Origin of the sequence: Lacticaseibacillus zeae DSM 20178 = KCTC 3804 (assembly GCF_000260435.1) — a bacterium.
GTDB classification, from domain to species: Bacteria; Bacillota; Bacilli; order Lactobacillales; family Lactobacillaceae; genus Lacticaseibacillus; species Lacticaseibacillus zeae.
Window position 1 is genome coordinate 1 of the sequence record NZ_BACQ01000055.1, and the last position, 57,671, is coordinate 57,671.

Here is a 57,671-nt window from a genome sequence, read left to right on the forward strand (position 1 = left end):
GAGCCCAAAAAATGGACTAAATAGCTCCAGTTAGCTACTTAGTCCATTGGATTTAATTTGTTTTTTAACTATCCTTAACTTGTCCTTTGGGACTGGTTTGCGGTATAATTAACCTACAAATTAAGAACAATGTTCAGTCGATTTTAACTTGCAGGTCTAAATCGACTGAATCTAAGTAGCTGTTGTGTAGCTACTTGCTAAACCAAAAATCCCTGATTCCTCGTGAATCGGGGATTTTTCTGTTTAGCTTGATCTCTTTATTCGGTTGTTAAATTAATCTTAGTCTAGCATAGCGCTTACCTAGCGGCAACTTTATTTGGTCTTGTATATTTTGCCAGCTTTTGGTTGAAACCAGTAGGCGATAGAAGATACCAGTAAATATTCAAATAATATAAAAACACTAAAATGCTTGGCTGTATTAATATCAAAAGCACTAAACACGAGGAGCATAAGTAACCCGCAAAAATACGTGATAAACAGAGACATTATCTGTAAAATTCTTACGACAATACGACGGTTACCGCTGATTCTTTCAAATAATAGCTGTAACCAATACTGCATTGGAAATAACCACTGTCGAATAAAAAAGCGGTCATCTACCAGGTGATTTTTTGCAATTCCAATGGCTGGGATTATCCAAAAGACAATAAGGCTGGTAAACAAAAATATAACACTTATTGGAATTCCCATAACAAGGCCCTCTTTCTAAATATCATTGTCTGAAAAGGCATTAAATCCTCCTTGCAAGCGTTCTTTGGAATTAGATGGTGATTCTGTGCTATTTTTAGGTGCTTCTGGAGCTTTTATTTCATCTTTAACATAAGGATCACCTTGAGCCTTTAACCGTTCAATTTCGTGAATTAAAGCGGTTTTAACAAGGGTGGTTTTAGGAATTAATGATTTATCAAAGTAATCAAGGATTTCTTTGTCGACAATTTTCTCGGGATTTAGTCGGACGTTCAAGGTTTTAACTTTTCCCATGATTACTTGCTCCCTTCGTTTTGAGCTTGTTGACTTAATCCGTACTTATAAAATCCGTTAACATTAGCAACTTCTGTATTTTTAACAATAACTGCGTTAGTGAAAGTAGTATTCAAGATTTTTTGGTTAAGCAAATTGGCTCCACCACCGGTAAAGAACAAAGTATCAATACTATTAAGGTTCTTTAACGTTGAAGTTACATTAGCAACTAAGCGCCGGGTAAACCGGTCAATTTCCTTGCAAACCAAATCAGTAATATCATCTTGACGATTTTTAGAAAAGCGATAACTCCAATGATGTTGCTGGTTGCCTTGCCGTAAATCTTTTTCTAATTGATAAAGGCTAGTATCACCATTAATCCCGTTGGCAATGGCTTCATATAGATCATTTACACCCGTGTTAAATTGATGGCGGTTTTTGCCACTTAGCTCAAAGTTTAAAATCGTATCAATTAAAATTGTGCCACCACCTACATCAACAATTCCAACTTTTTCGTCTAGTAAATCTTTGATACTTTTACAAAAAATAGTGAAGAAGCTGCTGATAACTTAATTGATGATAAATTTGAGGGAAAACTTGAAAAGCTAGCGTTAGACATGCCAGCTTTTATAACTAGTTTTACAGAACTAGATATAAACTCCTTTGACAAAAACGGTTTTGTAAAGGAAGAAATATCATGCTCATTAATAAAATGCGAAGAAAAATTAGGCAAGAATCGTGACTTTATTTTTATTCCTTATCAAAATATGATTCACTTATTGAATGTAATTAAGGAGTGCCAAGCAGGTAAGCGAGAAGGTATCCTAAAAGAAACAACAATATTTGCTCGAAAAGTTTGGTATATCACGGATTACGTAAATAGAATGGACAAACTTGAAAAAGACTATTTTGAAGGTAAAAAGTCTGTGGAGCAAGTTGGCCGAGGCATGCTAGGAACGAAGTCAATGAAGTACTCAATACAAAACGAATTCAGATTGGGCATTGTGTTTCCATACAAAAAATCAAATTATGGTAATGAAGCTGGTACAAACTTAGGCATACAACCTTCTTTTTGCTTTGCGACACAATACTTCAAAAAAGAGGAACTAAGGTCATTGAATATAGAAAAGCTGAATTAATAGTACTAAACCGAAAATAGCCACTAGGGTATACCCTAGTGGCCTTTTTTGGCTTAGTGCTATACTGGTGATTATAAATGTTCATTAGAACTGTCCAAAAGGAAGTGTTGACAATGGCTAAAATAGGTTATGCTCGCGTGAGCTCTAAAGAGCAGCATTTAGATCGGCAATTAGTTGCCTTAAAAGGCGTTGACAAACTATTCACGGATAAACTAAGTGGAGCTAATACTAATCGGCCAGAACTGCAAAAACTTCTGGCTTATATTCGCGATGGTGATATTGTCATAGTCACTGAACTAGACCGTTTAGGCAGAAATAATCAGGACCTAACTCAGATTATGAACACCATTCAAAATAAAGGCGCCACCCTAGATGTGTTAAATTTGCCGTCCATGACAGGGATTGCTGATCCTAACTTGCGTCAACTAATGACTAACCTCATCATTGAACTGTATAAATATCAGGCGGAAAGCGAACGTAAGCGGATCATCGAACGTCAGCAACAAGGAATTGCCCTAGCAAAACAGCAAGGTAAATATCACGGGCGCAAACCCCAATACACCCAAGACGATCCCCGCTTGCAACATGCTTTTAAGCTTTATCGAGCTGGCATGAGTGACATTGATGTGTCCCGAAATACTGGGATTAAGCGGACAACCTTTATTCGGTATCGAAAGAAATTCAAGATTAAACGAAAATGACATGCAAAGCGGTACTTTTTGTAATGCAACTTAATTTAGTTGCATTTTTTGTGATTCTGTTTATTTACAAATAGCATGTAATGTGGTATATTGTATATACACAATATAATGCAAATAAAGGAGAATGCTTTATGGATATTTTTAGCTTAGATTTAGGAAACAAACAGACCAAATTAAAAAGTAGCAAAGCTGAATATGTACTGCCTTCAAGATATTTAAACCAAGCAGACATGCCGATGTCAGTTGGCAATTCTACAATGAATAATGACCTACACACTTATTCAGTCCCTTTTAGCGACGATAAGTACGTATGGGGTCGAGATATTGACGGACTTCACCTTGACGAATATTTAGCGGATACAATCATGTATGGTGCTCGATACGATAGTGAAGCATTTAAATTACTAGCCAATTTTGCGCTGGGATTACTAGCAAGTGATTTCAAAGCGGCTAAAGATCAAGTTTTAGAAGTAGTCGTCACTGCTGGACTTCCAACTGGAGATTATGCTGACCAAGGACAATTAAAAGCTTTATTAAAAGTCTTAGAGGGCCAACACCAAGTTACTATTGACGATAAAATCGTGACGGTAAGAGTTCGTAAAGTTTATATTTTGCCCCAACCAATCGGCACCTTATATAACGAGCTATTAGATGGTGAGGGCTTTATCAAGAACAAAGATTTGAGAGTGTAAAATATTTTGTGTAAATGAGTATTGAAAAAAGGAAGACCTTCCCCGTATGATTATAAGCGTCTAAACCAAATCAACGGAGGTCTTCCCCTATGAATCAGTTTAACAAAGAATTGGCAAATGTACTACTATCTCATGGTGATTTAAAAGAAGTTTTTAGAAAACAACTGCAGGATACATTAAATACGTTACTTCAAGCCGAGTTAACTTCTGTTCTAGGCTACGATCCTTATGATCGTCAAGGTTTCAACTCTGGTAACTCTCGAAATGGCCAATATTTTCGTCAAATTGATTCAGAGTATGGAAAGCTGAGTATCTGTGTCCCACGTGATCGCAAGGGCGAGTTTAAGGCTAACTTAATCCCACCTTATTCTCGAAGAGTAGATGCACTGGAAACGACGATTATACAGTTATACGAAAAAGGAATTACAACTCGAGAAATAGCTGACTTAATCGAAAAGATGTATGGAACTCATTATTCACCCACTACGATTTCCAACATTACAGCCATTGTTGAGGATCAAGTGACTGCTTATCATCAGCGGCGGTTTAGTTCGACAGACTACGTCTGTCTTTTCCTTGATGCAACTTATGTGCCCTTACGTCGTGATACGGTTCAAAAAGAGTCGGTTTATGTCGCTTTAGGTATTAAAGCAGATGGTCATAAAGAAATTTTAGATTACTGTATTGCACCAACGGAAAATTCAGAAGTTTGGTCCGAATTACTAACTGGTTTAGTCAGTCGTGGTATTAAACACGTCCAGTTAGTCATCGCAGATGGCTTAGTTGGCTTGGATTCAGCGCTTAACCACAATTATCCTCAAGCTAAATTTCAACGCTGTCTGATCCATATGTCACGGAATATCATGCAGAAAGTTCGCGTAAACGACCGTGCAGAGGTCGTTAATGAGTTCAAAGAACTCCACAGAGCAAAAACACGTGATGAAGCCCAGCTAATTTTAAATCGTTTTATCGATCATTGGGAGTCAAAGTATCCTCGAATGGTTAGAAATTTAGCCAGTACGTCTAATTTACTAACCTTCTTAGAATTTCCTCCGAGTATTCGCAGAACAATTTACTCAACGAACATTATTGAATCATTCAATAAAAAGCTGAAGCGCAAGACAAAAGTCAAAGAACAATTTCCAAATGAATCAGCACTTGACCGTTTCCTTGCGACAATTATCTTAGAGTACAACGAGAAATACTTCGGCAGAGCTCATAATGGCTTTAAGCAGTGCCAAGATACTTTAGAATCAATGTTTTAAGCTAGACAAAATGATACGAAGAAGTCTTCTTGTTATTTACACAAACTTCTTGACGCTCTCGTCCTTTTTGGATGGTGTTTTTATTTGGTCAATCGGCTAGACTAACAAGCCGATATTTTGCGTGGTTATTCTTTTTGCATTAGACTTAAGTTATAATTCGAATTCAGATTAGGAGGATCCCTATGAAGTTTGATATTGTAGTTGTCGGTGGTTCAACGGCCGGATTTTATTTGGTGAAGGCATTACGGACTAAAGGTTTTTCAGGTAGTATTTGTTTAATTGATCGCGAAGACGCACTGCCTTATAATCGTTATAAATTATCTAAAAATTGGCTGACAGGCAAGAAGTTAGATGCACCTATTTTTAAACCGGAATCGTTCTTTGCTGAAAATGAGATTAAGTTACAATTAAATACCGAAGTTGTGGCGGTTCATGATGAGAAGAAGAAAGTTGTCACAGCAGATCATCAAGAAATTACTTATGGTCAACTTGTTCTAGCTATGGGTGCAGAGTCACGTCATTTGCACTTGCCTAATGATGACGCTGAAGGAATTTTTTACTTAAGAAGTTATCACGATGCGATCAAGATTAAGCAGTGGAGCGAGCAAGTTAAAGATGTGGTCTTAATTGGCGCTGGGTTTATTAGTTTAGAATTGGCTAGCTCCTTTAGAAAGTTAGGCCTTAATGTCACAGTTGTTGAACATGGTCAACATCCATTGGGACGTGTAGTTGGTCCACAGGCTTCAGAATATTTCGTTAAGATGCATCAAGAACAGGGCGTCAAATTTGTTTTAGGTAGTGGTGTTGAATCGTTTACGCATGACCAACAGCATCAAGTCACTGGGGTGGTAACTGATACGGGTGCAACAATTCCTGCACAAATGGTTGTTGTTGGTGTTGGTGCAGTTCCTAACACGTCAATTAAAGCAGATCATTTGGAATTAGGGCAGAATATTGTCGTTAATGAATATGGCGAAACAGCACTGAAAGATGTTTACGCTGTTGGCGATGCTACTATTTGGCCGTTCCAGGGTGAAGAGATTCATGTGGAACATTGGGAAAATGCGCAAAGTCACGGTAAAAATGTTGCCGCTAATCTGATCCAGCCACAAAGTCAGCCTTATGATGTCTTACCATATTTTTGGACAGATCAGTATGATCAAACCTTTGAATATTTAGGTCATACGACTAAGTGGGATCAAACTTTTATCCGCGGTAATCTTGATTCTGGTAAGTTTACAATTGCTTATGTTGATGAAAATCAAGTACCATTGGCTATTTTGTTTGCTAATGGTAATGACGAGCGTGCTGACGTTACCGAATTAATGTCACGCCGTCAACCATTAGATTCAGAACGGTTTGCCGATACTAATCAGCCATTATCCACGTTATAAAATGTGATTTTTAAAAGGAGGTTCAAGTTGTTATGCCACAAATTAAATTAATTCGCGCTTATGATCAAGCAGCAGTTAAACGGGCATCTGGTTATAAAATTTTAGTGGATCGCTTGTGGCCTCGGGGGCTCGCTAAAGCTGATTTACCTTATCAATGGTGGCTTAAAGAATTAGCGCCAAGTTCTGAGTTAAGGAAATGGTTTAATCATCAAGAAGAGCGCTATCCTGAATTCAAGCAACGCTATCTTGCTGAAATTGCCGCCAATCCATTAAGTGCAGCGGTGCTTGATTTTATTAGTCTCTGTTTACAAAGTGAAGATGTAATTTTAATTTATGGTGCCAAAAACGAGCAACACAATCAAGCTGTGGTTTTAAAAGCATGGTTAGAACAAAAATTGGAATAAGTTATACCTGATAAAAAGCTTGGATCACTTGATTCAGGCTTTTTTATTTAGCATTAATTGACTTGTTTAGTTAAGAGCATAAAATATAAGTAAAGTCATTAATCAGCGTCAAAAAATCAGAAACTGTCAAATCTTTTGTGTAAATAGATCTTTCTCATAGATTGATTTTTTATTCTTTATTTAATCAAAGTAAGATTCTAAGGTGTTCTGAACCTGACCAAAGCCTTTGTGGATTCGCTTGAAATATCGATCATTGTAGCTCATTGCTTGTATTCCAATAAAAGTATCAAGCGACTGTTCAGTTGGAAACTCTGCTTTAGGTTTGGCTTTGCGCTTAACAACATTATTAAAGGATTCAATCATGTTAGTTGAATAGATTGAACTTCTGATCTGTTTCGGATAGTTATAAAAAACTAGCAGGTCCGGCTCGATGTCTTTCAGGTTTCTTATGACATGATTATAACTCTTGTCCCATTTGGCATAGAAGGCATGCAATACATCAACAGCAGCTGCTTTATTGGCTTGCTGGTGAATCTGCTTGAATTCGTTCATAATTGCCTCACGGTCTTCTACACGTACTTTAGCGCAGATATTACGCATGACGTGAACCAAACAGCGCTGGAAGTGAGCTTTAGGATAAGTTTGCATTAGTGCAGTTTTCATACCCACAACACCATCTGATAAAAATAATTCAACTTGTTTAAGGCCTCTGCTTTTCATATTTTGAAGCAACTCCGTCCAGACTTCGATATTTTCGCTAGGAGCTATGCAATAATCGATCACTTCTTTGTGACCGTTGGGCTTGATACCAATGGCAATATATACTGCTTCTCGTTCAAAAGTTTCTCGACGCAACGGTATATACGTTGCATCAAGATAAACACAAAAGAACTTATCGCTCAGTTTATGCTTGTGATAAGCCTCAACTTTAGGAATCATTTGCTTAGAGATATTAGACACTTGAGCGGGACTATAATGGCTGCCATACATTTTTTCGATCAAATTAGCTATTTCTCTAGTGGTTACACCTTTAGAATAAAGCTTTATAACCATATCTTCTAAGAGATCAGTATGTTGTTTATAGTCTGGCAGAGTGTGTTGATGAAACATACCATTGCGATCTCGTGGCACCTGGATTTCAATTGATCCAAACTGGGTATCAATTTTACGGAAATACGCGCCATTTCTAGAATTACCAGTATTCCAGCCGTCTTTTGCATAAGGATCATAACCTAAAAAGGCAGTTAATTCAGCTTCTAACAAGTCATTAACTGCTTGCTGGAGTTCTTTGCGCAATAAATCGTTTATTTTGTCTTGATTGAATAGAGCTTGAGCCATATTTTTGGTAAAATCATTCATGAAGGAGTTCTTCTTTCTGTATGTGTTTTTTGTTCAAACCAATCATACGAGAAAGGAACTCCTTTTTCTAATGTTTTTGAAAATTAATTTAAGGAATCATTCATCCTTACACAAACTATTTTACAGTCTCCAACGGTTAGCAGAACCAATGCTGGTGCAAGTGTTTCGCAATGCGATTGCACATGATTTGACACTGGAAGTGAATGCTAAAAGTATTGTTTTGCGTCATAATTTAGGCTATATGAATATGCGATTGAGTTATGGCAGTCACTTGGTGGCACTAAATTCACTTTAGGTTCTGATGCACATGAAGTGGCGCATTTCGAATTGGGCTTCCCGGAACTGAAAGACATGTTAAGACACCATGGTGTTCAATAACTGGTTATATTTGCTGGCGGCGTCGGTCAAAGTGTGGCTATTTAAAATTTATCAAGAATAGAAATAGCCTTCCGAAAATATTGAGTGATTTTCGGAAGGATAATTTTATACCATATTTAGTTGTTACTAGTAGTTTAAATTTTAGTCATGACGATGAATAATATTTTCGCCGCCAGCTAAGTTAATGATGTTGCCGGTTAAATAGTCTGAATCTTCTGCACATAAAAAGGCAATAACGCGAGCAACATCTTCACCAGCAGCTTTTCGTTTAGTCTGATTAGGTGCAAGTTTCTGGGCTTGTTCAATGTCAGCTTCTTTAAGATCAGCTTTAATATCACCGGGGCAGACCATATTTGCAGTAATTTGATAGTCTTTTTCTTCAAGCGCTAAAGTTCTAATCGCCGCGGCCACACCAGTTTTAGCGGCGGCATAAGCACCACGATATTGCCAACCCGAGACTTGGTCAATTTGGTCAAAGCCTAGCGCAATAATGCGGCCCCAATTTTGTTTTTCCATCATAGGTACCGTTGCCTTAACTAAATAGAAAAAACTATCAAGGTTAGCACTCATCATGTCATGCCACTGGGCTGGGGTATGGTCGACGAGTTTTAATTTATCGTGAATAAAGGGACCAGCGTTAAGAATTAAAATATCTAAGTGACCAAAATCAAGTTTAATTTGTTCAATCATTCGTACCACGTCAGCTTGTTGGCTTACATCGCCTTGGTAAAGGCGAGCATTGACTTGATAGCATTGTGCCAAATCTTGTTGTAATTGTAACGCAGCTGTTTGACTGTGTCGGTAATTTAAGGCTAATTGATAGCCTGCTTGAGCAAGTTTATGGGCCATTTGCACGCCCAGTCCCGTAGTACTCCCTGTAATAAAAGCGACTCTTTTACTCATTAGTGACCTCACTTAATAGCAGTCATAAATTCTGACCGCAATTGGCTATCTTTAATGTAAGCACCACGACTAGCCAGCGTGAAAGTTTGCGCTTGTTCTTTTTTAGCGCCGCGACTTGAAACACATAAATGCTTCGCTTCAATAGCTACCATAACCCCTTTAGGCTGCAAGACGGTATCAATTGCATCGGCAATTTGATTCGTTAAGCGCTCTTGAACTTGGAAACGCCGCGCGTAACCTTCAACGACCCGTGCAATTTTGGAAAGTCCGGTGACTTTTTGATCAGGAAGATATGCAACGTGAGCTACGCCAAAGAAGGGTGCAAAATGATGTTCGCACATCGAATAAAATTCGATATCTTTTACAATAATAGGATCATTTTGTTGAATATCAAAGACTTTTTCTAGATGGGCAGTAGGATCTTCGCGGTAACCACTGGTGTATTCAAGAAAGGCTTTTACCACACGAAAGGGCGTTTTATCTAAATCGGGATTATTGTCGTCTTGACCACAGAGAGCCATTAAAGTTTGCAGTGCTTGTTCGATTTGTTGAACATCAGTTAACTTTTGCTGTAATAGTTCTGAGTTATTTGCAGTTTCGGGAAAATAGCTGGCAAGTAATTCAGCTTCATTGTAATGATCATTGTTTGTTGTCATGATATGAATCTCCTAACTCAATAATAACTTAAGTCTACTTCAAGTTCCTCAATTTTCAAGTCAAGTGCAACGATGATAACGAATTCTTGATAGTGGTCTAGGCTGTTACGCCATGCATCGGTAGTAATCGCATGGGCGAAGATAGTTCAGAATACGTCTGGGACGATGGTTCAGTGCGGATTGGACTGCTTGAATTTCAACCAGGGTAACTGCTCTGAGAGACTTCCCTTTCGGGAAGAATTCCCTAAGCAGTCCATTGGCGTTCTCGTTTGTGCCACGCTCCCAAGGCGAGTACGGATGTGCGAAGTAAATCTGGGTTCCAACAATCTCTGATAACTTGGCAAACTCGGAACCATTGTCAAAAGTGATACTCTCAAATTCCTTGGCCCCGTAGTCGTCGATCGTGTCCTGCAAGGCTTTAAGGCAGGTGTCCGCATGATAGTCAGGAATCTTGACGATGATTTCAGTCCGTCTGTACCGTTCTGTGAGGGTCATTAATGCTGGCTCATCAGCTGAGCGAATGCCTTTGACCAAGTCACCCTCCCAATGTCCCACACCTGTGCGGTCATTCACGGCCGCAGGACGCAACTCGATTGAGTCGCCGTATATCTTCTTATTCTTGCGCTTGTGGGCGTTCTTATAGCCTTTGATGCGGCGTCGGAGCTTCTTGGGAAGTGTCATGTTGTCTAGCTCAAGCAGCCCGGCGTCGATGTAGCGATACACAGTTGTCGTTGAAGGGCAAGCCTTGCCCTGGTCGCGATAGAAGTGTACGAAGCTATCAACGCTGTGTACGCGCGGCTTACGAGTAAGCTCCCTGGCGAGAGCCTTGAAGAACGCACGGCCGGTCTTAAGAAAGGCGTAGCGACCGGTTCTATCGCGTTTACGGTCGTGCATGGCTTGGGCAGTTTCCGCAAGATAGACTTGATGCGAGTGACGCTTCGAGTCGAGCTGAGTTACAGATCCACGCGTGATTTCTCGTGAGATTGTCGCTTTACTGCGATGAAGCTTCTGTGCAATCACGGTCGCGGTGTCACTAGCAGCCCGAAGGGCCTGAATTGTAGCACGGTCGCTAAAACTGAGTTGTTGGTAATGCTTGTGGGTGTTAGTCTGAGAGTGGGTCATGAAGATTCCTGCTTTCTTGTTTAGCTAGTACTAACAAGAATAGGTCTTCATGGCCTTTTTGGTCTAGTCGTCAGGGTGTTGCACTTGAATTGTAAACTGGGGAACTAAAATAACAATCAAAATCATATGGAACTTTAAGGAAGAATTTCAAAATTACTTTTATGCGTAAAATTGTTAACAACTAAATTTTGGACAATTCAGTTGACACGGCAATGAAAGCGCATTAATATAAACTCACGAATTCGAATTCTAAATGTCAGTCACTCAATTTCTCAGTATGGAGGGTAAACGCAATGTCAAAAAATAACAATTATTTGAATATTGGCAAAAAAATTGCCAATTACGCTGTATTCCCCCTTACTTTGGCAATTGTTGTCGGGCTAACTACACCTGGGTCATTTATTTTCCAGGCTTTTAACAACGAAGAACCAGCTACTGTGCAAGCTGCCTCATATCCCGCACCGGCAAAACGCGGCATCACCCCATATGGTCTGGGTAATTATACGGTTTATGTTTATTACTCAGCTTCTCAAATGGGAGCCGTAAAAGCAGCATCAAACTCCCAAGCAAATGCTAGAATGGCATTTGCCACCGCTTTTGGTGCTATTAACAAATATGCTGGTGTTCTTGCTACAGCAGCATTAATTAAAACAAACACACAGTTTAGTAACTTTAGAGATGCCATTAACTCTGCTATTGCTCAAAAGAAGGGGCTTCAACTTCAGTACAACACGACTTTCGATAATGGCAACAACAGTGATACTTGGGGCGCAAAGTATGTTGTCAAGTAAGCAACCAACATGAAGGTTTCTATAATTATTCTTAGATCAGTGTTTTCTCAAATTGTCATCTAAGATAAGAGAGCTTGACGTGCCTCCTTAATTTTATTGGTACACCTAAACAAATTGATTTGGGGCAATCGCCTAAAAGCGGTTGTCTTTTTGCATTCGCAATTAATTTAACGTTTGACAAGTCAACTTGTCGAATAGCTTTTTTTAAACACTGAAAGTGGCACTGTCAGTCTGACACTTTTAAACGAATCTCCTATAACCCCATTCAAGAATTTAAACGCGCAAGTTTATTCTTTCAAAGCTTTAGCTGAACAGAGTACTTGTTTTCCACTGTTAGCTTAGTAGCTTTGTATCCCCAGATTTTCTTTATTGCTGATAAAACTTTGGCATGTATAACAAAAAGCAAGAACCTGCAGCACGAATAGCTGTATGCCTTGCTTTTATACCAAATCCCCGTCACCCATTAATGACTATGAACCTTTGCCGCTATCCGCTTACCGAACTCGGTCTGATCAAAATGATCAATGATGTCCTTGACTTCAGCGTAACGCAGGCTGGCGCCGAATAGCGGACTGCCCGGTTCGGTCATGATGCCATCTGCCAGATTGTTGTGGACAACCGTGTCGAAGCCCATTGTATCAACAAAGGCAGCCACTGTGGCAACAGCGTCAGGATCGTTGCCGGTGACGAAGAGCGCCTTCCGTCTCGGGTCGCCTTTTGGCCGCGCTTCTTCTTGCAGATTATGGTAGCCCATGTGATTGAACGTTTTGACGATTTTGGCATCCTTGAAATAAGCCTGGACCTGTTCGCTGGAAGTCGTGTCCGGGTCTAAGACTTCTTCGCGAATGCCGTCCGTTTCCCACCAGTAATTCATGGCATCAATGACCAGTTTGCCTTTCAATAAGTCTGCATCAATGTTCTTGTAGCGACTGAGCGGGATCGCCAGCAGGATGATGTCACTGTTGGCAACGACATCCGCATTCTCTGACGCAATGGCGCCGGGGACTAAGGTTTTGATGGTTAAGGCGATTTTCTTGACGGAGCCCGAACCGGAAATCCGCACTGTGTAGCCGGCATCCAGCGCCAGACCAGCCAGCACGATGCCGACTTTTCCTGCGCCAAGAATGCCTACGCGTTGAATGGCCATTATTTCACCGCCGCCTTTTCTGCCAAAATCTCTTTAACTCGCGGAATGACTTTCGTGCCATACAATTCGATCATACGCTCGCGCTGTGCTGCAGTCTGGTTGCCGGCGCCATAGACGAGGTCGAAGCGACCGAGATCGAGCAGGTCAATTGTTTCGGCCATGCGCCGCGCGACGGTCTCGGGGTTGCCGACGTAGAACGAACCTACCTTAGTCTCACCGTCAAACTGTTCACGACTCATCGGTGCCCAGCCACGGGTCAACCCAATGCGATCAAAGTTGGCTTTGATATTTTTAAACGCCACTTCGACAGCTTCATTCTCGTCATCAGCAATGAACCCATGCGAGTGCACGGCAATTGGAAACTCCGGCTTGCCGAGTTCTTTGGCAGCTGCGTGATATAGCTCAATATACGGCTTGAACCGGCTGGCTTGCCCGCCAATGATCGCAATGATCACTTTGTAACCGAACTTAACCGCGCGAATCACGGATTCCGGCGAGCCGCCAATGCCAATGTAAGTCTCAAGTTTACCGTTTTCGGTCTTCGGATAAACTTCCTGATTTTTCAAAGCAGCACGGAACTTGCCCGACCAGGTCACTGCCTTTTCATTGCGCAACGCGTCGTATAGCCCCAGTTTCTCATTAAATAGGTCGTCATAATCGGTTAAGTCATAGCCGAATAAGGGAAAAGTCTCGGTGAATGACCCGCGTCCCAACATGACCTGTGCCCGCCCATTGGACAGCGCATCCAAAGTTGCGAATCGCTCATAAACCCGCACAGGATCATCAGAGCTGAGCACGGTGACCGCCGTTGCCAACTTGATCTGCTTGGTCACTGCTGAAATCGCCGCCAAAACCGTTTCCGGACTCGAAACGCTATAGTCCGGCCGGTGATGTTCGCCAACCCCAAAGACCTGAATGCCCAAGTCATCGGCCAGCTCACCTTCGCGCACAATCTGACGAATGGATGCAGCGGCGGTCTGTAAGCTGCCGTCTTCATTTGCCACAATGTCACCAAAAGTTTCAAGTCCAAACTGTAAATGCTCAATGTCTACCATCGAAAATGCCTCCCATGCGTGTTACTTACTTTTTGTAAGCTAGTAACGACATCATAGAATATTTTGGGCGAGAAAGCAACCAAGAGATTTTATCAGGTCCCCAGTACCAACTTCGGAAAAGTCAAAATATAGCACATCGAATGACACGCTAAATATTACAATTTGAGAATGATCTTCATTCAAATTTCAAACAGAAGAGGCCACGAAATCGCGATTTGATTTCGTAGCCTTTTCTGTTTGAACTATTGAAACATTGTTAACACGACCTAACTGCACAGCGATTGGATCGGCTACGCGTCACTGATGTAAGTCAAGCAAACTCCCCGCGTGGATTACTTGGTTTTGGGAAAATAAATTCTTCCCAATATGACTGCAATGAGAATACATCCGGTCAGCTTAAAATACTCGCCCCAAATTAAGTGGCCGTATAGAACGCGATCCATGAGCATGTTGAAAAGAATGACGAGTGCCCAAATCGCGACTCCGAGCAGAAAAGTCTTACTCTTTTTTGTGATACTTACCACCCCTAATGCGATTACCCAAGTGGAACACAATCAACTTATCACTCGACCTTTACTTGCATATTTGCACTGAACGATAAGCCAATAAATCAGCATTCTGGTCAACATGGGTAACGAAAAGAATAATCGTGCCTTCTGTAGCCATTTCATTTATCAGGTCTACAATACATCGCATGCCACTCGTATCAATTCCAGAAAAGAACTCGTCAAGCATCAACATTTTGGGTTCTTGAAGCCAAAACAAGAGAAATGTTAATTTCATGACTGTGCCTAGCGACAGCGCCGACGTTAGTTCGTTGTAATATGCTCCAAGTTTCATCTTTTCCAGTAAATACGGCAATTTTGCCAGCCTTTGTCGATTGATTTTATCAAAGGAAATCAAAAAATCCACATGTTCCTTGGCGCTTAAGTTGGGATCCAGTATATTCCCGTCATGAAGATAAACGATCTCTTCTCGCGTTAAATCAGTGTCGATTACCCCTTCGTTCGGTAATAGTTCAAATGCGAGCAACTTAAGGAGCGTTGTCTTTCCAACCCCATTCGACCCCATGATTCTATAGATGCTTCCCGAAGAAAAATGCAAAGAAAGGTCTCGAAATAGTACATCATCATCGTAAGAAAAGCTAACGTTCTTTACCCGAACCTGATTGCCCATATCTTCCCCTCTTTATACATAATGAGACCACTGTTAGCAGAACTAAGACACTCAGCGTTGCAGTGAGCGTCATTGCAGTTTCCAAAATGATGAATAGTTGTATATTGATTCTGTCGACAACAAGTAGCGTCAACGGCAAAGCACTACACGGCGCAACAAAAGCCAAAGAGATACCCTCAATAATCGTTCTGAAAGATTTTACACGAAGCTGCTCTCTAATTTCAAAAGCATTGGTATCATGATTTCTCGTATATCCCAGTAAACCCGTCAATTGATAAACCACTGCCATTAAGTAAGAGATGCTAAGCGTGGCCAGAATTTGTAATCCCACTTCCAAAAATGAAAGTCCTTTAATCCAGCTGAAAAGTAGGATCAAAAAGACTAAGGGCATTAATTTAACGGTGAGGTACACCAGAAAGCAGCATAGACACCGACGTACAAGCATCTCTAAGTGATTATTCCAAATAAATATTTGTTTATGAACATTTATTTCAAAATAACCCGGAAGATTATTAATAATCGCCTGATACAGAACCATGGTGCTGTAATAAATTGTGACAAACACGACCAACAACGAGTATCTTTCATCTACGCTGCTCATTAGAAGTGCAAGCCCACTACTGCTGATAAAGTAAAACCATGTGCCAATCTGTCCAGTATCTTTGATCGCTAAGAAAATGGCACTTTTCACTGGATCCTTCATGTAAGACCACCTGAAACTGATTGGCTTACGATATTTGTAAAGTCCAAAAAAGACTATCAAAATCAATACCAAAAATAGCACGTACTGCGGTTCAAAACTGAAAAAGGATGCAGCAGTTAAAATGTTTTCGTTTAAAAAAATTCTTATAAACTCGGCGCATAAACTTTTCCCCACACTTGCTGTGAATACAAATGCAAAAATAAGTACGAGTACATTCTTTACAAGCTCGTTCCTCAGCCACTTCTCCAATGAAAAGTGCATAAAAGTAATGAGTGCAATGCCCAGTGTCGCCAGAAAAAGACTGCAAGAAAGCCAACGAACGCCGCGGAGATTTTCTATCGTCAGCGTTATAAGAAAGAGCAAAAAGGGTATTCGCGTCATGGAGATGATTGCTCTTATGCAAAATGCAGCCTTCAACAAACTTGAGGAAATGCCCGAACGCACTCCGAATCTTATTATTGGTTGATTCAAAGACATAAGACAAAGTGACTTTAAATCCTGATAATAAATGACGGCATTGGCCGCGACAAGAATTCCAAGTACTTCAGGAACATTTAAAGTGAACCCAGACCACACCATCATAATTTTCTTGATATCGTCAAGAAGGACTCCTGATATCAAAATTTCTCTAAGAATAATTATTGAAGCGGCCAAGCCGGATAAGTTGATCATTCCCCAAAGCCAAACTGTCTTTCTAGCGGAGAGTGTATCAACAAAAGGAACGCCAGAAAGACCTCTTTTTAACGAAACCGCCAATACCTCAATCATTTTACGTCATCTCCAAAACAAGGGTGTTACAAACGTTTCCAAGCTGGCTGAAATAATGAGTAATATCAGTATGAGCACTATTGTATTTCTAAATGCCAACCTCTGTGTGCGAATCTTGAGATTAATTCGCTGAAATCCTATATTTGCCGCAATCATTAGCGCACTAAGTTCAACTAATCCGTGAATACTTATCAGACCGAGAAAGTACCAGACTTCACCAGTTGTATAGATATTCAGCGTTAGCACGAAGGAAATGGACACTGCGTTTGCTAACAATACAATCACTGTCGATACTTTATACAAGAAGAACCCACTTATTAATAAGAATGAAACAAAAATATTTTTTACTAGGATTTTAAAAAAGCTAAATTCAATAACCTGACTTTTCAAATCAACAGGCAAGTTTTGAGGGAAGTGATATGATGATAGAAAAAGGCTGATTGCAATTGAAATAGTAATTGCGGTGAATATAAATAAAGAAAGCGGACACAAAATTGCCGTTTTCTTTATCAGAAACACTTTGGACTTTTTCACAACTAATTAAGCTGCAAGAATTAACTTCTTGCCCCCACTTTTAAACGCTTGCCGCACAATATACGCGATTAGGCCACCGCCACCCAATAACGTAATAATCGCTGCTGCACCCATACCAGCATCCAAAAACATTTCAATAGTCTTCCTAGTCTCTCGACTCAAAGGAACTGCTGCAGCAATATCAGCGACAATTGCGTTGGACCTAACTGCAACCACAAGCACGATAGCAAACGCAGCCACTGTCAAGACAATCGCGGCTTTGCGATGACGCAAAACCATATGACTCATATTTTTCTCCTTTTATGTTTAGACCGGACCTTTGTAAATCGAGATAGTAGCCTTCAATCGGAACAATGGCAGTAAAGTCACGGAAGTCTGATAGACCATGGTCTCACCGCCAAAGCTGTTAAACATCTTTGACAGCTTTCACCCTGCCTCTTGTGAATGGCACGCCATCATAGGTTTATTACGGCCTCTGCCAGCCTTGTTTAAACCCATCAATCAGCTGGTCAGCATGATTAAATGCATCTGTCGCCAGAATGCCTAGAATCGTTGCTACCGGAATTGCGAACGGTAAGAAGCCACCTGTAATCTGGCAAAGTTCGGAATCTTTTAAATTGGTCATGACGCTCATCCTTTCTTTTGACTCATCCTATGGCAAGTTTTCTTTTCGTTTGAGCTCGTTGAGAACATCAATGCTAAGGCTCATTGCGGGTGCCAAAAAACCACCTTGAGCCCAGCTTCGTGCAATCGCTCCGAGTCCCATACCAATGTAGGTCCAAAAATTATCAGTGCTGCCACCACTGATCCGTTCCAAGTGACTATCATCCAATGTCACGAATTGTTGCATGGCGCTACCTCCGTTTTCTTCGACTCATTCGTAGCCGATATATTTAAACTTTTAGGGTGCTAGCTTCCCTAAACACAATATACGATGAGTTCAAGTCCGCGTGGTCAATTAAATTTAAACGTTGGTAATTTGGCACTTTTCGTAGTGGTTTTGGGGAAAAAAGGCAAAACACGACGAAAAAAGGCGATTTTGTTACGATAAATTTTGACTGCATCAGCTTCAGTCGCTTCAAGAGCATTAACCCGAACATCATCTAATGTTAAGTTACGTCGTCGCCGAATCTTGATGATCATTGTTCGATGGGCTGTTGTACCACACAGACTTGGAGCTTAATCAGCCATGCTGTGGTTGAATTTGCGTTGTGAGCGTCAGACTGCTATGAAAAAATCGCAGTAACTATTGCAAAGGTATTGTACAACATCGGTTTTTCATGACAATGTGATAGGCTTTTATGTGTAAGGAACTAAGGAGGAAAATGGATATGCGAGAATCAAAACGGAATTCTTTTCGCGCAACCATGTCTAGCAAGGGACAAGTCACAATTCCTTCAGAGATACGTCGGCTTAGTGGCATCAAGAAAAACACTCAACTAGAATTCAGTGTGCAGCCGGATGGTGATTTATCCGTGCGTGTCGTTCATGAAAAGGATGGAGCCAACGAAGAAAAATTGATCAAGACAATTCGGCGCTTACAAAAGCAGTACAGAATCGGCCTGGACTACTTGAAGAACAAGTAGCATGACATCTTTGACGCAGGACGAAATCACCGTAATCAATGCACCTACCCAAGCAGACCAGCATCAACGCCTAGTGAAACCCCACTTGCTTAAAATTATTCATTCCATCGCAATTAGCGTATGCTCAAATTAAAGGAAGTGACCATGATGACTGATGATACATATGATGATGCTGGTGAACTTTTTCGCACCATTCGCAACCGGCGCGGCTTAACTATCCGTCAGGTCCACGGCAATCTGCATAAAACAGCGGTTTCCCATTTTGAAAATAACGGTTCGGATATCCGGATGACCAATCTTATGACCATCCTGAAGCCGACATACACCATGCCGCAAGAATTCTTTGAGCTGATTGATCACACCAACAACCGTTTGCGCGCGTTAAGCATTAAGATCAGCAACGCCTATCAGCAGATGGACACAGCCACGCTGACGCAACTCGCAGACAGGTACGCCAATGCAAAAAAGGATAATCCTCCCAGGTATCTGCTGAAACTGGTCATAAAAAGCTTTCTATCTGACTTGAAACATCAGCAGCCAGTTTTCTCCAACGAAGAAGAAGACTACCTGCAAGATTATTTGCTGAAGGCCGGCCCTTGGTTTTTCTTTGAATACTATGTCTACTCGAATGTCTGCTTTTCCTTGTCAAAGAGGGTTAATGACCGCCTTGTGCAGCAAATGATTCGTCAGTATGACACCTTTCATCTGAGTAGTTACGATGAGCTATTCTTCGGTGCGTTCTATAATCTATCGACCAAATACCTTCAGCGCGGTGATTACCAAGAAGCGTTGTCCATGTTGAATCTGGTCAATATGGACAAGCTCAAAGCCAACGTTCTTTACATGCGCCACCACATCGCATTCGTCCGCCTAGCTACCGCCATCTTATCCAACAAGGGTGCCAAGCAGGCGCGCGAGGAGCTGTCGTTGCTGCTAAAGGGAACGAAGATTATTGATCCGACTTTGTATGCTGTGAATATCAACTGGTTAGAGTCGTTGCATATTGATCCGGAGTCGCTTGATTTGGAGCGTGGGTAAGACCTTGTCAGAATAAGTACCGGAACTATCTCATTTTCTTTGGCGTGATTTGTCTTTGCATGCAAAAAAGCTCCGAATTTGGAGCTTTTTAGTAAACGGGTTGTACCGATTAACTTTAAAGACCATATTGCCTTTGAATCCATGCATGTCTTTTCAGCCCAATTTACTTGTGAATTGAATTAGGAGTGTTATCATCAAAAATGTTTTTTAGCTGTTCGCTTGCATTGTCTAAAGCCTGATTCAATTCAATACCACGCGCAAATTCCTTAGTTTCTTGGTAGTCTTGCCAAGAACGCACCATGTCAGGTCTGGCTTTTAACTGTTCAATGATTTCTTTACCCTGCTTCAGACTAATGTCAGTGATTCCTTTTGCTTTTGCCGTTTTAAAAAACGCCTCAACCAGTGTGTGGTGATTCAAGTCTGCTAATGTTGTCAGGCTGAGCACCCAAATATCATAAAAGTCTTTTGCTCGAGTATTTCTAATGCCTTTTTGATAAATGGTTACCAACTTGTCGGCCATAATTTGTTCTTGTGGAAAGGCGTTCATCAAAATTTTGTCGGTAGAATCAATAAAATTCGTATGTGTCAGTCTTATAGGTTTGGGATATACCACATCTCCCGTTGATACATCAATGTTTAATTTAGAGTGTGTTTTCCCCATAGTACCGAGAACGCCGACACGGAAACCAGGATATTCATGCTCATTCATTTCTGATTTAATACGTGTCACGGTGAAATGAATAGGGCTTTGCGCATGATCAAAAATAGTCGTCAACACTTTTTTGAGATTGTCCGGATTTAATTCTTGGTTATTCATTGTCATATCAAGATCTATCGTAGTTCGTCTTGACGCGCCAACAATCATGGCTATTTCAAACCCGCCTTTGAAGATGAAGTTATCTTGGTAATCCGATTCGGAAATTTGCCGTAATAATTCTTGCAATCTGAAAAGCAGCTGCATATTTTGTCGCGGGACGCCAAGAGAGTCAGCTGCTTTATTAATTCGATTAGCAATTTTGTGCGGCGAAAGATTGGCATAAGGATTCATTAGACAAGTACCTCTAAAAGTTTTGTTAAGTCGCTGTGTGGATACAGTTGCTCTTTAAGCTTTAAAAGGCGCTCAAACGACGCATTGTTTTGTCCATACTCATCAAAGTAGTTCTTGAATGCTTCATTCCGAGTGTAAGGAGCAACATCAGGCCGTTCCCATACATCTAATAAAGTTCGTTCAACTGAATAGGTTCGTACAAAGTTCATATTGGGCGTTTCTACTGTGGTAATGCCTGGAGAGTATCGACTAGGCACATAATAAATTGGCACAATCCAGTGCTCTGATAACCGAGGATTACGATACCCACGCGGAAAGGCCATAATAAACCGGTCTGGGATCTGGTCAGTTAGCCCATATAAGAATAAAGCAGTATCAAGGGCAAACACACCTCTGCTGTAACGTTGCGAGAGAATTGCAAAGTCGTCCCATGTATAGCCATTTTCGACATAGACGCCACGTGCTTCGCGTGAAATTCGTCCCTCTCTAATAGCGTTAGTTAACATTGAAGAAGAAACACCGTACTGAGTCGCGGTTCCGCTAATAAAGGTGTGATAGTCAGCCAGTAACGAATCAAGTCCTTTGTTTTTGCCCATGAAATTCCTCCGCTTTAAGGTCTGTTTGTAACTACGCCTTTAAGTGCATTATATGTTGTATATAGCAACATATCAACTTTTCAGCCTAAACCGTATCAAAATCTGGTAAGCATTGTCGACCGCTATCACATTCCATGCTCACTCCACATAGATATCGCTATGGTGACCACTCAAGAAATATCAAACCCAGGTATTGCTAGTTGGCGGAGGCTTTCACGACCCACTTTCCAACAACTCAAGATATTAGTTGGCCGATTAAGTCCTTAAAATGTTCTTTCTTCGGCATTAAGCTACCTTTCTCAAACGCATCTGTCAGATCGTGGCAAAGCATAACAAAGACGGCTCTCAGGAGGAGAGCCGCCCAAAATGATGAATATGTTCTTCCACACTACTTGACCCAAAACTATTTTTCGAGCTTTTTATAGCAGATTGCTTGAAAAAGGTTGTTTTTCCAGTAAGATCTGTTTCTGGAACCATTTTAAGGCTCGTTGGGCTACGAAATCATTTTAAAGCCGCTCGTCGTTTCTGAAAGTCGTAAACTGTCATCACAATACCCATCAGGAGCACGAGAATAGTCCACATCATGAATACCGTATAGCGGAGATCACGGCTTTGACTAAATATGACTAACAAAGTTGCAACTATTGTTAGCGGACCGCGGTGTTTCCTTAGCCATTTGATAACCAAAGTATCATGATATACTTTGCCAATAATCCACGCCAACATGATAATCAGTATACAGACAACTGCCATCATCATATTGCTCACCTCGCTTATTGATTTCTCTCATGTATTGTTTTGTAGCCACGCACAGTCAAAAATGATATCGTCAAATCAAGCAAAATTGCGCTTAGACATCCCTGAGAGATATACAGAATTCTGAAAATGAAAAAAGCTACAGATATCGGTATATAAATCTTCAGAACTGTCTTTGGGTATTTAAAGCGCCGCATGACTAGTATCAATAGAATGGCGATTAACGAAATAAATGAATAAAGCATTGTTAACATACCAACTAACAATATGAGGACACCCTTCTCTACTAGTCTATGAACATGAATTTATGTCCTTCTCCTTTCGACATCATATATCCAACTTACACCTAATATCACGAAAATAGCTGCAGGTAGATTATTCTCTACCTCTTTTTTGTCAACGATCATATCAGCTACTAATTTCGACCGCAAAAAAAACCTGCCAAATGCTCGATCAGAGCTGGCAGGTTTCATAACGAGATAAGCGAATACTGGTACAGCAATCTAGAACGCTTCAAAGTTTCTCCACTCTTTAATATGAATTTCTCATTCCAAAATAAATCTAGTGCCGGCAGCCAAAATATCTTACTCCTTCGGCTTCGGCCGCCGTTCCAAATGCCGCCGCATTTTATCCAGTAGAAATAACTGATCATTATTCCATGGACTATTGCGGCGGGCGAGGTGGGCGGCATAGTTGGCTGTATCATGGTTGAATTCGCGATCAGACCGCTGAACCTCTTTGAGGAAATCGCGGGAACTGATGCGGAGCGCCCCGCGGGAGAACACGGTCCACTGTTCTGCCTGATCGCTGGTCACAACCACGAGTTGTACGAGGGGCGAGTTCATTTCCTGGGCTAACCGTTCGATGTAACTATCCGCAGTTTCGTCTTCTTTAGTGAAGACCACTTGCAGATCCCACTTCGCATAGCTTTTGCCGATACCAGGTACATACATGGCATCGAAGACAACAATAATTTTGGCGTTTTCGTGGCTGCGGTATTCTGCCAGGATGTCCAGCAGCCGATCGCGGGCAACATCGAAGTGATCTTCCGCTTTCAATTTGGCCAGCTCCGGCCAGTTTCCAATGACGTTATAGCCGTCGACAATCAAAATGTGTTCGCGCATGGTTATTTGCCCTCGTGGCGGCTGGCAAATGCTTGATACATCAAGATACCCGCCGCAACACTGGCATTTAAGCTTTGCACGTGGCCGACCATTGGAATGGCAATCGTGGCGTCCATGAGTTTGGCAATTCCAGGCGAAATTCCTTTGCCTTCGTTGCCAATCACGAGCGCCGTACTACCTTTTGCATCCCACTGGCGATAATCCTGACCGTCCATCGCGGTGCCAAAGACCCACATACCGCGGTCTTTTAACTGTTTGATGGTTTGCGCCAGATTGGTGACGCGGGCAACCGGAACGTATTCGATCGCACCGGTGCTGACTTTGGCGACCGCACTGGTGAGACCCACGGCGCGATGCTTGGGAATGATAATGCCATGCACACCGCTAGCATCGGCAGTTCGCAGAATCGAGCCTAGATTGTGCGGATCTTCTAAGTTGTCCAACAACAAGAAGAACGGATCTTCGCCTTTATCTGCTGCATGTTGAAAAAGATCATCCACACTTGCGTAGGCATAGGGCGTCATTGCCAGTAAAACGCCTTGATGATTGCCATGGTCACTCATGAGATCGAGTTTTTGCTTCGGTGCGGTAGCGACCAGAATTTTCTTTTTTTGCGCGATGCCGATTAAATGTTGAATCGGCTCGCTTTTTAGATCGGTTTGAACAAAAAGTTTGTTAATAGTTGCGGCGGTGCCGGCTTTGAGTGCGGCTTCAACGGCATGGCGGCCAAAGACAAACTCATCTGGATCGTGTTCATTTGGTGCTGCTTGCGGCTGTTTTGCCATGACCCGTCTTCCCTTCTTCAACGTATTGAATACACCATGCGGCTAATTCGGCAACTCGCTTGTCGTGCTTTTCGAGATGCAGATAGCCAAACAAGGCCTCAAAGCCGGTCGAAACGCGATAAGTGACGACATCGGTATTCTTGGCATGCGTGTAACTTTTGGCATTACGCCCATGTTTGAAAACCGCGACCTCTTCGTCGTCAAGCAAGTGCTCGTCTTCCATCCCCGCGATTAAGGCCGCCTGCGCTTTGGCAGAAACAAAATCTTTGGCGGCGCGCTGTAAGGCAGCCGGGCGCACCAAGCCGCGTTTGAGGAGATGTTCCCGAACGTAGACCTCATACACCGCATCACCCATATAGGCTAATGCGATACCGTTCAATTGTTTTGGATCAAATGTCATTTTCTGCGCCACCGCGTTCCTTGAGGAGTGTCTTCCAAAATAATGCCTTGCGCTGCCAGCTGATCACGAATCTGGTCACTCTTGGCAAAGTCTTTCGCTGCCCGGGCAACATCGCGCGCTTTCACTAACGCATCAATATCGGCATCGAGATTGGTCTGATCGGCAAAAACCACGCCGAAAATCTGCAGCCACGCATCATAGAGATTTAGTAAGTCGTCAAGACTTTCACGTTTAACCGTATCTTCATTGGCGTATTCGTTCAGCAATTTAGCCAAGTCAAAAAGGACGGTCAACCCGTTTTGGACGTTTACATCATCATCCATGGCGGTGATAAATTGGTCTTTCAACGTTTGCAGTTGTTCGGTGATCTTGGGATCGACGCCTGGGACAGCATTGTCGCGGCGATAAACCAGATTTTCACGGGCGATTTTTAGACGATTAAGGCTGTTCGCTGCGTTCTTGAGGTTGGCATCGGAGTAACGGATTGGCATCCGATATTGAGTACCGGCCATGAAGAACCGCAGAACTTGCGGATCGACCGTTTTCAAAATGTCATGAACCGTAATGAAGTTGCCAAGCGACTTGCTCATTTTTTCGTCATCTTCGCCAATGGTTACAAAGCCATTATGCATCCAATAGCGGACGAACTGCTTGCCGGTTTTGGATTCACTCTGGGCGATTTCATTTTCGTGATGCGGGAACTCAAGATCCTGGCCGCCACCGTGAATGTCAAACGTATCGCCGAGAAGTTGGGTGCTCATGACCGAGCATTCGATGTGCCATCCCGGTCGACCCTTGCCCCAAGGAGAGTCCCAGCTGATTTCGCCGGGCTTGGCGGCCTTCCACAATGCAAAATCTATCGGATCTTCTTTTTTAGCCAGCTCTTCTTGCGTGATGTGCTGACTGGCGCCTTCTTCGAGTTCGTCGACATTTTGATGGCTTAACTCGCCATAATGTTTGAACTTGCGCGCCCGATAATACACGTCCCCGTCGACGGCGTAAGCATAGCCTTTTGCGACCAGATCCTGGACAAAATCAATAATGTCCGGAATCATTTGACTCGCGCGTGGATGGGCAGTCGCCGGTTCGATTCCCAGCGCCGTGGTGTCTTCCATGAAGGCATCAATAAACCGCTGCGCCAAATCAAGCGGTGCTTCGCCGGTTTCATGCGCGGCATTGATAATTTTATCGTCAACATCCGTGAAATTCGAGACATAAGTGACATGATAACCGCGGTATTCAAAATAGCGGCGAATCGTATCAAACGCGATCGCACTGCGCGCATTACCGATGTGGATATAATTATAGACAGTCGGTCCGCAGACATACATCCGGATTTCTCCAGGGTGCAGTGGCGTGAACGGCTCTTTTTGCCGGGACATCGTATTATATAACGTTAACATCGGCTCATTTCCTTCCTGTAGCGTCTTACCTGCATTCTACAGGAAAATGGGAGGATTATAAAGGAAAGAGCGTGAGCTGGCGCGTTTAGAAGTCGGAGTGTAAGTGGCTTTAGGCGTGATGGCCGGGCTTTGGCCATTGCGACCAAGGTCCTTACACGCAGACTTCTGCGCCAGCGATCGCGTTTCGGAACCGGATTGCCCCCAATCTTTATTACTTCAACTTCGCAAATACCCAACTTTGACCATCACGCTAAGGTTCTTACCCGCCGACTTCCGACCCCAGTTTAATCGCTGCATAGAACCAAAAAAGCTCCCTTACATACCAGCAAGGAAGCCCAAAATTTCTACTCGTTGTTAACGCGTCACGATCGATAAACGAATTTCTTTTCCCAGTCCCTTAGCATACCGTGACAATGTCATCAGCGACGGAACAGAGTCCAAACGCTCAATCTTTGCAAGCTGCGGCTGCTTCATGCCAATTGTTTCAGCGAATTGCTTTTGTGAGATCCCACGGCGAATCCGTTCCGCTTCAAGTTCAGTCAGTGCATCGATGATGGTTAATGCTTCGTCAGGAATAGAATCAATTTTACCCTTAACTTCATTCCAAGTGGACACAGAACTGCCCCTTCTTTTTAACCCATCATCTCAATTTTTTAACCGTTAATCAATCTTCCGCTTCGGATTCAAGATATTCAGCGGATCAAACAAATCCTTGATCTGATGCTGAATTTCATCAACATCAAAGCCGAGTTCCTCATTGTTCCACTGATTCTTGCTCATCCCCACAGCGTGCTCGCCGGAAATTGTGCCGCCCAATGCCAGTGCTTTGCGGAACATCATGCGGATGGCTTGGAGCGCTTCTTTTGGCGGTTCCGTCTGGTCAGCTGGCCAGATAACCGTTGGGTGCACGTTGCCGTCACCCGCATGGCCGGCGGTGTAAATTTCAACATTCAAGTCTTTGGCAACCTCGGCAATGTAGTCCATCATCTCCGGCAGCTTGGATAACGGCACGGCCATATCTTCCATAATGTGCTGGCCATTCGCGAAAACCGCCGGCAACATGTCCTGCCGCAATTTGATGATGGCACCTGCTTCATCAGGATCGCTGGTTACCTTGATATTCTTGGCGTGATCAGCCGTTAAAATCTGTTCCGCCATTTTCAGACTGGCTTCACCGCCTGCATCCAGCCGGAAAATTAGCATTGCCTCGGCACCTTCTGCATAGTGCGTGCCTTCATACCGATCCAATGCCGCAACGGTCAATCCGTCCAATGCTTCGAGGGTCACCGGATAAATTCCCGACAACCGCAAATCCTCGACCCCTTTGGCCAAGGCCGTCATGTTATCAAAATAGGCCACCCCGACTACAGGCGTCCCGATCGGAATTGGGTTCAACTTAACGGTGATTTCCGTAATAATACCCAATGTGCCTTCAGATCCCACGAAAAGATGGGTCAAGTCATAGCTAAAGGCATGCTTATAAGTGCGGCCGCCGAGTTTGATTTCCCTACCATCAGCGAGCACGACTTTCAAACCAAGCACATTGTCCGTTGTTGCGCCGTACTTGACCGTACTCATCCCACCGGCATTCGTCGCTGCGTTACCGCCAATACTGGAAATCGGCTTAGAACCCGGATCAGGCGCATAGAACAAGCCTTGCTTGCGGGCTTCTTTATCCAAATCACCGTTAATCACGCCCGGCTCCACAACCGCCAACAAGTCGCCCTTACTGATTTCCTTAATCCGTTTCATCCGCACCGTTGAGAGGATAATGCTGCCATTGAGGCCATCCGCCCCGATGACGGTACTGGTATCCGCGCCTTGAGGAACGACCGGAATGTGATATTGCCGCGCCACTTTCAAAACACCTTGAATATCCGCAACATCGCCAACTGCCACATAAGCCAAAATTCTGCCATCAATCTCCAGCTGAGCATTGCCATTGGCGCTATGTTTGCGCGCAACCTGATCATCTGTATGAATCTCCGCGTGCGGTGCGGCGGCACGTAAAACTGCAAGGATCTCCGCGTTGTCATAAGCAGTAAAAATTGCCATTATCCAGACCTCCATTGCTTTGATTGCTGGGTTCATTATAAAAATCCTTATCCTCATTATGAACCTATTTTCAAAAGGCTGGGTTGATTTAGTCTGGAAAACGCGATCTGACATCCTCCATTGCGCCGGCATACAAAAATCCGCGACATTGCGCGGATTTTTGTTACTGTTTAAAGTTGCGATGTGACTAAATCAACGTTCTTCAACACCTGATCGCGCCCCATGAGCTCAATCGTTTCAGCCAGTTGCGGGCCATGCATCCGTAGCGTTGCGGCAATGCGGATCGGCATGTACAACTTGCGGCCCTTAACCTGGGTTTCTTGCTTGACTTCGTTGACAATGCGGCCAACGGAATACGCGTCGAAAGTGTCCAGTGCTCGAATCTTTTTAGCGAACGCTTCGATAACCGGCTTGGCATTGTCGTCAGCCAGCTCCTTGCGCTCGTCATCCGTCAGATCGGTTGCCTTGTCGAAGAAAATATCGGCAAGTTTGCTAATCTGCGCGGTGTAACTCATCTGATCGGTGTACAGGCTGATCAGATGACGGGCCCACTCGATGGTTTTCGGATCCGGATCACTATGAATCAGGCCATCTTCAATCAGGTTTGCCAACGACATGCTCATCAGCTCGTTCGGGTTCGTCTTTTGCTTAGCTTTAATATACTGGTTGTTAACCCATTCCAGCTTCTTCTGGTCGAAGCGTGCCGGACTCTTGGATAAACGCTTCGGATCGAACTGCTTGATGAATTCCTTCTTGGTGAAAATCTCATCTTCGCCAACCGGTGACCAGCCTAACAGGGTGATGAAGTTAAACATCGCTTCTGGCAAGTAGCCGAGTTCACGATATTGTTCGATAAACTGCAAGACGGTTTCATCACGTTTGGACAGCTTTTTGCCGGTTGCACCGTTGATGATCAAGGTCATATGGCCAAAAATCGGTGGTTCCCAGCCAAAAGCGTCATAAATCGCCAGCTGCTTAGGCGTGTTGGCAATGTGGTCATCGCCGCGCAACACATGACTGATTTCCATGAGATGATCGTCGACCACCACCGCAAAGTTATACGTCGGCATGCCGTCGCGCTTCTGAATGACAAAATCGCCGCCAAGCGTGTTGGCATCAATCGAAATCTTGCCTTTGACAATGTCATCCCATTCGTAAGTCTTATCAGTCGGAATGTGGAATCGGATAACCGGCTGTAACCCCTTGGCTTTTGCCGCAGCAATGGCTTCTGCCTTTTCGGCTTCACTCATGCCTTCATATTCATATTCATAATGCGGCATTTCATGACGGGCTTTTTGGGCTTCGCGATCGGCTTTCAGTTCCTCTTCGGTCCGATAAGATTCATAAGCAAAGCCCTTATCGACAAGTTGCTTGATCAGCTTGTCATAAATGTCTTTACGCTCAGACTGGCGGTAAGGGCCAAAATCCCCACCTTTGTCAGGACCTTCATCCCAATCAATCCCGAGCCAGTGGAGATTCTCCATCTGACTTTTCTCGCCATCTGCAACGTTCCGCTTTGTATCGGTATCTTCAATCCGCAGCACCAACGTTCCCTTGTTGTGCCGTGCGAACAAATAATTGAACAGTGCCGTCCGTGCATTGCCAATATGCAAATGCCCGGTCGGACTTGGTGCATAACGCACCCGAATTGGTCGATCTGCCAATGTCTTAGCCTCCATTTTCTGTAAACATGCAATGCTAGTGTACCACAGAAGGGCAAGCGATGGACGGCAACGCCTCAAGGTCATCAGGTTTTTCGTTTCGACGGGAAAAGTGCCATCCCTTTAATGAAACAATCTGTTTACTGAAACATTATGCGCTGACAGTGCTGCGCGGTTTTTCTCGCCGCCAGAGCCAGTAAACGAACGCCACAACGATCACTGTTTGTGCCACTAACAGCAGCTCTGTCACAGTGAGGCTCAAAGCTCCTGCCTGACTCAATCCAGCCGGAAAATCAATAAAAGCATGCAACCCAACCGGCAGTAACATCCAAAACCACTGCTTGCGGTTGACCACAATCAACCAAACAACCAGCGAAAGGGCAATCTGAATGGTCAAGGCTAACAGTCGTTCAAGCAAGCTTAGTGACACCGTCCAGCCGCTCATCCCAGTCAACTGCTTCACCGCGGTGATAATGCCAGAACGCGCGCTTGCCGGAGTTTTGGTCATTAATTTAGCCAACGCGCCACTGTTGATGGTCGTTGCAAAAAGCACATTACTGAACATTGCCAAGCCCCCACCCAGCATCATTTCAAGGCCGCCATGACCTAAACCATACAAAAACGGGGTTTCCGGCGTCTTGGCTTTTTGCGGGATCCGCCGCTGAATCCATTTGAACCCGAACCAGCGACCGACTTCTTCAAAAACGCCTGCCAGCAGTGCGCCATAAAGTGCGTAAAGCCACGGTGTATGCTGGAATTGCCGGGCAATGCCGCGAAACGGTCCTTCTAGAATGCCGGCAAAAAGAATGAAAATGGCCATACCGATAAAGAACACTGGCGTTGCTCCTTTTTTCGGATGACTTCGCCGTTGAATGATCCACACGGCTAAAGCCACCGGCAAAACCAAACAAATAATGATCTCGATGACCATCATCACGATGGCTGCTTGACTGACAGTGCTGTTCACAATTTTTGACATACGCGCGACCTCACATTCGATTGTTCAGAAAACGATCTGTTGTGGTCGTTTTCAATTCTTTAGGTATAAAAAGAGCATCATTTAAAGTGAATGATGCTCTTTTCCATTCCATTTTTCAACTCAATTTACACAATTGAAAATGGTACGATTTAATTTTTATGACTTACTTTTTTCGTTTGCCGGCGCCAACGAATACCTAAAAAGCCTGCCAAAGCTAGAAGAACAACGCCAAGAGCCGTCAAGCCGATCTGTTCTTCTTCGTGTGTCCGTGGCAGTGTGTGCTTAGCCTTATTAGTTGGCGTTATGATCGTTGTTGTCGCGCCATTGCTGCCACCTGTTGACGGCAAAACGTTGCTTGGCGGATTTGGCGTGGATGGATTTGTCGGCGTGCTTGGTGTGACTGGCGTACTTGGCGTGACCGGCGTGCTCGTCTTCGCATAAACAAAGGTGACATTTAACGTTCCATTGGTGAATGTGCCTGAATCAGCCGCGCTGTTTGGCGCCATGCGCAGATACTGATATCCCGCAATGGTTGTTGGCGTTGTGGTATAAGGTGTTCCTGCATTCCCAGTCAAAACTTTGTCTGGCGCGAGTGCGTGCCCATTTTCGTCGACATAATGAACGTTAACGGTTCCTTGGGCGGCTGGTGTTTTACTGTAAACAAACGTCACAGTCAAAGTGCCGGTACTAAAGGTCCCGTTTTCCGGTGCGCTGCCTGGCGCAAGACTGGTGAATTGATAATTTGCAATATCGATCGGACGGGCTTCATAAGGATCGCCAGGCTGGCCCGTGAGCACTTTATCAGGTGCAAGCGTATTGCCTGCATCATCGACGTACTTCACGTTAACGCTGCCTTGAGGAATTGGCGTCTTTGTGTAAACCATGGTGACAGTGATCGTGCCATTGGTGTATGTGCCGCTTGCCGGTGCGCTATTCGTAGCCAAATGGGCATATTGGTAATCTTTGATGCTGATTGGCGAGATGGTATACGAATCGCCTACTTTGCCACTAAACGTCTGATCCGGGGCAAGTTGATTGCCTTGGTCATCAACAAATTTGATATCAATGGTTCCTTGTGTAGCAGGATCTTCAGCAGCTTTTCCTGTCTCTGTAATTGGTGAGGCAACGGGATTACTCAAATACTTTTTTTGTTGACGAGTCAATGCTGCATTGACTCTCGATCGTTGTGCCAATTGAGAGGTTTCATTGATGGACTTGGCCGCCACTTTATGCGCGGAACTCGTACCACCCATCAAGAAGAAGCCGATCAGCATCACCACCCACAACTTGCCATCTTTATACAGTTTGCTATGAACTTTTTCTTCTCCAATTGGTCTCAATGCAATTGCTCCCTTCAGAAACCAAGCCAAAAGCCCTTCAACCAAACCTTGTTAAAATAATTATTTTAATTTACATACAAATTATAACACGTGGTATTGGTATGAAAACTTTCGAATGGATTCTCGGGCTGAGAAAGTATCCACTTTGAAGCACTTGGATAACTGACTTGGACGCAGAAAATGACACCTAAACAGGCGTTTTATTTTTCGTGAATACCATCATCTACCGCAAATTACGCCTGCGGAAGACAATCAGGCCAAGGATCAAGAAAATACTGCCATAAGCAATGTAGCCGATCATCATCTGGTTGATGCCTAGGTGAGTCAGACTCGAAAGCTTTGGCGAGTTCAATTGTGCCCCGAAGTTCAACATATTCACTGGGTTCCATTTGAGCCATTCGTGCTGATCAATCAGCATAAACATCAGTTGGTTAAAGACCGAGACAACAAAGTAGGCACTAATGCCGACAATGATTGCAGGCGTTGAATTATCAAATAAGGTAGCCAACAGCAACACAAAAGCAGCCAGAAAAAGTAATGTCAAAAACTCGCTGACCGTATTCATCAACATGGCCTGCCAAATCGGCTGATGGTTGCTAACTTGCAAAGTCAGACTAAATTTATTTTGGAAAAAGATCACTTTTAAAAGAAAAGTCATCACGAGGCTGCTGCCATAGAAGTAAAGTGCACAGCCTAGCAGGGTTAACCACTTACTAACCAAAACTTTGCTACTTGAATATTGTCGATACAGCAATGCCTTCAGCGTGCCATACTGATTTTCTGATGACAGCTGCGTACTGCCGACTGCAATGATATAAAAGACAATCAACACCGGCGCGTAAAAATCGTTGAGGAACAAGTTCTCAGGCTGAAACGTCTGTGGATAAACTTTTCCGAAAATCGCCATTGCCAGTTGAAACACAATGAGAAATAACCAGAAAATTGTAAAGGATGGTCTTTTTAAGAGTTTGTAGGTTTCCTGTTTAAGCAATGTGAACAAAATAAAATCCTCCGTATCGTCTCAATCACTCAATGATGCCTAAAAGTGAGTTTTCCAAGTCATCCTGTTGTTCGTGAATGTCGTGGATCGCAATATTCTGATCCAACACCGCATGCAACAAAGATGTCATATTTTGAATTGAGTTTCTGGCAATCTTAACGCTGCCTTCTTCGACAGTAGCTTGATAACCTTTCTGCACTAAAAGTTGCGCCGCGCGGTCGTTCTGATCCGTTCGCAGCAAAAGATAACTCTCATTTCTGGCCAACACGGCGCTCATGGTATTGCTTGTGACAAGATGGCCGTGATTAATGATCACAACATCGTCAGCGACCTTTTGCAACTCACTCAGGATATGGCTTGATATGAGGAATGAAATACCTTCTGCTTTTTTCTGAAGAATCAATTCGCGCAGTTCTCTTGTTGCCTTGGGATCAAGCCCATTCATTGGTTCGTCAAGGATTACCAGACTCGGCTGATTCACCAACGCCAGCGCAATCCCAAGCTTCTGCTTCATCCCTAGCGAATAATGCTTGGCTTTTGCATCTGCATAGGCAGTCAAGTGCATCTCTTCAATCACTTTGTCCACTTTAGCGCGCCGATCAGTGCCTCTCGTAAAAAGGTGCAGCTGTTCTCGACCGGTTAAATAAGGATACAAACCGGGATACTCAATCAAGGCGCCCACATCTTTTAAGGCATCATGATTGTCAACGGTGATCTTTTGATCATTTAGCCGAATGTCACCGATAAAACTCGAAATGCCCAAAATGGTTTTCATAATGGTTGTTTTACCTGCGCCGTTTGCCCCAATCAGGCCGACAACCCGTCCCGGTTTGATTTCAAATGAAATTTGGTGCAAAGCTTGTTTCCTCCCGAACCATTTATCGAGGTTATTAACTGTTAGCATTAAGTCATACCACAACTTTCTTGATGAGATTGGTGATCAACTTCATTATCTATTTGTTTTGTGTTATTGATAAAATATATACATACATCAATTGCCGCAATATCAAAAATTCCAGGTGATACCTGAACTCGATCACAAGGCCTAATTTTGATACTCTTTAAGTAGTACTAACTTACCAGATCAAACCGATCAATCCGTGTTTTTTGACAAAAACGATATTTTCATCACATAATTGGTTTTAAGTTGCTTATAGGAAAATTGGAGGAGACCGCTTCATGCAATCACATAACATTGGTGCTTTGTTTAAAGAGCTGCGTGTAGAACGAGGTTTGAGAATCGCTGATGTAGCCGGTGAACTCAGCGTAAGCACTGTTTCAAAGTTCGAAAACGGATTATCGGATATTTCAGTTGAGAAACTCTGTTTGCTATTAAGCAACCTAGGCATGGATGCACCAGAGTTTTTTGAAATTCTCAATCAAAATCAGAACGGCGACTCAAATATTGTCGATTCCAGTTTAGACGCTCTGAATCAGCGCTTGTGGAAATTTTCGGTTTCACAGGATGCTTCTGGATTTAAAAAGTTGCACCATGACTTTTTGGAAAAGTTTAAAGCCACCCAAAACAAATTTTATAAGCTGAAAGGCATTATGGTTTTGTCCATTTTCATCGACATCCAAGAAAGTCATAAACTACTGTCCAAAGCTGATTCCAAGTATGTGGCCGACTACCTAATGGAGCGTGATGCTTGGTACAAATTTGAATACTCACTTTATGGCGACTGTGTAGCATTTTTACAACCCCAAGATTTTGATCGTTTGTACGCAAAGTTTCTCACGATCCATTTTGCGCTACATCAACGGCGGAATTACCTTGATCTCTTTTTCCAGACATTTTATAATATTGCCGCTTCGCTTTATTACCGTGGACAATATGCATCGGCTGTCCAAACGCTTGACCATTTGCAGCAACAAAAAATCCCTGATAATTACTTTTTCATTCGTCTTCAATTGCATATGTTGAAACTGCTCTGCCAGTATAAAATTTCCAGTGATCAGGAGACCCTGGCTGATCTCGAATCGATTCTAAAGGTTATTACGAAGATCAGTCCGGTTTATAGTCGTAGATGGAAAGCGGACTTCAAGTTTAAAGAGTCACTCCTTCAGTAACCAAGACGTCGCTAAGTCCCTACCGCTGACGAAATTCACTGTTCCACTTCTTAAAAAAGGCGCTGCCCCAACTCGGGACAACGCCTTTTTACATCCACAATATTTACTTTTCCTTATCCCGGATCGCCTTTTGCTGGTGTGCCGGCTTTGCGAAGATCATGCGCCCCGCGGCCGTTTGCAGCGCACTGGTGACGATGACTTCCAGCGGTTTGTTCATGTAGAACTTACCGTCTTCGACCACCACCATCGTGCCGTCGTCGAGATAAGCGACGCCTTGTTGCCGTTCAGAGCCGGATTTGATGACGGTGACCGTCATGTTTTCTCCGGGGATCACATCGGGCTTCAGGGCATTGGCTAGCGCGTTGATGTTGAGCACCGGGACATTTTGAAATTGTGCGACCTTGTTGAGGTTAAAATCATTCGTCATGACGATGCCATCGAGCAATTTAGCGAGCTTGAGCAGCTTGCTGTCGACTTCGGTTAAATCGTCAAAATCGCCTTCGTACATCTCAATATGAATGTCTTTATCTTTTTGCATGGCATTCAAAATGTCCAATCCGCGGCGGCCGCGCATTCTTTTCATCGAATCCGCCGAGTCTGAAATCAGTTGCAGTTCATGCAAAACAAAGTTCGGAACCAGCATCGTGCCTTCGATAAACCCGGTCTTGGCAATGGCCTGAACCCGGCCGTCGATGATGACACTGGTGTCGAGCAGCTTGTATTTGCGAAAATGATCACCGACTTTGCGCTCGAGGACCTGGTCGTTGTCCGTATCTGCTGTCCGGCGATTGCGGAAATTCAATAGCCGCCGCCATTCTTCGCTGCGTGTCGTACCCACCCGAAAACCCAAGTAACCGAATAATAGCATGATGATGAGTGGTAGGAAGATATTCAGCGGTGCGATGAACCGATACAACGGAATTGAAATAATCGCGGCCAGAATCAAGCCGATCGTGGTCGACAAGCTACCGAACAGTAAATAGCTTGGTGATTTGGTGTTCAGCGTCTTTTCCAGAACTTTTAACCGTCCCAGAATCCAGTTGACGCTGAGACTGGCTAGCAGCAGGAAAATGATGGCGCCGATTAACCCGTTCGTCAGCAGGTTGTTGACAATCAGGTGATGCTGCCAACCGATGGCTTCCCAAAGTGCCGGTAATGCGCCCATGCCGACCCCAATGCCGATCAAGCCGAAAATCAAATAAACAATTCGTTTCTTCATGGTTTGCCTCCTCTCTTCTTCTAATTAAAAACCTTATGCAACGCTTCGGCAATGCTTGTAACCCCAATGACTTGAATATCTTTGGGTGCGTGCCAGCCTTGCAGATTGTTGCGCGGTACGAAAATCCGCTTAAAACCCAGCTTGGCCGCCTCTTTGACCCGATCTTCAATGCGGTTCACCCGCCGCACTTCACCGGTTAAGCCGATTTCACCGACAAAACAATCCGTCGGCGGAATCTCTTTGTCGCGATATGACGAGGCAATCGCAACGGCCATCGCTAAGTCAATCGCTGGCTCATCCAACTTAACGCCGCCAGTGGCTTTCAGGTAAGCGTCCTGATTCTGCAGCATGAGATTGGCCCGTTTTTCCAGCACTGCCATGATCAAGCTGACACGATTGTGATCCAATCCGCTGCTAGTGCGTTTGGCATTGCCGTACATCGTGGGACTGATCAATGCCTGAATTTCGACCAAAATCGGCCGCGTACCTTCCATCGACACCACCACCGCCGAACCGGTCGCCCCAGCCAGCCGTTCCTCTAAGAAGATTTCCGAGGGATTAGCGACTTCCTGCAGGCCGTTTTGGTGCATCTCAAAAATGCCGATTTCATTGGTGGAGCCGAACCGATTCTTAACCGACCGTAAAATCCGGTAAGTGTGGTGCATATCGCCTTCAAAATAAAGCACGGTGTCGACCATATGTTCAAGAATTTTAGGCCCGGCAATCGCGCCTTCCTTGGTGACGTGGCCGACGATGAAGATGGTTACACCTTTGGATTTGGCAATGCGCATCAGTTCGGCCGTGACTTCGCGAATCTGGGCAACCGAACCGACTGCCGAGTTCATATCCGGTACATTCATGGTTTGAACCGAGTCAATCACGACATAATCCGGCTGCATCTGGTCAATGACTCCTTCAATGCTAGGCATGTCGGTTTCCGGATACAGGTACATCCCCGAATTGGCAACCCCTAAGCGCCCGGCCCGCATTTTGATCTGACTGGCGCTTTCTTCGCCGGACACGTATAAAACGGTACCGCCAGTGCTCGCCAACTGTCCGGACACCTGCAATAGCAAGGTCGATTTACCGATTCCGGGATCCCCGCCAATCAAAACCAGCGATCCCGGCACCACGCCACCACCAAGCACACGGTTTAATTCCGCCAAACCGGTCTTAACCCGCGTTTCCTTGGCAACCGTCACTTCATCCATCCGCATCGGCTTGACTTTACTGCCTGCCCGCGTCTGCCGCGGTGCCGACTTGGTTGAACTGACGGTTTCTTCAACTAAGGTATTCCAGCCACCACAATTTGGACAACGCCCTAAATAAGTGGCCGAAATATAACCGCAATTTTGACATACGTACTGTGTTTTTGCTTTCGCCATATTATCCCTTCAATATTAACTAGTGATCGGTTGACCCAAAACCGCTTTGCCGCTGAGCCAGCCCGCCTTGATCGCCATCCGCCATTAAAAATGGCATGAAGATGCCTTGGCCGATGCGGTCGCCTTTTTTAATCATCACATCGCGGGGGAAGAAATTCAGTAGCTGAATATAGATTTCGCCTTCGTTGTCCGGATTGTTATAATAGTCGGCATCAATCACGCCAATCCCATTGGGCAACGTCAGGCCGTGCTTAAGCGGATTGCTGGAGCGATTAGCCAAAACCAGTACTTCATTAGGCTGCATATATGCTTTTATACCAGTCGGCACCAAATACGGTTTCAAGATCTGCTCAGCCCGTTCGAAATCCTTGTTGGTCAGTGGGCGTTCATTTTTAATCAGCCGGAAAAGCCGAATAAAATCATACCGCCAGATGCTTTTCAACAAGAAATCCTCACGCGCGTAAAAATCATACCCTGCCGCTTGCTTGGTTTGGCGTGTGGGCAAGGTCAGGTCGTCATCCTGGTACTTTGAAACAATTTCAAAACCACGGGTCTTCATAATGAACCTCCATATAAGTAGTGTCCAAGGTATCATAACACGTGGCACCAGCTGACAACCATGCTGAAAAGGCTTTCCTTCTTGTAATTATACCGTTTTCTTGCTAAATTTGGAGTGCGGACGCGACTGGTCAATCGCATTAACAAAATTGACCCGAGCGTCATGGTGACTGGATTCGGTAAAAGCGGCGCTGACGGTGCGATGCGTTGGATGCTCAACCATAACGCGTTCACTGGCGCAGGAACCTGCGTATAAGGGCCTTGGTCGCAATGGCCAAAACCGGGCCATCACGCCCAAGGCCGCTTATACTCCGGTTCCTGAACGCGCCAGTTCACGCTCACGCACTTTTACCAAGGAGGTTAATATGGAATTTCAACACGAACCGGGCCGGATTTTCAATACCGACTGGGATGGCCGACTGCTGGCCGAATTAACGTATCAATCAATTGACGACGGCCAAGCATGGGCAGTCGATCATACTTTTGTTGACGAAAGTTTGCGTGGCCAAGGCATCGCCGGCCAACTCATCGAAGCGGTCGTTGCTGCCGCCCGGAAAGAAGGCAAAACCATTGAACCACTTTGCTCATACGCAGTGCATGCCTTTCACAACCATCCGGAATATGCCGATGTTTTGCGGCCGGTGAAGGATAACTGAATGCTGAGTGAGGCCAGAGCGTAACTCACGGTCAAAACGTCAAGCTTACAGAAGCGAACGTGCTTCCGATTGTTAAAAATTGGAAGTGCGTTTTCTTTTCGTTTCGGGTAAATAGTTTGGTTTAAACTTTAAAAATCTTAGTGCCAAAGCGGAGCAATCGGAGGCCAGATGGGCTCAGGGGTGACATTGTTGTTGGTGGGGCGCTTTTTGCCCCGCCTACAACAAGGCCGAGCTTAGAGACTCTGCCGGTTTTGCAGAGGCTCTAAGTCGTGCCCACCCCTCTAGCTTCGCGGTCGCCAGACCTTGCCCCCGCCGGAGATTGCGGAGTTTGGCACGGCATGGAACTTTTGAAGTAGCAACTTTTGGCGGAAATCAATTTAAGTCATGCCTTTGATCACCTTTAAATTCTAATTAAATTGAGGTAAGGTTTCTTTAATGCACTAAGAAAAGGGGCTCGCTATGTCAGAAATTACATTTGATCAGATTAAGGCGTTTCAAGAGCAGCTCGCGCACCATCCCGCCGCCGCTGCCCGCAGTCGCGCGGTCCAAAACGTCGGACCACAGGCGGCTAGCCGCGAAGCCATCGACGGCGAGGACATGAAACCGGTATTCTCGCTCGACCTTGACACGGGCAGTGTTGCCAACCAGAAGAAAAGCGGCCGCTGCTGGCTATTTGCCACATTAAACACGGTTCGCCACGGCATTGCGGATGAATTCGGCCTGAAAGATTTCGAATTCTCACAAAACTACAATGCCTTTTTCGACCGGCTGGAGAAAGCCAACTTATTCTATGAAAATATTTTGGCATCGGCCGACAAGCCACTCGATGATCGCGAAGTCGCTACTTACCTCAGCGGACCGGATCAAGACGGCGGCCATTATGATCAAGCCGCTGCACTCATTGAAAAGTATGGCTTGGTTCCAAAGTCCGTTATGCCGGAAACCTACAACAGCAACAAAACGGCTGAATTAAACAGCGTCTTGAACGAGAAGTTGCGCAAAGACGCCAAAGTATTACGCACGCTGAAGCAGCAACATGCCAGTGACGACGCGATTGCCGCTAAAAAACGTGAACTACTCAGTGTGGTCTATCGTATCCTCGCCTATACTTTCGGCAACCCACCGACAACGTTCGATTTCGAATATCGCGATGACAAAAAACAATATCACCGCGATACCGGCTTGACCCCGCAAACTTTCTTCAAAAAGTACGTCAAGTGGCATTTTGATGATTACATCGTGGTTGCCAGCGATCCTGAGCCAAGCAAAAAATATCAGCAGCTCTATACCATCAAAGCAGCCAATACCGTGGTTGAAAGGCATCCTTTAACGATCCTGAACCTCCCGCCTGAGCGCCTGGAGCAACTGGCATTGGCACAGCTGCAAGCCGGCGAAGGCGTCTGGTTCGGTAATGATGTCCTGGCCGATATGGACCGGAAATCCGGTACGCTCAAAGGCGGCCTTTTCAATTATAACGATTTGTTTGACGTCGATTTTCACGTGGACAAAACCGATCGAATCGTGACCACCGAAGCCGAAATGTCCCATGCCATGACGTTCACCGGTGCCGATGTCGTTGATGGCAAGGTAACAAAATGGAAGGTCGAAAATTCGTGGGGCAAAGACAACGGCCATGACGGTTATTTTGTTGCCGATGCGAGTTGGTTTGACCAGTACGTCTACGAGGTCGTCGTTCGCAAGAGCCTCCTGACCGAAGCCGAGCAAGCCGCCCTTCAAACCACGCCAATCAACCTGCCTGTGTGGGATTTTCTGAATTAAACACGGGTTATATGCTAGACTATGCTTGTCGCTTCATTCAGGCGGCAAGAGCAGCCAACGGGAGATTGCAACCTTTTGACTGCCAACTGCTTCATCATCAACTGTTTAAAAAAGGAGTGTTTATTTCAATGTCTGCAGAAATTACTTCCAGCGATTTGGATCAGTTCAAACAGGATCTGCAAGCCACACCCGGTGCCACTGCTTTACAAAAAGCGGTTATGAACAATGGCATCAACACCACTGCCGAAAACACCGACAGCAAAGTGGCCATGACGCCGACTTTCTCAATCGAACTTGAGACCGGCGCCGTTGCCAACCAAAAGCAAAGCGGCCGTTGCTGGATGTTTGCCGCGCTCAATACGATGCGCCACGGCATCCAGGCCCAGTTCAAGATCAAAGACTTTGAACTTTCCCAAAACTATACCAACTTCTGGGATAAATTTGAAAAGTCCAATTATTTTTATGAAAATGTTTTGAAAACCGCTGATCAACCACTGGACAGCCGTAAAGTTGCGTTCCTCTTGGCCACCCCGCAACAAGACGGCGGCCAATGGGACATGTTGTCGGCATTGATTGAAAAATACGGCATCGTGCCGAAGTCAGTGATGCCGGAAACCTACAACTCAAACAAAAGTAACGAATTAAACGGCTTGCTCAACCTGAAGCTGCGCAAGGACGCGGTTAAACTGCGCAAGTTAGTGGCTGACAAAGCCAGCGATGCCGATATTGAAGCTGCTAAGCAAAAGATGTTAGCGGAAGACTACCGGATTTTGGCTTACGCCTTAGGCAACCCGCCAACTAAATTCGACTTTGAGTATCGCGACGATGACAAGAACTACCACATCGATCGTGAACTGACGCCGCAGACCTTCTTCAAGAAGTATGTTGGCTGGAACCTTGACGACTATCAAAGTATCATCAACGCACCAACGGCCGACAAGCCATACAACCACCTCTATACCGTTGAAATGCTTGGTAACGTGGTCGGCGGTCGCGAAGTCCGGCACCTGAACCTCGACATCGATACTTTCAAGGCTTTGGCCATCAAGCAACTCAAGGCTGGCGAGTCCGTCTGGTTCGGTTCCGACGTTGGGCAAAGTTCTGATCGTCAACTCGGTATTCTGGACACCAACATCTACAAGAAAGATGACCTCTTCAACACCGACTTCACCATGACAAAAGCAGAACGCCTTGACTATGGTGAAAGTCTTATGACCCACGCCATGGTTCTGACTGGCGTTGACATTGTTGACGGCAAACCAACCAAATGGAAGGTCGAAAACTCTTGGGGTGACAAGGTCGGCGAAAAAGGTTACTTCGTGGCAAGCGATGACTGGTTCGATCAATTTGTCTACCAAGTTGTCATTTCCAAGAAGTACCTGCCAACCGAATTGCAGGATGTCATCAAAAACGAATACGCCAAGCCAACCGTTCTGGCACCATGGGATCCAATGGGTGCTTTGGCATCAAGATAGTGTCAGTGAATTGAACTGGCGGCGATAAAAATAGGGACAGAAGTTTTTCGGCACTTACGATGGTCGAAGAGCTTCTGTCGTTTTTGTCTGGTACTGAAAAGTAAAACTGCATATTCAGCAATTGGCTTTGAATCGCGTTTTACTTTCAGTCCCATTCACTAGTCAGGATGTCTCGTTCTAAAGTAACATCTGCTTGTTTTAAATCCTGTTTGATCCTGTCACTTTCAAACGGGTTGTGGTGTATGGGTAAGTACACGATGCCACCATCGCTGCGTTGTTTAACCGTGAATTCGGTTCCTTCGGCGATTTTAAATTCTTTCGGGACTGTCAGCGTCATTGTGTTACCGACTTTTTTCGCTTTTATGGTCATGAGAATCGTCCCCCCTTAGATATTGGCAGTATACAGGTTGGCTGTTGATTTTCCAATTTTGTTAGGGGGGGTTATTGTCAGTCTGTGAAGTTTATACATAGAAGGGCGATTCTGGACGTATTGCAGTTATACGAACCAACGTGTCATTGCCTTGACTGCGGCGCTAAAGACTGCCCGGAGTTCTCCGACGCTGAAACGCGCTCACAGGCCCAGAAACCTGCGTGTAAGGACCTTGAACCCAATGACCAAGATCGGGTCATTGGGTTCAGACCACGTACACTTTGCTTTCTAAGCGGGTCTGTTCGCGCTCTGCCTGAATTGTGGTATTCTGATGGCAACCGAATTAAAGTCATTTTCGAAATGGAGGCTGGGTATGGGGACGCAGTTGGGTTTTGATTGGCGTCAAATGGTTCATTCGCGGAAGAATCTTGCCTTGGCAGGGTTGTTTGTTGCGGCTTTTATCATTGGCTTTTTTGCTTTGATGTGGACGCATCGCTTGGATGTCGGGCAGACGGCGCAGGCGACAGCGAATGCGGCGGTGGCTAATTACGCCGAATATAATCTGGACACGTTGAGTAAGTCGCAGAAGCCGTTGTTGGCGAATCTGGACGCGCAGAATTCGGCAACCGGTGTGATTGGCTTGGGAATTAAGCTTGGTGAGCCCGATACAACGCGGAACGGCTTGCTGAGCTTACGCAATGCACAGCTGGCAATGCGGCAGCGGCATTTTAAAGCGATCAACACGATGCCATTGCCGCCGCTTCATCAGCTAAAAGGCGATGTTTTGACGCTCACAAGACTAAAGAATGATGACAAACCTGCCGTTACCGGGGTGACAACCAGCAGTTCTTACATAGTCACTATCTTGCCTTATCTCAGTTGGCTCACCGGCGCAGCGGCTATTTTGCTTGCCTGCGATAGTTGGGTCGAACGGCGGCGCCACCAAACACTGATGACCGCACGTCCGTTAACGGCTGGCGTGGCCGGCAGCAGTCGGATCCTGACGTTAACCGGATTTTATCTGCTCATTCTGGCGGCCGGCTTGCTGGCGATCGTTGCATTGCCGGCATTATTCAACGGCATCGGTGATACTGCCTATCCACTGGCCGTCATGGGGAAAACATTATTACCGTTATGGCAATATCTCCTTCTGTTCGGCGGTCTGACACTCCTGGCCGGCATCTGGATCATTAGTTTCTGTATGCTGCTTAACACATGGGTCACAAATGCCTATCTGACGACCTTCATTGCGGCGGCAGTTGCCATCTCGCCACTGATGTTGCCGCAAGTCTTCCGCTTTCTTTGGTTCTTGCCAATTCCTTACCTTGATAGTTACGCCACCGTGAGCGGTACATTGATTGACCGCCTCAATCAGCCGCTTGCCAGCACGTGGATCGGTGCCGGCCTGCTACTTGTCTGGGTTATTGTCAATCTTGGACTCTTTGGTTATCGGGTCAAGAAGGAGGTGGCATAATGCGCTATTTTCGGTTTCAACTCCACCAACTACTCACTAACCGCAAAAACTTAGCCGTCATCGGCATTGCCTTGGTTGCGCTACTGTGTCAATTTATCTTTTTCCCGCCCAACAAAGCGCCTGCCGAGCTGCCGACAAGAAATGCGCTGACCCGCGATCGCGATAAAAATGTGGCCTTCGTCAACGAACCTCATGGCACTTTGACAGCAAAGTGGGTTCCGGCCACGCGTGAGTTTGCCAACATCGAAACGCGCATGTTAAACGCCCAAAAGCAACAGCACACTCAGGCGTATGTGAAGGCAACCCTGCATTATCTGGCATTTTTAGGTCAAAATGCCGCCAATCCCGATGCCCAGTCCAGCCCGTTTCACTATCCGCTTTCCTATTACTTTGAGAATCGCCAGTACCCTGATGCCGATGCGGCCTTTGCCAATGCGACTATGTACCGTTCACTGGAACCACTGGCTAAACAAGCCCATCCCGACACGGCCACGATTAAGCAACAAACCTTTTGGCAAACCCTGTTTCGCGGTGCGGCTGGTGGCTGGTTGACAGCGCTATTGATCATCACGATTTTGTTTGCGAACGACTTGTTAACGAGCGAACAACGCCACCGCAGCATTGCGCGCCTGTTGCCTATCAGTCCCTGGCACGCTGTTAACGCCAAAACGTTCACAGTTTTCACGGCATTATCCGGTTTTTTAGTGGCAGCAGTCGCCATCATTGCGACTTTTGTCATCCCGCAACACGGCCTGGGGTCATTATCAGCTGCGATTGCGTATTATGCGAAAGACGGCATGTCGATTAAATTGGATCCCTTAGCACTTGGCATTGCGCTGCCGACGATTCTGGGTCTAACCTTCTCGTTAATGTGGCTGTTCATTCGCCTGAACCTGTTATGCCAGCTGCTTTTCCATAACGAGTTGGTCGGGCTGGTTGTCAGTGCCTTTTTACTATTTGGGGAACCGCTTTATTTCATGCACGGCATTGCCTTTTCGGTTCCACAAACGGCGTATTATCTGCCGGGTTACATGAATCCGGCAGCAATCGTTAGCGGCTTACAGAATTTTCGCTACGATACCAGTCGCATGAGTCCGCTGGCTGCCGTCGTCGTTATTGGCAGTGTGATTCTCATGCTTGAGCTCGTGCTGTTCATCGTCACGCATCGCCGGCGCGCCGCTATTATCAAGTAAACGGAGGTCTCACAATGGAACTGCAATTACAAAGTCTCGCCTTGAGTTTTAAAAATAAGCCGCACGTCATTGACAACATTAGTCTCACCATGAGCAGTGGCTCGATTGTGGGCATCGTGGCGCCTAATGGGACAGGTAAAACCACCTTGTTGCGCCTGATCCTCAATGACCTCAAGCCGCAGTCCGGTAAAGTTGTCTTAGACGGGCAAACCTATGGCAGTCAAAAGCAAAGCCTTGCAATGCATCGCCAAATGTGTCTTTTTCCGGTTCAAGACGACCTGTATCCCGACTTGTCAGGTAAAGCCCATCTTGACTATTACGCGCGACTTTGGCGTAACCGCAAGAAAAGCGTCAAGCAAATCATCACAGCACTGGATATGCACGATTATGTCAATCAGCCAGTGCGGACTTACTCGATGGGGATGAAGCAGCGGCTTTGTTTTGGCATGGTCATGGCGGCAAATACGCCGATTATGCTGCTGGACGAGTTCATGAACGGTCTGGACACCATCAACGTTGCGCGCATGTCGCGAATTCTGCGTGGCTTACGAGCGGAAGGCAAGCTGATCATTACCGTGTCGCACTTATTGAACAATCTGCAGGGTTATGCTGACCTAATCTACTTCATGCGTGATGGTAAAATCATCAAAACGATCGATCAGCATGAACAGCAGCCGCTGTACATCCAAGTGGCGGCCGACAATGCCAACCGTCTACCCCGGATGCCCTGGCAACATTACCCGAACGGCCTATTGGTTTTGCCGGTTAATGAACTTCCCGGCCAACATTTCAATCAGTTGTTGCTGGGACTTGCTGCACATCACATTGCCTTTAAATTGGCACCGCTGGATCTCGACACTTATTTCAACGAGTTTTACGAAGCCGAACGTTAATGTTCAGTCCGTCTTAACCACCGAAAACCGCTCATCGGCGGCTTTTCTTGTTTAATGACGGCGATCACGTGGAATTTCGTAAAATGAATTAAGCATATGTACCTTACATTGGCGCATGTTTCTGCTACAATGGCGTTATTACTTTTCAGGGGGTGCACGAATGGCGTCAGGCTTGGCTGCTAATAAGAAGCTGAAGCATAAAATTTCTGCCGCGGCTTTACTTGTAACACTCGGTGTTGTTTATGGAGATATCGGAACATCACCGCTTTATGTTATGAAGTCAATCGTTGCCGGAAACGGCGGCATGGGACATTTTGATACCGATTTTTTGGTCGGTTCTGTTTCGTTGATCTTCTGGACCTTGCTCATCATCACCACGATCAAGTATGTGTTGATCGCGTTACGAGCTGATAACAACGGTGAAGGTGGTATATTTGCCTTGTACACGCTTGTTCGTCAGCGCGCTCGCTGGTTAGTCTTACCAGCCATGATTGGCGGGGCTGCTTTATTGGCTGATGGCATGTTAACGCCGGCTGTGACGGTGACAACGGCAATTGAAGGGCTCAAAGGTGTCCACATCAATGGCAATATTCTGATTGACAATCAGCAACAAGTCATTTGGGTCACGATTTTTATCATCACCTTTTTGTTCTTCATCCAGCGCTTTGGCACCGATCTCATCGGCAAGGCGTTCGGCCCCATTATGTTTGTGTGGTTCACCTTTTTAGGCGTTGCCGGCTTTCTGGCGTTGTCAAAAGACTGGTCAATGTTACGCGCCTTGAATCCTTACTACGCGCTGCGTTTGCTGGTTAGCCCGGATAATAAGATGGGCCTGTTTATTTTAGGCAGCATTTTCCTGGCGACCACCGGGGCCGAAGCGCTGTATTCGGACATGGGCCATGTGGGGCGTGGCAATATTTACTTAAGTTGGCCTTATGTTAATATCTGTCTAGTGTTGAACTACTTTGGCCAGGCAGTGTGGCTGGACCGCAATTCGCATGTGACGGCGTTTAACAAAATCAGTGATTTCAACCCATTCTTTCAGATGCTGCCGGAAAGTATCCGGCTGGGTGCGATTATTTTGGCAACTTTAGCTGCGATTATTGCGTCACAGGCCTTGATTTCCGGTTCTTACACATTAGTTTCCGAAGCCATCAAACTGCGCTTCTTGCCGCGGTTACACATTGTTTATCCAACCCGGCTTAAAGGCCAGCTGTATATCCCGGTTGTCAACACCATTTTGTGGGTGGCGTGCCTGGCAATCATCGCCTACTTCAAGACCAGCGCCGAAATGGAAGGCGCCTACGGATTGGCCATCACGATTACCATGTTGATGACCACCTTGCTGCTGTATCAATACTTACGGGTACACCACGCGCCGACTGTGATCGCATTGGGCACCTTGATCTTCTTTGGTGCCATCGAAACAGTCTTCTTCATTTCCAGTGCCGTTAAGTTTCTCCATGGTGGTTATGTCACCGCAATGATTGCCTTTGTGATCCTAGCGATTATGTTTGTCTGGCAATACGGCGGTCGGATTCGCGACGACAACACGTACCGGGCAGAAATGGCTTCACTGTTCGCTTATAAAAAACAGCTTTCAGAATTACGTAGCGATCCGAACTATCCGACTTATACCACTAATTTGGTGTATATGACCCAGATTGCCAATGACCACTACATTAAAAAAGAAATCCTGTACTCGATTCTGGACAAACGGCCGAAACGTGCCCAAGTTTATTGGTTTGTAACGGTCAACGTTACCGATGAACCCTACACAGCCGAATACACGACTGACACTTACGGCACCGACTACATGGTCAATGTCCAGCTGTTCCTAGGCTTCCGGATGGAGCAACAGGTCAACGTTTTCCTGCGGCAGATTGTCAATGACATGATGCGTGAAGGCGAATTGCCAACCCAGCCGCAAAAATACACCACCATCCCGGATCGGCAGGTCGGTGATTGGACGTTTGTACTTTTACACGAAGAATTGTCACCGCAAACTCAAATCAAAGGTTTCCAGAAAACCATCATTCAGGCGCGGCTGTGGCTCCAGCGCGTCACCGTTTCGCCGGCTCAGTGGTTCGGCCTGGAATATGCCGATACACTAGATGAAACTGTACCGCTTGTGCTGGGGAAGATTCCGATTACCAAGCTAACGCGATTAAGTCGGTCGCAGGTTGATGCTCAGGCTGAAGACGAAGACGATTAAGTCGAAAATCAAATTAATTAAAAAGGTGCACCACAAGTCATGAAGCAAATTTTGCTGCTGACTTGGGTGCATCTTTTTATATGGTCTGAATCGCGATCATTTGACTGCGATTATTCTTACATCGGTCATTACGGATTACGAACGGGCCTTTGCCTTTTTCGTGGCCCGCAACGTTGCCTGAGCCGCGGCCAGTCGCGCAACGGGGACGCGGTATGGTGAGCAGGAAACGTAGCTGACGCCGATGCTGTCAAAGAAGGCAACTGAGTCCGGATCACCACCGACTTCACCGCAGACGCCGATTGGCAATTGCGATTTTGTCGCGCGGCCTTTGTTGATAGCCATCTTCATCAACATGCCAACGCCTTCTGTATCAACCGTTTGGAATGGATCGGCCGGCAGGATTTTCTTTTCCAGGTAGGCTGGCAGGAATGAGCCGACATCATCACGCGAGTAGCCGAAGGTCAACTGGGTGAGATCGTTGGTGCCGAAGCTGAAGAAATCGGCGGCATTGGCGATAGCATCAGCGGTGACGCATGCGCGCGGTGTTTCGATCATCGTTCCGACTTCATACGTCACCTGAATGCCTTTAGCGGAGGCCATCTGTTCGATTTCATTGACCACCAGTCGGCGTACCCAACGCAATTCGGTTTCCGAGTTGGTAAGCGGAATCATGATATGCGGCGTCACGGTGACGCCTTCATCGGCTAACCGGAAGACCGCATGCATCATCGCGCGAACCTGCATCGCGTAGATATCCGGGAAGGTAACGGCTAAGCGATCGCCGCGATGGCCCAACATCGGATTGACTTCTTTCAGCGCCGCCATCCGCTCGCGCAACTGATTTTGCTCTAGACCCAGCTCATTCGCCACTTCGTTAATTTCGCGTAAGTCATGCGGGAGAAATTCATGTAATGGTGGATCCAGTAAGCGAATTGTGACACTTTTACCTGCTGCCAGACGATATAAATCATAGAAGTCTTGTTCCTGCATTTTCTCTAAGGCAGCCAGCGGTGCTTTACGACCTTCCGCATCTTTTGCCAAAATCAGTCGGCGCATTTGTAACAACCGCTCCGGCTGGAAAAACATGTGCTCGGTTCGGGTTAGTCCGATGCCATCCGCACCAAAAGTGAGCGCCTGCTGCAGATCCTTTGGCGTATCGGCGTTGGTGTAAACGCCCATCCGACTCGCTGCTTTGGCCCAATCCAGCAAGGTTGCCAGACTTTCCTTAACCATGGCGGCGGTGGTTGTGATGCGCCCGCGATAAAGGTGCCCGGTTGTGCCATCGACCGATACCCAATCGCCTTCATGGAGCACAATGTCACCGACCGTGGCTGTTTTAGCGTGTTCATCGACACTCAGCGCGTGCATCCCCACGACGCCGGTGGCTCCCATGCCGCGGGCAACCACTGCTGCGTGCGAGGTCATGCCGCCGCGCGCGGTGACAATCGCCTGACTGACGATCATCCCTTCAATGTCCTCCGGTGAGGTGTCCTGCCGCATCAAAATAACCTGATGACCGGCTTCGTGCGCGGCTTTGGCTTCTGCGGCGGTAAAATAAACTTCACCGGTTGCCGCGCCGGGAGATGCCGGTAAACCGGTGGCCAAAACGTCATGGGCCGCCAATGCCTGCTGGTCAAACTCCGGATGCAGCATGTCACTAAGCGATTTCGGCTCAATCCGCATTAAGGCTTCCTGCCGATCAATCAGGCCTTCATTGACCAAATCAACGGCAATTTTAACCGCAGCAGCTGGCGTCCGTTTTCCGTTACGCGCCTGCAATAGATAGAGTTCGCCATGTTCGATCGTGAATTCGAGATCCTGCATGTCACGATAATGCTGCTCCAAAGTCGTGGCGATTGCAGCCAGCTGATCGTAAACTTCCGGCATCTGCTCATGCAAGACCGCCACCGGTTGCGGCGTCCGCACGCCGGAGACAACATCCTCACCTTGAGCATTTAAAAGATACTCACCAAACAAGGCGCGTTCGCCGGTCGCCGGATCGCGGGTAAAGGCCACCCCGGTACCGGAATCTTCACCAGCGTTGCCGAAAACCATGGTCTGCACATTAACGGCTGTACCCAAATCTTCAGGAATATGATTTTCGCGCCGATAAATCACTGCGCGCCGATTGTTCCACGATTCAAACACCGCAACAATCGCCGCTAAGATCTGGGCTTTGGGCGATTGCGGGAACGATTTGCCGGCGTCTGTGTAAAGCTGTTTGAAGGCCTGGATAATCTGCTTCAGGTCATCTGTGGTTAAGGCCAGATCAGACGTGTACCCTTTTTCCTGTTTGATCGCGGTCAAAACATCATCAAACGCACTTTCCGATAGACCGTAGACGACATTCCCGAACATGGCCAGCAGCCGGCGATAACTATCATAGGCGAAACGCGTATCCGCCGTCAGTGTTGCCAGCGCCTGCACGGTTTGGTCGTTCAACCCGATATTCAAAATCGTGTCCATCATGCCAGGCATCGAAATCGGTGCGCCGGAACGAACCGAAACCAGCAGTGGCGCGGTCGGGTCGTCAAAACGTTTCCCGGTAGCCTGTTCCAATGCCTGCAAATGTTCGTCCAGTTCAGCCAACAAGGTATCTGACAGAGCATGTTGCTGCTGATAGTCATGGCAGGCCGCCGTTGTCATGGTGAATCCCGGAGGAACCGGTAAGCCAAGATTCGTCATTTCGGCAAGATTAGCCCCCTTGCCACCCAATAAAGCCCGCATCTCCATGTTGCCTTCCGCAAACGCATAGATTTGTTTCATCACAAATCCTCCCATTCGTTAAATATGACGTTATATATGTTCGCTATATAATGTATTATTTAGCCATGGAAATTGCAAGCGTTTACACTTAAAAATTGGCCTATTTGTTTTAAGTTTTTTTGAGCGTGAGCCGGCGCGCTTAGAAGTCGGAGTGTAAGCGGCCTTGGGCGTGATGGTCCGGGTTTGACCATTGCGACCAAGGTCCTTACACGCAGACTTCTGCGCCGGTGAACGCGTTATGACAGCACGAAAAAAGCTGCTGGCAGTATTCGCCAAACAGCCTACGGAGCAAGGGTTTCGATCAGATATTTAAAAATGCGATTCTTGGTAATTTTTCCGATGACATGCGTGTCACCGCGGTTTTGGACTACTGGCAACGAATCAACGTTGTGTTTAAGCAGCAACTTGCTGGCGTCCATAATCGTGGTATCAGCCGTCACGGTAACAACATTGGGCATCCGAGTCATCACGATACTGGCAGGCAATGTCGTATCGCGATCGGTAAAGCTGGCCCGCAGCAAATCTTTACGCGAAATCAGGCCAACCAAGGCACCGTCATCATCCAGCACATACAAGGAGCCAACATCGGCGATAAAAAGCTTGGTCACCGCTTCTTCCATCGAGGTTGTGAGCTTGATTTCCGTTGGTGGAAGCAGGATTTTGGCAATGGCCATTTTAAACAACGCCTCGTTGCCGGCCGGTAAAATGCTGGCACCCTGGTAGGCGTAACCTACTTTAGGCCGGGCATCCAGAATGCCAATCGTTGTCAGCAGACGCAAATCGGCCCGAATCGTGGCCAAACTGATTTTTAACTTGGCCGCTAATGTTTCCCCGGTCATGGGGCTATCAGCTTTCAACAGCTGAACAATTTTACGTTGACGTTTGGTAAGTTGCGTAGGTGCCCCCTCCTTTTTATAATCAACAGTATAACATTTTTAGGATATATGACGTGATATTCAACCTTAAAAAGTTGGAATATGCCAAAAGAAATCCGGCACATCGGGTAAGCCGACCTGGCCGGAATTCTTTTCAAAGCGTTTGTTTTTTAAGAATCTTCAAGTGATCATCAAGTGTATAGACAATCGGCTGCGCATTGCCGATCTCGACTTTGTTGATACCGGCGTTGCTGATGTCTTCCATGTACTTAACCAGCGCCCGTAGCGTTGATCCATGTGCCACGATGAGCTGATTCTTGCCTGCCATGAGCCGCGGCGCCAACTCGGCACTCCAGTACGGCAGCAAGCGTTCACTCGCATCCGCAAGACTTTCACCCCGCGGAATAATGGTGGCCGGGTACTGGTGGTAACGGCGCGAACGACTGGGATGCGCCAGCAACGGCGGATGCGCGTAAAAGCTGCGCCGCCAGCTGGCAACCTGATCCGGGCCAAAAAGTTTGCGGGTCAGGTCTTTGTTGATCCCGCGCAACGCCCCATAATGCCGTTCATTCAGCCGCCAACTTTTGGTAATCGGCAGGTAATTCTGCCCGATCTTATCCTGCACAATGTAAGCAGTCATGATCGCGCGCGACAGCACACTGGTGTGGACATGATCAAACAGGATCCCGGTTGTCGCGATCTTGCTGCCGGCCTCGGCTGCTTGAGCCTTACCATGCGCGGTTAACCCCACATCGGACCAGCCGGTATAAGTATTTTGTTGATTGGCAATGCTTTCGCCATGGCGTAAAAGGACTAGTTTGACCAAATCTCGACCTCCCTATCTAAACTAGTATAACAATCTCAGCTGAATTAGTGTAGCCTGGCTTGGCAGCAACTGCTTTGCCGCCAAGTCACGAAAATGATAGGCTACTATATATTGAGACAAGCAAGGCGAGCACTGCCTTAGCTTTTAGAAAGAAGGATGCTCATGGCCAAGTCGCTTCGATCGGTCACGATGGTCGAGCTTTTTTATGATTTGATTTTTGCCTATGCCGTTGGTCGCATGGCGCAAACCCTGGCATTGCCGGTGCATGGCAGGATCGCACCGCAAATAATCGGAGAATTTTTATTGATGCTGCTGGTATTTTGGGTGATTTGGACCTACCAGACCGTCTTAACGAATCAGTTTTCCCATCACCAATGGCGCCACAACCTTTTTAGCCTGTTCAACATGTTCTGGGTCATTGTTTTGAGCACCGCGATCACCAGCGACCTCGCCACAACCAAGTGGCCGTGTCAACTGAGCACCGCAGTTTTATTTTTGAGCCTAGCAAGCGAATATGGCTTGGTTTGGCGAAAAAATCATGCAACCCTCGCCAAAATATCCGGACTGACACTTGCGACCGGTAGCGTGATTGCCTTGATATCGCTCTTTCTAAAGCCGTACACCCTCTCGTTCGCTGTCTTTTTTGTGGGGATTGTCGGCGCCGCCCTGATGCCATCCTTGGTTTGGCGACCAAATAGAGCCCCACTGACCGATCTCGCTCATCTAAGCGAACGGTACGCGTTGCTGGTTTTGTTGATCTTCGGCGAATCGATTATTGGCGTGGCGGACACGGTCTATGCCGGTCTTTCCTTGCCGGCAGCACTTTTCTTTCTGGTCGTCATGCTGTTGTTTGTGGCTTATCAACTTGTTTATGATAACGGCCTCAATCGCCGGCAGAAAAATGGTGGTTTAGCGGTGATCCATCTGCATTATCCGCTCATGGCGGCGATTCTCAGTCTCAGTACGCTGATCCACTTATGGTTGGCGCATTCACTTGATCCCCAGTGGTTTGCTTTTGCCATCACCCTCACTTTGGCTGTCTACTATTTTAGTCTCATCGGTTACCTAAGTGCTTACCCGGTCAAGCGGATTGATATTGGCTTCAAACGCTGGTTCTACTTAGGCTTCTCGCTTTTGATCTTTGGTGTCTACAGCTTGATGACATCTGTCATGCCCCTGCCCTTCCTGCTCGGCTTAACCGCCTATCTCCTCGCCGACACGCTTTATCTTTGGCAATTCATCTTACATCCCAATGGACCGACCTATTAGGATGTATAATTAAAGAGTGTAAACCAGTTCACTCTGAACTGATAAATGCATCCAAGAAAGGGGAGCTCCACATGACAACCTATGATGTCACCTTCAACACGGTTGATGGCAAATCACTGATCAAGCGAACGTCGAAAGCGACCACGAAAATGCCCGAGTTTGGGAAGACGCGGTGGAACGGTTTGACGCTGATCATCTTTACATCAAAATGAATGATAAGACAATGGTCAGCCTACTGCGGCGAGCCGTTGTCAGAATCGATATGACGGAACTGCCAAGTGATATCGAAAAACGCGCTAATCGACGCGATGAGTTCCGCAACGCCATGTACACACTGAGTCAAATCGGCTTGTAGATGGATTATCGAAACCCAACCATACAGTGACGCGGTTTCGATGATGAATGAACATATAGCTGACTTGCTTAATTCACAAGCATGCCAAAAAAGAATCCGCCTCGGCTCAAAGCCAAAGCGGATTCTTTTTTTGCGTCTTAAGGATCTACTGACACCGAAACTAGTCAGCGTAGTTAAAATGGGTTAATGGTGCATGCTTGACGTCCTCAATGGTCTTGGTTCCGGCAAGCTGCATGATGATTTCAAGTTCGTGGTCAATTTGTTCGAACACGCTTTGAACCCCTTGAGCACCGCCTAAGGCCAAGCCGTAAATAACCGGACGACCAAACGCGACCAGATCAGCACCGGCTGCTAACGCCTTGAAAGCGTGGCTGCCGCGGCGAATTCCGGAATCAAAGATGATCGGAACGCGCTTGTTGACCGCCTTAGCAATAGCCGGCAAAACATCAAAGGAAGCCGGGCCACCATTCAACTGCCGGCCGCCATGGTTAGAAACATAGACAGCAGCTGCACCTGCGCCAATTGCCCGCAAAGCATCCTCTGGTGACTGAATGCCCTTAACGATCACCGGCAAGTCCGTGTACTCCGCAATGCGGCGGACATCGTCTTCACCGATCTTCTGTGCGGCAGAGGCATAAATTTCACCGATACCCTTACCTTTACCGTCGCCTTCGGAATATTTTTCCAGGTTCGGCATTGGAATTGGGAATTGGAAGTTATTAATGATATCTTCTTCGCGATAGCCATCAACGGTCGCATCAACGGTGAGGATAATCCCTTTGACACCGGCCTTTTTGGCTTCATCAAGCAAGCTCTTGTTAAAGTCCCAATCTTTGCTCATATAGAGCTGGAACAATTGCGGCGCACCGTTGCCGGCTGCTGCTGTGTCAGCAATTGATGTTGAACTGTAGGTGCTTTGGGCCATCAAGCCACCAACTGCAGCAATACCGCGGGCGGTATCTTTTTCACCCTGACTGTGTGCCAGTCCTTGAGCCGCTGTCGGCGCCATCATGACTGGTGTCTTCAAGTCAATACCCAAAAAGCTGGTCGACAAGTCCGGTGAGTCAATATTCGACAACGCCTTCGGAACAATCTGTGCATGATTGAAAGCCTTGGTGTTCTCGGCTAAAGTCCATTCATCTTCGGATCCGCCAACAATGTACCCGAATCCGCCTGTTGGAATAATCTTCTTCGCTTCATCCGCCAATGACGGCAAATTCAAAATATTCAGTTTTTTCTCTGCATCGCTCTGTTCGTAACCATTAACAACTGTCATGTGTCAAAAAGCCTCCCAAATTGCTTACTTATTAGAACACTTATTAGTGTAACACTTATAATTAGTAAGTAAAGAGAATTTGCTGATTTTTTGTAAGTGGTTATGTAAATGCTTAAGCATCAGCATGTTGGCGCCTAATAACAAGTAAAAAGGAGAAGCCCGCAACTGCGTCTTCTCCTTAAGTAACTATCGGCCGTCTTGTTTCAGCCGTTAATCTTCTTTTTTCCCTTTGGCCTTATCAACCACGTCATTGAACTTTTCGGCAATCTTGTCCTTGGCATCGCTAAGCTTTTCTTTCGCTTCGCCTACCATTTGCTCGGTCTTGCCCTTAGCCTCGGTTGATTTGTCACCAGTCACCTTGCCAGCAGTTTCCTTTACTTTACCGCTAACTTTGTCTTTTGCTGCATCAAAATCTGCCATATGATCAGTCCCTTCTTTTTTACTTACTTTAAGTGTACCAAGTTGACTGATTCGCTGGCTATTATTTTGCTCGTAAAGATATGAATTATTTTTCCGGGTTACCGCCATCCTGATTATCAAATTCGAGTGAAAAAAAGAACCCTCCATATTCATGGAGAGTCCCGCGATCATTTCAAACCTAATGCCGTGCACCCGGCCGTTTTTCTTCAGGCGCTGGCGGAATTACCGCCTTACCGCCTTTTTTAATATGCTTATAGTTCACAACCGTTTTGTTCTTCATATCTTCAACTAACGAAGCATCATCAGGTGAAAAACTGTCAATGGTCAGCATCGCTGCATTGGCGTATAGCTTTTCAACGGTTCCCTTGAAACTCAATGGCACATCCTTGGTCTTGCGCACTGAAACTTTGTCGCCTACAACGATATCTTGTGACACACAAAAACCTCCTCTTGAACGCGGTGTTTTGAAACCATCAACTGGCTGAGAAACATCGCACTGGGACAAAAACTTAAATAAACCAAGTTAAGGTGGGGAGATTCACTTAGTTGCCTGCACCTTGACCTTAATCGGTGCGTTCAGATCAACCGAATCACTGTAATGTTGCAACAAGTAGCGTTGCATGGCTTCACGTGCTTCCTTCTTGGTCATCTGGTGACAGATCCGCGAAGAATCGTGCCGATGACCCCACTTGTCCGTGTATTGACCTACAACTGCATAATCACGAAGATGCGCTGCAAATAACATGATTCCCCTAACCACCTTTTCTAATTGTACCATGACTCGGTACGCGTATTTGTATCACAAGATGTATTTATACACCCTAATCGGTTCCGTTTCAACCACTTCGGCAAAAAAAGATGTTACAGTTGTCCGCAGCTCACGAGACACCAGTAACACCAATGGTTTAGCGATTTCAATTTCTCCTCTTTTAAACGTCGATTTGCTACCCGACATCTCTTTGAAGCGGCTTGTCATATGTTGTTTCCAGACGATCACTTTTACTCTGCTTCATTTTATTGAACGCAATGACGGTCCGGCCAATCAAATCCTGCACGTTGAAGCGATCGCGTCTGTCATAATCCAGAATCTTCACGAGCGCCGAGTTTTCGTAACATTTTTCGATTTGGCCGATGAAAGCATGTTCCATATTGCCATTGGCCTGGCACAAAACGGTCATTCCTGCTTTTGCGTGTTTCATCTTAATTGCCTCCTTGTGAGCGTGTGCTGGCTCCTGCGCCAGCGCACGCGTTAATGAATTTAGTTAAGATTATCAACACGAATATCTTATTGTCAATATAGTTATTAATTTATATATAAATATTCATGTTTTCGTCACAAATAGCCGCAGTAGCAGGTGATTGTGACGTTGTTTTGACGTCAATTAGGCCCTTTTTGTCCCAGATTCCTCTTGATAACAAACCTTTTTTTAGAATGCCAAGCAAAAGATAGATCACCTAATCTGCCATTTTCAATATTGACATTCGCACTAAAAAAGCCAACGATGATGTGCAGTAAACTCTTGGCAAGGCGATGGTTTTTGTGGACAGGCACGTTTTTGGAGCAACTTTTTCTTCACTACGTTCAACCAACTTCCGCCGATTTTGGATCGGGCAGTGTATTTCAGTCATGGGGACCTGGATTCAACGAACCACCCAGACATGGCTGGTTTACCAGATGA

Annotated in this window: 59 protein-coding genes and 1 pseudogene (1 of these 60 running past the window's edge); 20 read left to right on the plus strand and 40 right to left on the minus strand. The window is 45.6% G+C overall.

Annotated features, from left to right (window positions below):
- Window positions 1-312 precede the first annotated feature (312 nt).
- From GSO_RS11110 to GSO_RS15945, 3 genes are read right to left on the minus strand one after another with little or no spacing between them, the layout of a single operon-like run.
- Window positions 313-690 (minus strand): hypothetical protein, encoded by a 378-nt coding sequence (locus tag GSO_RS11110; protein ID WP_010492166.1) that lies wholly within the window; start codon window positions 688-690, stop codon window positions 313-315.
- Between the two features lie 15 nt (window positions 691-705).
- A complete protein-coding gene (locus GSO_RS11115; RefSeq protein WP_010492168.1) occupies window positions 706-981 on the minus strand; it encodes a hypothetical protein in 276 nt (91 codons plus the stop codon).
- Between the two features lie 2 nt (window positions 982-983).
- Window positions 984-1,526 (minus strand): Alp7A family actin-like protein, encoded by a 543-nt coding sequence (locus GSO_RS15945; RefSeq protein ID WP_439708963.1) that lies wholly within the window; start codon window positions 1,524-1,526, stop codon window positions 984-986.
- 51 nt (window positions 1,527-1,577) lie between these two features.
- On the opposite strand from GSO_RS15945, the gene GSO_RS15950 reads away from it, so the two are divergent.
- From GSO_RS15950 to GSO_RS11150, 6 genes are all read left to right on the plus strand, one after another.
- On the plus strand, window positions 1,578-2,099 hold the full coding sequence (locus tag GSO_RS15950; protein WP_010492172.1) for a hypothetical protein: 522 nt from the start codon (window positions 1,578-1,580) through the stop codon (window positions 2,097-2,099).
- Between the two features lie 113 nt (window positions 2,100-2,212).
- Window positions 2,213-2,800 carry a recombinase family protein gene (locus GSO_RS11130; RefSeq protein ID WP_010492174.1) on the plus strand — a complete coding sequence of 196 codons (588 nt, stop codon included), beginning with the start codon at window positions 2,213-2,215 and terminating at the stop codon, window positions 2,798-2,800.
- A gap of 131 nt (window positions 2,801-2,931) precedes the next feature.
- Window positions 2,932-3,492 carry a ParM/StbA family protein gene (locus tag GSO_RS15955; RefSeq protein ID WP_010492176.1) on the plus strand — a complete coding sequence of 187 codons (561 nt, stop codon included), beginning with the start codon at window positions 2,932-2,934 and terminating at the stop codon, window positions 3,490-3,492.
- Window positions 3,493-3,581: 89 nt separating this feature from the next.
- A complete protein-coding gene (locus GSO_RS11140; protein WP_010492178.1) occupies window positions 3,582-4,757 on the plus strand; it encodes an IS256 family transposase in 1,176 nt (391 codons plus the stop codon).
- A 182-nt stretch (window positions 4,758-4,939) separates the two neighbouring features.
- Window positions 4,940-6,151, plus strand: a complete 1,212-nt coding sequence (locus tag GSO_RS11145) for an NAD(P)/FAD-dependent oxidoreductase (protein ID WP_010492180.1) — start codon at window positions 4,940-4,942, stop codon at window positions 6,149-6,151.
- 32 nt (window positions 6,152-6,183) lie between these two features.
- Window positions 6,184-6,555 carry a DUF488 domain-containing protein gene (locus GSO_RS11150; RefSeq protein WP_010492182.1) on the plus strand — a complete coding sequence of 124 codons (372 nt, stop codon included), beginning with the start codon at window positions 6,184-6,186 and terminating at the stop codon, window positions 6,553-6,555.
- A gap of 180 nt (window positions 6,556-6,735) precedes the next feature.
- Here the strand turns inward: GSO_RS11150 and GSO_RS11155 are convergent, their stop codons facing one another.
- From GSO_RS11155 to GSO_RS11175, 4 genes are all read right to left on the minus strand, one after another.
- Complete coding sequence (locus GSO_RS11155; protein ID WP_010492184.1) at window positions 6,736-7,914, minus strand: IS256 family transposase; 1,179 nt, start codon at window positions 7,912-7,914, stop codon at window positions 6,736-6,738.
- Window positions 7,915-8,433: 519 nt separating this feature from the next.
- Window positions 8,434-9,195 (minus strand): SDR family oxidoreductase, encoded by a 762-nt coding sequence (locus GSO_RS11165; protein ID WP_024047499.1) that lies wholly within the window; start codon window positions 9,193-9,195, stop codon window positions 8,434-8,436.
- Window positions 9,196-9,203: 8 nt separating this feature from the next.
- Entirely contained in the window at window positions 9,204-9,851 is a 648-nt protein-coding gene (gene folE / locus GSO_RS11170) for a GTP cyclohydrolase I FolE (RefSeq protein WP_010492191.1), read from the minus strand.
- Between the two features lie 105 nt (window positions 9,852-9,956).
- Window positions 9,957-10,973: an IS30 family transposase gene (locus GSO_RS11175; protein ID WP_010492193.1), complete on the minus strand. Its 1,017-nt coding sequence runs from the start codon at window positions 10,971-10,973 to the stop codon at window positions 9,957-9,959.
- Window positions 10,974-11,266: 293 nt separating this feature from the next.
- Between GSO_RS11175 and GSO_RS11180 the strand changes: the two genes are divergently transcribed.
- The gene (locus GSO_RS11180) at window positions 11,267-11,764 is read left to right on the plus strand and encodes a hypothetical protein (RefSeq protein WP_010492195.1); all 498 of its coding nucleotides are present in this window, start codon (window positions 11,267-11,269) and stop codon (window positions 11,762-11,764) included.
- Window positions 11,765-12,227: 463 nt separating this feature from the next.
- Here GSO_RS11180 and GSO_RS11185 read toward each other — a convergent pair whose 3' ends face one another.
- From GSO_RS11185 to GSO_RS11225, 8 genes are all read right to left on the minus strand, one after another.
- Window positions 12,228-12,914, minus strand: coding sequence for an NADPH-dependent F420 reductase (locus GSO_RS11185; RefSeq protein WP_029345590.1), 687 nt, complete (start codon window positions 12,912-12,914; stop codon window positions 12,228-12,230).
- Window positions 12,911-13,966, minus strand: coding sequence for an LLM class flavin-dependent oxidoreductase (locus GSO_RS11190; RefSeq protein ID WP_010492199.1), 1,056 nt, complete (start codon window positions 13,964-13,966; stop codon window positions 12,911-12,913). Before GSO_RS11190 ends, GSO_RS11185 begins: the two co-directional genes overlap by 4 nt.
- A 573-nt stretch (window positions 13,967-14,539) precedes the next feature.
- Complete coding sequence (locus GSO_RS11195) at window positions 14,540-15,142, minus strand: ATP-binding cassette domain-containing protein (protein ID WP_010492201.1); 603 nt, start codon at window positions 15,140-15,142, stop codon at window positions 14,540-14,542.
- Complete coding sequence (locus GSO_RS11200; protein WP_010492203.1) at window positions 15,111-16,613, minus strand: hypothetical protein; 1,503 nt, start codon at window positions 16,611-16,613, stop codon at window positions 15,111-15,113. Before GSO_RS11200 ends, GSO_RS11195 begins: the two co-directional genes overlap by 32 nt.
- Before the next feature lie 6 nt (window positions 16,614-16,619).
- Entirely contained in the window at window positions 16,620-17,147 is a 528-nt protein-coding gene (locus tag GSO_RS11205; protein ID WP_010492205.1) for a stage II sporulation protein M, read from the minus strand.
- Between the two features lie 6 nt (window positions 17,148-17,153).
- Window positions 17,154-17,435, minus strand: a complete 282-nt coding sequence (locus tag GSO_RS11210) for a hypothetical protein (RefSeq protein WP_010492207.1) — start codon at window positions 17,433-17,435, stop codon at window positions 17,154-17,156.
- Window positions 17,436-17,613: 178 nt separating this feature from the next.
- A complete protein-coding gene (locus tag GSO_RS11220) occupies window positions 17,614-17,772 on the minus strand; it encodes a hypothetical protein (protein ID WP_010492208.1) in 159 nt (52 codons plus the stop codon).
- A gap of 27 nt (window positions 17,773-17,799) precedes the next feature.
- Window positions 17,800-17,997: a ComC/BlpC family leader-containing pheromone/bacteriocin gene (locus GSO_RS11225; protein ID WP_010492210.1), complete on the minus strand. Its 198-nt coding sequence runs from the start codon at window positions 17,995-17,997 to the stop codon at window positions 17,800-17,802.
- Between the two features lie 481 nt (window positions 17,998-18,478).
- Here GSO_RS11225 and GSO_RS11235 point away from each other — a divergent pair, with 481 nt between their 5' ends.
- Window positions 18,479-18,733 carry an AbrB/MazE/SpoVT family DNA-binding domain-containing protein gene (locus GSO_RS11235; RefSeq protein ID WP_010492214.1) on the plus strand — a complete coding sequence of 85 codons (255 nt, stop codon included), beginning with the start codon at window positions 18,479-18,481 and terminating at the stop codon, window positions 18,731-18,733.
- 147 nt (window positions 18,734-18,880) lie between these two features.
- Window positions 18,881-19,771, plus strand: coding sequence for an Rgg family transcriptional regulator (locus GSO_RS11240; protein ID WP_010492216.1), 891 nt, complete (start codon window positions 18,881-18,883; stop codon window positions 19,769-19,771).
- Between the two features lie 163 nt (window positions 19,772-19,934).
- Here the strand turns inward: GSO_RS11240 and GSO_RS11245 are convergent, their stop codons facing one another.
- The 13 genes from GSO_RS11245 to GSO_RS11310 form a co-directional block, all read right to left on the minus strand.
- The gene (locus tag GSO_RS11245) at window positions 19,935-20,819 is read right to left on the minus strand and encodes a nucleotidyl transferase AbiEii/AbiGii toxin family protein (RefSeq protein WP_010492218.1); all 885 of its coding nucleotides are present in this window, start codon (window positions 20,817-20,819) and stop codon (window positions 19,935-19,937) included.
- Window positions 20,819-21,415 (minus strand): type IV toxin-antitoxin system AbiEi family antitoxin domain-containing protein, encoded by a 597-nt coding sequence (locus tag GSO_RS11250; RefSeq protein WP_010492221.1) that lies wholly within the window; start codon window positions 21,413-21,415, stop codon window positions 20,819-20,821. Before GSO_RS11250 ends, GSO_RS11245 begins: the two co-directional genes overlap by 1 nt.
- Window positions 21,416-22,755: 1,340 nt before the next feature.
- The gene (locus tag GSO_RS11260) at window positions 22,756-23,295 is read right to left on the minus strand and encodes an NYN domain-containing protein (RefSeq protein WP_010492225.1); all 540 of its coding nucleotides are present in this window, start codon (window positions 23,293-23,295) and stop codon (window positions 22,756-22,758) included.
- A gap of 2 nt (window positions 23,296-23,297) precedes the next feature.
- The gene (gene rlmB / locus GSO_RS11265) at window positions 23,298-24,080 is read right to left on the minus strand and encodes a 23S rRNA (guanosine(2251)-2'-O)-methyltransferase RlmB (protein ID WP_010492226.1); all 783 of its coding nucleotides are present in this window, start codon (window positions 24,078-24,080) and stop codon (window positions 23,298-23,300) included.
- Entirely contained in the window at window positions 24,049-24,480 is a 432-nt protein-coding gene (locus GSO_RS11270; protein WP_010492228.1) for a Mini-ribonuclease 3, read from the minus strand. The genes rlmB and GSO_RS11270 overlap by 32 nt, the downstream gene beginning before the upstream one ends.
- Window positions 24,477-25,883 (minus strand): cysteine--tRNA ligase, encoded by a 1,407-nt coding sequence (gene cysS / locus GSO_RS11275; RefSeq protein ID WP_010492230.1) that lies wholly within the window; start codon window positions 25,881-25,883, stop codon window positions 24,477-24,479. The genes GSO_RS11270 and cysS overlap by 4 nt, the downstream gene beginning before the upstream one ends.
- Window positions 25,884-26,237: 354 nt before the next feature.
- Window positions 26,238-26,498, minus strand: a complete 261-nt coding sequence (locus tag GSO_RS11280; RefSeq protein ID WP_010492231.1) for a helix-turn-helix domain-containing protein — start codon at window positions 26,496-26,498, stop codon at window positions 26,238-26,240.
- Between the two features lie 45 nt (window positions 26,499-26,543).
- Complete coding sequence (locus GSO_RS11285; protein WP_010492234.1) at window positions 26,544-27,938, minus strand: FAD-binding oxidoreductase; 1,395 nt, start codon at window positions 27,936-27,938, stop codon at window positions 26,544-26,546.
- Between the two features lie 170 nt (window positions 27,939-28,108).
- Window positions 28,109-29,602 carry a glutamate--tRNA ligase gene (gltX, locus tag GSO_RS11290; protein WP_010492236.1) on the minus strand — a complete coding sequence of 498 codons (1,494 nt, stop codon included), beginning with the start codon at window positions 29,600-29,602 and terminating at the stop codon, window positions 28,109-28,111.
- Between the two features lie 148 nt (window positions 29,603-29,750).
- Window positions 29,751-30,578, minus strand: a complete 828-nt coding sequence (locus GSO_RS11295) for a YhfC family intramembrane metalloprotease (protein WP_010492238.1) — start codon at window positions 30,576-30,578, stop codon at window positions 29,751-29,753.
- A 149-nt stretch (window positions 30,579-30,727) separates the two neighbouring features.
- Window positions 30,728-31,918 carry a MucBP domain-containing protein gene (locus GSO_RS11300; RefSeq protein WP_010492240.1) on the minus strand — a complete coding sequence of 397 codons (1,191 nt, stop codon included), beginning with the start codon at window positions 31,916-31,918 and terminating at the stop codon, window positions 30,728-30,730.
- Window positions 31,919-32,141: 223 nt separating this feature from the next.
- Window positions 32,142-32,918, minus strand: a complete 777-nt coding sequence (locus GSO_RS11305) for an ABC transporter permease (RefSeq protein ID WP_010492243.1) — start codon at window positions 32,916-32,918, stop codon at window positions 32,142-32,144.
- 25 nt (window positions 32,919-32,943) lie between these two features.
- The gene (locus GSO_RS11310) at window positions 32,944-33,822 is read right to left on the minus strand and encodes an ATP-binding cassette domain-containing protein (RefSeq protein WP_029345592.1); all 879 of its coding nucleotides are present in this window, start codon (window positions 33,820-33,822) and stop codon (window positions 32,944-32,946) included.
- A 275-nt stretch (window positions 33,823-34,097) separates the two neighbouring features.
- On the opposite strand from GSO_RS11310, the gene GSO_RS11315 reads away from it, so the two are divergent.
- Entirely contained in the window at window positions 34,098-34,988 is an 891-nt protein-coding gene (locus GSO_RS11315) for a helix-turn-helix domain-containing protein (RefSeq protein ID WP_010492249.1), read from the plus strand.
- 103 nt (window positions 34,989-35,091) lie between these two features.
- Here GSO_RS11315 and GSO_RS11320 read toward each other — a convergent pair whose 3' ends face one another.
- From GSO_RS11320 to GSO_RS11330, 3 genes are read right to left on the minus strand one after another with little or no spacing between them, the layout of a single operon-like run.
- The gene (locus GSO_RS11320) at window positions 35,092-36,207 is read right to left on the minus strand and encodes a PIN/TRAM domain-containing protein (RefSeq protein WP_010492251.1); all 1,116 of its coding nucleotides are present in this window, start codon (window positions 36,205-36,207) and stop codon (window positions 35,092-35,094) included.
- Window positions 36,208-36,227: 20 nt separating this feature from the next.
- Window positions 36,228-37,592 carry a DNA repair protein RadA gene (radA, locus tag GSO_RS11325; RefSeq protein WP_010492253.1) on the minus strand — a complete coding sequence of 455 codons (1,365 nt, stop codon included), beginning with the start codon at window positions 37,590-37,592 and terminating at the stop codon, window positions 36,228-36,230.
- A 19-nt stretch (window positions 37,593-37,611) separates the two neighbouring features.
- Window positions 37,612-38,151, minus strand: coding sequence for a dCTP deaminase/dUTPase family protein (locus GSO_RS11330; protein WP_010492255.1), 540 nt, complete (start codon window positions 38,149-38,151; stop codon window positions 37,612-37,614).
- A 364-nt stretch (window positions 38,152-38,515) separates the two neighbouring features.
- Between GSO_RS11330 and GSO_RS11335 the strand changes: the two genes are divergently transcribed.
- From GSO_RS11335 to GSO_RS11345, 3 genes are all read left to right on the plus strand, one after another.
- On the plus strand, window positions 38,516-38,806 hold the full coding sequence (locus GSO_RS11335; protein ID WP_010492257.1) for a GNAT family N-acetyltransferase: 291 nt from the start codon (window positions 38,516-38,518) through the stop codon (window positions 38,804-38,806).
- Window positions 38,807-39,265: 459 nt separating this feature from the next.
- Entirely contained in the window at window positions 39,266-40,585 is a 1,320-nt protein-coding gene (locus GSO_RS11340) for a C1 family peptidase (RefSeq protein WP_010492259.1), read from the plus strand.
- Window positions 40,586-40,713: 128 nt separating this feature from the next.
- The gene (locus GSO_RS11345) at window positions 40,714-42,060 is read left to right on the plus strand and encodes a C1 family peptidase (protein WP_010492261.1); all 1,347 of its coding nucleotides are present in this window, start codon (window positions 40,714-40,716) and stop codon (window positions 42,058-42,060) included.
- 145 nt (window positions 42,061-42,205) lie between these two features.
- On the opposite strand, the gene mazE is transcribed toward GSO_RS11345, so the two are convergent.
- Window positions 42,206-42,430 carry a type II toxin-antitoxin system PemI/MazE family antitoxin gene (mazE, locus tag GSO_RS11350; protein WP_010492262.1) on the minus strand — a complete coding sequence of 75 codons (225 nt, stop codon included), beginning with the start codon at window positions 42,428-42,430 and terminating at the stop codon, window positions 42,206-42,208.
- 373 nt (window positions 42,431-42,803) lie between these two features.
- Here mazE and GSO_RS11360 point away from each other — a divergent pair, with 373 nt between their 5' ends.
- The 4 genes from GSO_RS11360 (at window position 42,804) to GSO_RS11375 (ending at window position 48,205) form a co-directional block, all read left to right on the plus strand.
- A complete protein-coding gene (locus GSO_RS11360) occupies window positions 42,804-43,904 on the plus strand; it encodes an ABC transporter (RefSeq protein WP_010492267.1) in 1,101 nt (366 codons plus the stop codon).
- Window positions 43,904-45,097 (plus strand): ABC transporter, encoded by a 1,194-nt coding sequence (locus GSO_RS11365; RefSeq protein ID WP_010492270.1) that lies wholly within the window; start codon window positions 43,904-43,906, stop codon window positions 45,095-45,097. Before GSO_RS11360 ends, GSO_RS11365 begins: the two co-directional genes overlap by 1 nt.
- 14 nt (window positions 45,098-45,111) lie before the next feature.
- Window positions 45,112-45,990 carry an ATP-binding cassette domain-containing protein gene (locus tag GSO_RS11370; protein ID WP_010492271.1) on the plus strand — a complete coding sequence of 293 codons (879 nt, stop codon included), beginning with the start codon at window positions 45,112-45,114 and terminating at the stop codon, window positions 45,988-45,990.
- Window positions 45,991-46,150: 160 nt separating this feature from the next.
- Window positions 46,151-48,205, plus strand: a complete 2,055-nt coding sequence (locus GSO_RS11375) for a KUP/HAK/KT family potassium transporter (protein WP_010492273.1) — start codon at window positions 46,151-46,153, stop codon at window positions 48,203-48,205.
- Between the two features lie 135 nt (window positions 48,206-48,340).
- On the opposite strand, the gene ppdK is transcribed toward GSO_RS11375, so the two are convergent.
- The 3 genes from ppdK to GSO_RS11395 form a co-directional block, all read right to left on the minus strand.
- Window positions 48,341-50,971 (minus strand): pyruvate, phosphate dikinase, encoded by a 2,631-nt coding sequence (gene ppdK, locus GSO_RS11380; RefSeq protein ID WP_010492276.1) that lies wholly within the window; start codon window positions 50,969-50,971, stop codon window positions 48,341-48,343.
- Window positions 50,972-51,252: 281 nt separating this feature from the next.
- A complete protein-coding gene (locus GSO_RS11390; protein ID WP_075760648.1) occupies window positions 51,253-51,840 on the minus strand; it encodes a CBS domain-containing protein in 588 nt (195 codons plus the stop codon).
- Window positions 51,841-52,000: 160 nt separating this feature from the next.
- Window positions 52,001-52,672, minus strand: coding sequence for a 2,3-bisphosphoglycerate-dependent phosphoglycerate mutase (locus tag GSO_RS11395; RefSeq protein WP_010492281.1), 672 nt, complete (start codon window positions 52,670-52,672; stop codon window positions 52,001-52,003).
- A gap of 162 nt (window positions 52,673-52,834) precedes the next feature.
- Here GSO_RS11395 and GSO_RS11400 point away from each other — a divergent pair, with 162 nt between their 5' ends.
- The gene (locus GSO_RS11400) at window positions 52,835-53,941 is read left to right on the plus strand and encodes a low temperature requirement protein A (RefSeq protein WP_010492284.1); all 1,107 of its coding nucleotides are present in this window, start codon (window positions 52,835-52,837) and stop codon (window positions 53,939-53,941) included.
- 71 nt (window positions 53,942-54,012) lie between these two features.
- Window positions 54,013-54,296, plus strand: a pseudogene (locus GSO_RS15965) (chromosome partitioning protein ParB).
- Window positions 54,297-54,456: 160 nt separating this feature from the next.
- Here the strand turns inward: GSO_RS15965 and GSO_RS11410 are convergent.
- From GSO_RS11410 to GSO_RS11430, 5 genes are all read right to left on the minus strand, one after another.
- On the minus strand, window positions 54,457-55,572 hold the full coding sequence (locus GSO_RS11410) for a lactate oxidase (protein WP_010492288.1): 1,116 nt from the start codon (window positions 55,570-55,572) through the stop codon (window positions 54,457-54,459).
- A gap of 210 nt (window positions 55,573-55,782) precedes the next feature.
- On the minus strand, window positions 55,783-55,992 hold the full coding sequence (locus GSO_RS11415) for a CsbD family protein (protein WP_010492290.1): 210 nt from the start codon (window positions 55,990-55,992) through the stop codon (window positions 55,783-55,785).
- A gap of 178 nt (window positions 55,993-56,170) precedes the next feature.
- Entirely contained in the window at window positions 56,171-56,428 is a 258-nt protein-coding gene (locus GSO_RS11420; protein ID WP_010492291.1) for a hypothetical protein, read from the minus strand.
- 102 nt (window positions 56,429-56,530) lie between these two features.
- Window positions 56,531-56,737, minus strand: a complete 207-nt coding sequence (locus GSO_RS11425; RefSeq protein WP_010492293.1) for a hypothetical protein — start codon at window positions 56,735-56,737, stop codon at window positions 56,531-56,533.
- Window positions 56,738-56,936: 199 nt separating this feature from the next.
- Window positions 56,937-57,191, minus strand: a complete 255-nt coding sequence (locus tag GSO_RS11430) for a hypothetical protein (RefSeq protein ID WP_010492295.1) — start codon at window positions 57,189-57,191, stop codon at window positions 56,937-56,939.
- A 341-nt stretch (window positions 57,192-57,532) separates the two neighbouring features.
- On the opposite strand from GSO_RS11430, the gene GSO_RS11435 reads away from it, so the two are divergent.
- Window positions 57,533-57,671, plus strand: the beginning of a protein-coding gene (locus tag GSO_RS11435) for an MFS transporter (RefSeq protein WP_010492296.1). The gene runs 1,094 nt beyond the window's last position; the window shows 139 of its 1,233 coding nt (coding positions 1-139); the start codon lies at window positions 57,533-57,535; the stop codon falls past the right edge of the window.

Excerpts from the sequence above, each read along its gene's own strand:
- GSO_RS11150 (WP_010492182.1), top strand. The coding sequence starts at position 6,184 with ATGCCACAAATTAAATTAATTCGCGCTTATGATCAAGCAGCAGTTAAA.
- GSO_RS11285 (WP_010492234.1), bottom strand. The coding sequence starts at position 27,938 with ATGGCAATTTTTACTGCTTATGACAACGCGGAGATCCTTGCAGTTTTA.
- GSO_RS11175 (WP_010492193.1), bottom strand. The coding sequence starts at position 10,973 with ATGACCCACTCTCAGACTAACACCCACAAGCATTACCAACAACTCAGT.
- GSO_RS11165 (WP_024047499.1), bottom strand. The coding sequence starts at position 9,195 with ATGAGTAAAAGAGTCGCTTTTATTACAGGGAGTACTACGGGACTGGGC.
- GSO_RS11270 (WP_010492228.1), bottom strand. The coding sequence starts at position 24,480 with ATGACATTTGATCCAAAACAATTGAACGGTATCGCATTAGCCTATATG.
- cysS (WP_010492230.1), bottom strand. The coding sequence starts at position 25,883 with ATGTTAACGTTATATAATACGATGTCCCGGCAAAAAGAGCCGTTCACG.
- GSO_RS11310 (WP_029345592.1), bottom strand. The coding sequence starts at position 33,822 with ATGCTAACAGTTAATAACCTCGATAAATGGTTCGGGAGGAAACAAGCT.
- GSO_RS11235 (WP_010492214.1), top strand. The coding sequence starts at position 18,479 with ATGCGAGAATCAAAACGGAATTCTTTTCGCGCAACCATGTCTAGCAAG.
- GSO_RS11415 (WP_010492290.1), bottom strand. The coding sequence starts at position 55,992 with ATGGCAGATTTTGATGCAGCAAAAGACAAAGTTAGCGGTAAAGTAAAG.
- GSO_RS11240 (WP_010492216.1), top strand. The coding sequence starts at position 18,881 with ATGACTGATGATACATATGATGATGCTGGTGAACTTTTTCGCACCATT.
- radA (WP_010492253.1), bottom strand. The coding sequence starts at position 37,592 with ATGGCGAAAGCAAAAACACAGTACGTATGTCAAAATTGCGGTTATATT.
- GSO_RS11245 (WP_010492218.1), bottom strand. The coding sequence starts at position 20,819 with ATGAATCCTTATGCCAATCTTTCGCCGCACAAAATTGCTAATCGAATT.
- GSO_RS11110 (WP_010492166.1), bottom strand. The coding sequence starts at position 690 with ATGGGAATTCCAATAAGTGTTATATTTTTGTTTACCAGCCTTATTGTC.
- GSO_RS11315 (WP_010492249.1), top strand. The coding sequence starts at position 34,098 with ATGCAATCACATAACATTGGTGCTTTGTTTAAAGAGCTGCGTGTAGAA.
- GSO_RS11335 (WP_010492257.1), top strand. The coding sequence starts at position 38,516 with ATGGAATTTCAACACGAACCGGGCCGGATTTTCAATACCGACTGGGAT.
- GSO_RS11210 (WP_010492207.1), bottom strand. The coding sequence starts at position 17,435 with ATGAGTCATATGGTTTTGCGTCATCGCAAAGCCGCGATTGTCTTGACA.
- GSO_RS11400 (WP_010492284.1), top strand. The coding sequence starts at position 52,835 with ATGGCCAAGTCGCTTCGATCGGTCACGATGGTCGAGCTTTTTTATGAT.
- folE (WP_010492191.1), bottom strand. The coding sequence starts at position 9,851 with ATGACAACAAACAATGATCATTACAATGAAGCTGAATTACTTGCCAGC.
- GSO_RS11115 (WP_010492168.1), bottom strand. The coding sequence starts at position 981 with ATGGGAAAAGTTAAAACCTTGAACGTCCGACTAAATCCCGAGAAAATT.
- GSO_RS15950 (WP_010492172.1), top strand. The coding sequence starts at position 1,578 with ATGCCAGCTTTTATAACTAGTTTTACAGAACTAGATATAAACTCCTTT.
- GSO_RS11375 (WP_010492273.1), top strand. The coding sequence starts at position 46,151 with ATGGCGTCAGGCTTGGCTGCTAATAAGAAGCTGAAGCATAAAATTTCT.
- GSO_RS11330 (WP_010492255.1), bottom strand. The coding sequence starts at position 38,151 with ATGAAGACCCGTGGTTTTGAAATTGTTTCAAAGTACCAGGATGACGAC.
- GSO_RS11250 (WP_010492221.1), bottom strand. The coding sequence starts at position 21,415 with ATGGGCAAAAACAAAGGACTTGATTCGTTACTGGCTGACTATCACACC.
- ppdK (WP_010492276.1), bottom strand. The coding sequence starts at position 50,971 with ATGAAACAAATCTATGCGTTTGCGGAAGGCAACATGGAGATGCGGGCT.
- GSO_RS11410 (WP_010492288.1), bottom strand. The coding sequence starts at position 55,572 with ATGACAGTTGTTAATGGTTACGAACAGAGCGATGCAGAGAAAAAACTG.
- GSO_RS11345 (WP_010492261.1), top strand. The coding sequence starts at position 40,714 with ATGTCTGCAGAAATTACTTCCAGCGATTTGGATCAGTTCAAACAGGAT.
- GSO_RS11155 (WP_010492184.1), bottom strand. The coding sequence starts at position 7,914 with ATGAATGATTTTACCAAAAATATGGCTCAAGCTCTATTCAATCAAGAC.
- GSO_RS11365 (WP_010492270.1), top strand. The coding sequence starts at position 43,904 with ATGCGCTATTTTCGGTTTCAACTCCACCAACTACTCACTAACCGCAAA.
- GSO_RS11320 (WP_010492251.1), bottom strand. The coding sequence starts at position 36,207 with ATGAAGAAACGAATTGTTTATTTGATTTTCGGCTTGATCGGCATTGGG.
- rlmB (WP_010492226.1), bottom strand. The coding sequence starts at position 24,080 with ATGGCAAAACAGCCGCAAGCAGCACCAAATGAACACGATCCAGATGAG.
- GSO_RS11140 (WP_010492178.1), top strand. The coding sequence starts at position 3,582 with ATGAATCAGTTTAACAAAGAATTGGCAAATGTACTACTATCTCATGGT.
- GSO_RS11195 (WP_010492201.1), bottom strand. The coding sequence starts at position 15,142 with ATGGGCAATCAGGTTCGGGTAAAGAACGTTAGCTTTTCTTACGATGAT.
- GSO_RS15955 (WP_010492176.1), top strand. The coding sequence starts at position 2,932 with ATGGATATTTTTAGCTTAGATTTAGGAAACAAACAGACCAAATTAAAA.
- GSO_RS11225 (WP_010492210.1), bottom strand. The coding sequence starts at position 17,997 with ATGCAACAATTCGTGACATTGGATGATAGTCACTTGGAACGGATCAGT.
- GSO_RS11200 (WP_010492203.1), bottom strand. The coding sequence starts at position 16,613 with ATGATTGAGGTATTGGCGGTTTCGTTAAAAAGAGGTCTTTCTGGCGTT.
- GSO_RS11370 (WP_010492271.1), top strand. The coding sequence starts at position 45,112 with ATGGAACTGCAATTACAAAGTCTCGCCTTGAGTTTTAAAAATAAGCCG.
- GSO_RS11430 (WP_010492295.1), bottom strand. The coding sequence starts at position 57,191 with ATGAAACACGCAAAAGCAGGAATGACCGTTTTGTGCCAGGCCAATGGC.
- GSO_RS11220 (WP_010492208.1), bottom strand. The coding sequence starts at position 17,772 with ATGACCAATTTAAAAGATTCCGAACTTTGCCAGATTACAGGTGGCTTC.
- GSO_RS11130 (WP_010492174.1), top strand. The coding sequence starts at position 2,213 with ATGGCTAAAATAGGTTATGCTCGCGTGAGCTCTAAAGAGCAGCATTTA.
- GSO_RS11180 (WP_010492195.1), top strand. The coding sequence starts at position 11,267 with ATGTCAAAAAATAACAATTATTTGAATATTGGCAAAAAAATTGCCAAT.
- GSO_RS11295 (WP_010492238.1), bottom strand. The coding sequence starts at position 30,578 with ATGTCAAAAATTGTGAACAGCACTGTCAGTCAAGCAGCCATCGTGATG.
- mazE (WP_010492262.1), bottom strand. The coding sequence starts at position 42,430 with ATGACCATAAAAGCGAAAAAAGTCGGTAACACAATGACGCTGACAGTC.
- GSO_RS11340 (WP_010492259.1), top strand. The coding sequence starts at position 39,266 with ATGTCAGAAATTACATTTGATCAGATTAAGGCGTTTCAAGAGCAGCTC.
- GSO_RS11145 (WP_010492180.1), top strand. The coding sequence starts at position 4,940 with ATGAAGTTTGATATTGTAGTTGTCGGTGGTTCAACGGCCGGATTTTAT.
- GSO_RS11360 (WP_010492267.1), top strand. The coding sequence starts at position 42,804 with ATGGGGACGCAGTTGGGTTTTGATTGGCGTCAAATGGTTCATTCGCGG.
- GSO_RS11425 (WP_010492293.1), bottom strand. The coding sequence starts at position 56,737 with ATGTTATTTGCAGCGCATCTTCGTGATTATGCAGTTGTAGGTCAATAC.
- GSO_RS11260 (WP_010492225.1), bottom strand. The coding sequence starts at position 23,295 with ATGCGCGAACACATTTTGATTGTCGACGGCTATAACGTCATTGGAAAC.
- GSO_RS11190 (WP_010492199.1), bottom strand. The coding sequence starts at position 13,966 with ATGGTAGACATTGAGCATTTACAGTTTGGACTTGAAACTTTTGGTGAC.